Annotated in this window: 52 protein-coding genes, 1 tRNA gene and 1 pseudogene (2 of these 54 running past the window's edge); 20 read left to right on the top strand and 34 right to left on the bottom strand. The window is 71.1% G+C overall.

The genetic code is table 11. The annotated features are described in order from the left end of the window. The 3 genes from FJ658_RS14270 to FJ658_RS14260 form a co-directional block, all read left to right on the top strand. Positions 1 to 482, top strand: partial view of a DeoR/GlpR family DNA-binding transcription regulator gene (locus FJ658_RS14270; protein ID WP_141146056.1) — the 3' portion only. 265 nt of this gene lie to the left of the window's left edge; the window shows 482 of its 747 coding nt (coding positions 266-747); its start codon lies beyond the left edge, outside the window; the stop codon is at positions 480 to 482. Positions 483 to 682: 200 nt separating this feature from the next. Further along, positions 683 to 1,375 carry an endonuclease/exonuclease/phosphatase family protein gene (locus tag FJ658_RS14265; RefSeq protein WP_141146055.1) on the top strand — a complete coding sequence of 231 codons (693 nt, stop codon included), beginning with the start codon at positions 683 to 685 and terminating at the stop codon, positions 1,373 to 1,375. Positions 1,376 to 1,429: 54 nt separating this feature from the next. Then, positions 1,430 to 1,897 carry an NUDIX domain-containing protein gene (locus FJ658_RS14260; RefSeq protein WP_141146188.1) on the top strand — a complete coding sequence of 156 codons (468 nt, stop codon included), beginning with the start codon at positions 1,430 to 1,432 and terminating at the stop codon, positions 1,895 to 1,897. 23 nt (positions 1,898 to 1,920) lie between these two features. On the opposite strand, the gene FJ658_RS14255 is transcribed toward FJ658_RS14260, so the two are convergent. The 6 genes from FJ658_RS14255 to FJ658_RS14230 all read right to left on the bottom strand — a co-directional run bounded on the left by FJ658_RS14255 (position 1,921) and on the right by FJ658_RS14230 (position 7,723). After that, positions 1,921 to 2,271, bottom strand: a complete 351-nt coding sequence (locus tag FJ658_RS14255) for an iron chaperone (protein WP_141146054.1) — start codon at positions 2,269 to 2,271, stop codon at positions 1,921 to 1,923. Positions 2,272 to 2,303: 32 nt separating this feature from the next. Next, entirely contained in the window at positions 2,304 to 2,747 is a 444-nt protein-coding gene (locus FJ658_RS14250; protein WP_219995779.1) for a hypothetical protein, read from the bottom strand. Between the two features lie 80 nt (positions 2,748 to 2,827). After that, the gene (locus FJ658_RS14245) at positions 2,828 to 4,078 is read right to left on the bottom strand and encodes a glycoside hydrolase family 26 protein (protein WP_141146053.1); all 1,251 of its coding nucleotides are present in this window, start codon (positions 4,076 to 4,078) and stop codon (positions 2,828 to 2,830) included. Further along, the gene (locus FJ658_RS14240; RefSeq protein ID WP_181408463.1) at positions 4,056 to 4,403 is read right to left on the bottom strand and encodes an STAS domain-containing protein; all 348 of its coding nucleotides are present in this window, start codon (positions 4,401 to 4,403) and stop codon (positions 4,056 to 4,058) included. Before FJ658_RS14240 ends, FJ658_RS14245 begins: the two co-directional genes overlap by 23 nt. A gap of 141 nt (positions 4,404 to 4,544) precedes the next feature. After that, positions 4,545 to 6,488 (bottom strand): glycosyltransferase, encoded by a 1,944-nt coding sequence (locus tag FJ658_RS14235; RefSeq protein WP_141146051.1) that lies wholly within the window; start codon positions 6,486 to 6,488, stop codon positions 4,545 to 4,547. 368 nt (positions 6,489 to 6,856) lie between these two features. Further along, positions 6,857 to 7,723, bottom strand: a complete 867-nt coding sequence (locus FJ658_RS14230; protein ID WP_141146050.1) for a hypothetical protein — start codon at positions 7,721 to 7,723, stop codon at positions 6,857 to 6,859. Positions 7,724 to 7,870: 147 nt separating this feature from the next. Between FJ658_RS14230 and FJ658_RS16670 the strand changes: the two genes are divergently transcribed. Further along, on the top strand, positions 7,871 to 8,056 hold the full coding sequence (locus tag FJ658_RS16670) for a hypothetical protein (protein ID WP_141146049.1): 186 nt from the start codon (positions 7,871 to 7,873) through the stop codon (positions 8,054 to 8,056). A gap of 87 nt (positions 8,057 to 8,143) precedes the next feature. On the opposite strand, the gene FJ658_RS14220 is transcribed toward FJ658_RS16670, so the two are convergent. The 8 genes from FJ658_RS14220 to FJ658_RS14185 form a co-directional block, all read right to left on the bottom strand. Continuing rightward, a tRNA-Ala gene (locus tag FJ658_RS14220) sits at positions 8,144 to 8,216 on the bottom strand. 140 nt (positions 8,217 to 8,356) lie between these two features. After that, the gene (locus tag FJ658_RS14215) at positions 8,357 to 8,758 is read right to left on the bottom strand and encodes a zf-TFIIB domain-containing protein (protein WP_141146048.1); all 402 of its coding nucleotides are present in this window, start codon (positions 8,756 to 8,758) and stop codon (positions 8,357 to 8,359) included. A 76-nt stretch (positions 8,759 to 8,834) separates the two neighbouring features. After that, positions 8,835 to 9,215, bottom strand: coding sequence for a ribosome silencing factor (gene rsfS, locus FJ658_RS14210; protein WP_141146047.1), 381 nt, complete (start codon positions 9,213 to 9,215; stop codon positions 8,835 to 8,837). Between the two features lie 49 nt (positions 9,216 to 9,264). Next, complete coding sequence (locus FJ658_RS14205; protein ID WP_141146046.1) at positions 9,265 to 11,733, bottom strand: hypothetical protein; 2,469 nt, start codon at positions 11,731 to 11,733, stop codon at positions 9,265 to 9,267. Continuing rightward, entirely contained in the window at positions 11,730 to 12,332 is a 603-nt protein-coding gene (gene nadD / locus FJ658_RS14200; RefSeq protein WP_255447750.1) for a nicotinate-nucleotide adenylyltransferase, read from the bottom strand. Before nadD ends, FJ658_RS14205 begins: the two co-directional genes overlap by 4 nt. A gap of 26 nt (positions 12,333 to 12,358) precedes the next feature. After that, on the bottom strand, positions 12,359 to 12,598 hold the full coding sequence (locus tag FJ658_RS14195; RefSeq protein WP_141146045.1) for a hypothetical protein: 240 nt from the start codon (positions 12,596 to 12,598) through the stop codon (positions 12,359 to 12,361). Between the two features lie 37 nt (positions 12,599 to 12,635). Beyond that, the gene (locus tag FJ658_RS14190; RefSeq protein ID WP_141146044.1) at positions 12,636 to 13,922 is read right to left on the bottom strand and encodes a glutamate-5-semialdehyde dehydrogenase; all 1,287 of its coding nucleotides are present in this window, start codon (positions 13,920 to 13,922) and stop codon (positions 12,636 to 12,638) included. Positions 13,923 to 13,992: 70 nt separating this feature from the next. Then, on the bottom strand, positions 13,993 to 14,763 hold the full coding sequence (locus FJ658_RS14185; RefSeq protein ID WP_141146043.1) for a GntR family transcriptional regulator: 771 nt from the start codon (positions 14,761 to 14,763) through the stop codon (positions 13,993 to 13,995). Between the two features lie 51 nt (positions 14,764 to 14,814). On the opposite strand from FJ658_RS14185, the gene FJ658_RS14180 reads away from it, so the two are divergent. Next, complete coding sequence (locus FJ658_RS14180) at positions 14,815 to 16,038, top strand: MFS transporter (RefSeq protein WP_141146042.1); 1,224 nt, start codon at positions 14,815 to 14,817, stop codon at positions 16,036 to 16,038. Between the two features lie 72 nt (positions 16,039 to 16,110). On the opposite strand, the gene proB is transcribed toward FJ658_RS14180, so the two are convergent. The 5 genes from proB to FJ658_RS14155 all read right to left on the bottom strand — a co-directional run bounded on the left by proB (position 16,111) and on the right by FJ658_RS14155 (position 20,105). Next, complete coding sequence (gene proB, locus FJ658_RS14175; RefSeq protein WP_141146041.1) at positions 16,111 to 16,974, bottom strand: glutamate 5-kinase; 864 nt, start codon at positions 16,972 to 16,974, stop codon at positions 16,111 to 16,113. A gap of 35 nt (positions 16,975 to 17,009) precedes the next feature. After that, on the bottom strand, positions 17,010 to 18,647 hold the full coding sequence (obgE, locus tag FJ658_RS14170; RefSeq protein ID WP_141146040.1) for a GTPase ObgE: 1,638 nt from the start codon (positions 18,645 to 18,647) through the stop codon (positions 17,010 to 17,012). Positions 18,648 to 18,767: 120 nt separating this feature from the next. Further along, positions 18,768 to 19,022, bottom strand: coding sequence for a 50S ribosomal protein L27 (gene rpmA, locus FJ658_RS14165; RefSeq protein ID WP_141146039.1), 255 nt, complete (start codon positions 19,020 to 19,022; stop codon positions 18,768 to 18,770). Positions 19,023 to 19,033: 11 nt separating this feature from the next. After that, positions 19,034 to 19,339: a 50S ribosomal protein L21 gene (gene rplU / locus FJ658_RS14160; protein ID WP_141146038.1), complete on the bottom strand. Its 306-nt coding sequence runs from the start codon at positions 19,337 to 19,339 to the stop codon at positions 19,034 to 19,036. Positions 19,340 to 19,508: 169 nt separating this feature from the next. After that, positions 19,509 to 20,105, bottom strand: a complete 597-nt coding sequence (locus FJ658_RS14155; RefSeq protein WP_141146037.1) for a hypothetical protein — start codon at positions 20,103 to 20,105, stop codon at positions 19,509 to 19,511. A 67-nt stretch (positions 20,106 to 20,172) separates the two neighbouring features. On the opposite strand from FJ658_RS14155, the gene FJ658_RS14150 reads away from it, so the two are divergent. After that, positions 20,173 to 20,448 carry a DUF4031 domain-containing protein gene (locus FJ658_RS14150; protein WP_141146036.1) on the top strand — a complete coding sequence of 92 codons (276 nt, stop codon included), beginning with the start codon at positions 20,173 to 20,175 and terminating at the stop codon, positions 20,446 to 20,448. A 60-nt stretch (positions 20,449 to 20,508) separates the two neighbouring features. Here FJ658_RS14150 and FJ658_RS14145 read toward each other — a convergent pair whose 3' ends face one another. Then, complete coding sequence (locus tag FJ658_RS14145; RefSeq protein ID WP_141146035.1) at positions 20,509 to 23,217, bottom strand: Rne/Rng family ribonuclease; 2,709 nt, start codon at positions 23,215 to 23,217, stop codon at positions 20,509 to 20,511. A 419-nt stretch (positions 23,218 to 23,636) separates the two neighbouring features. On the opposite strand from FJ658_RS14145, the gene FJ658_RS14140 reads away from it, so the two are divergent. Together FJ658_RS14140 and FJ658_RS14135 are read left to right on the top strand one after the other, a co-directional pair. Then, a complete protein-coding gene (locus tag FJ658_RS14140) occupies positions 23,637 to 24,248 on the top strand; it encodes a vitamin K epoxide reductase family protein (protein ID WP_141146034.1) in 612 nt (203 codons plus the stop codon). A 113-nt stretch (positions 24,249 to 24,361) separates the two neighbouring features. Beyond that, positions 24,362 to 25,216 carry a thioredoxin domain-containing protein gene (locus FJ658_RS14135; RefSeq protein WP_141146033.1) on the top strand — a complete coding sequence of 285 codons (855 nt, stop codon included), beginning with the start codon at positions 24,362 to 24,364 and terminating at the stop codon, positions 25,214 to 25,216. Between the two features lie 636 nt (positions 25,217 to 25,852). On the opposite strand, the gene ndk is transcribed toward FJ658_RS14135, so the two are convergent. The 4 genes from ndk to ileS are packed head-to-tail and all read right to left on the bottom strand — an operon-like array spanning position 25,853 to position 31,378. Further along, positions 25,853 to 26,275: a nucleoside-diphosphate kinase gene (ndk, locus tag FJ658_RS14130; protein ID WP_141146032.1), complete on the bottom strand. Its 423-nt coding sequence runs from the start codon at positions 26,273 to 26,275 to the stop codon at positions 25,853 to 25,855. Beyond that, the gene (locus tag FJ658_RS14125) at positions 26,272 to 26,709 is read right to left on the bottom strand and encodes a DUF4233 domain-containing protein (protein ID WP_141146031.1); all 438 of its coding nucleotides are present in this window, start codon (positions 26,707 to 26,709) and stop codon (positions 26,272 to 26,274) included. Before FJ658_RS14125 ends, ndk begins: the two co-directional genes overlap by 4 nt. Further along, the gene (locus FJ658_RS14120) at positions 26,706 to 28,085 is read right to left on the bottom strand and encodes a folylpolyglutamate synthase/dihydrofolate synthase family protein (protein ID WP_141146185.1); all 1,380 of its coding nucleotides are present in this window, start codon (positions 28,083 to 28,085) and stop codon (positions 26,706 to 26,708) included. Before FJ658_RS14120 ends, FJ658_RS14125 begins: the two co-directional genes overlap by 4 nt. Before the next feature lie 8 nt (positions 28,086 to 28,093). After that, the gene (gene ileS, locus FJ658_RS14115; protein WP_141146030.1) at positions 28,094 to 31,378 is read right to left on the bottom strand and encodes an isoleucine--tRNA ligase; all 3,285 of its coding nucleotides are present in this window, start codon (positions 31,376 to 31,378) and stop codon (positions 28,094 to 28,096) included. 297 nt (positions 31,379 to 31,675) lie between these two features. On the opposite strand from ileS, the gene FJ658_RS14110 reads away from it, so the two are divergent. Further along, the gene (locus tag FJ658_RS14110; RefSeq protein WP_255447748.1) at positions 31,676 to 33,058 is read left to right on the top strand and encodes an MFS transporter; all 1,383 of its coding nucleotides are present in this window, start codon (positions 31,676 to 31,678) and stop codon (positions 33,056 to 33,058) included. 118 nt (positions 33,059 to 33,176) lie between these two features. After that, entirely contained in the window at positions 33,177 to 34,286 is a 1,110-nt protein-coding gene (locus tag FJ658_RS14100) for a hypothetical protein (RefSeq protein WP_181408462.1), read from the top strand. Positions 34,287 to 34,406: 120 nt separating this feature from the next. Here FJ658_RS14100 and FJ658_RS14095 read toward each other — a convergent pair whose 3' ends face one another. After that, positions 34,407 to 35,378 (bottom strand): serine protease, encoded by a 972-nt coding sequence (locus FJ658_RS14095; protein WP_141146027.1) that lies wholly within the window; start codon positions 35,376 to 35,378, stop codon positions 34,407 to 34,409. 334 nt (positions 35,379 to 35,712) lie between these two features. Here FJ658_RS14095 and valS point away from each other — a divergent pair, with 334 nt between their 5' ends. From valS to FJ658_RS14080, 3 genes are read left to right on the top strand one after another with little or no spacing between them, the layout of a single operon-like run. Further along, positions 35,713 to 38,322: a valine--tRNA ligase gene (gene valS / locus FJ658_RS14090; RefSeq protein WP_141146026.1), complete on the top strand. Its 2,610-nt coding sequence runs from the start codon at positions 35,713 to 35,715 to the stop codon at positions 38,320 to 38,322. Beyond that, positions 38,319 to 38,831 (top strand): GNAT family N-acetyltransferase, encoded by a 513-nt coding sequence (locus FJ658_RS14085; RefSeq protein ID WP_141146025.1) that lies wholly within the window; start codon positions 38,319 to 38,321, stop codon positions 38,829 to 38,831. Before valS ends, FJ658_RS14085 begins: the two co-directional genes overlap by 4 nt. Before the next feature lie 60 nt (positions 38,832 to 38,891). Continuing rightward, positions 38,892 to 39,140, top strand: a complete 249-nt coding sequence (locus tag FJ658_RS14080; RefSeq protein WP_141146024.1) for a hypothetical protein — start codon at positions 38,892 to 38,894, stop codon at positions 39,138 to 39,140. Between the two features lie 54 nt (positions 39,141 to 39,194). Here the strand turns inward: FJ658_RS14080 and FJ658_RS14075 are convergent, their stop codons facing one another. Both FJ658_RS14075 and FJ658_RS14070 read right to left on the bottom strand, forming a co-directional pair. Next, positions 39,195 to 39,428 carry a hypothetical protein gene (locus tag FJ658_RS14075; RefSeq protein WP_141146023.1) on the bottom strand — a complete coding sequence of 78 codons (234 nt, stop codon included), beginning with the start codon at positions 39,426 to 39,428 and terminating at the stop codon, positions 39,195 to 39,197. A 2-nt stretch (positions 39,429 to 39,430) separates the two neighbouring features. Further along, entirely contained in the window at positions 39,431 to 40,132 is a 702-nt protein-coding gene (locus FJ658_RS14070; RefSeq protein ID WP_141146022.1) for a transcriptional regulator, read from the bottom strand. A 93-nt stretch (positions 40,133 to 40,225) separates the two neighbouring features. On the opposite strand from FJ658_RS14070, the gene FJ658_RS14065 reads away from it, so the two are divergent. Continuing rightward, the gene (locus FJ658_RS14065) at positions 40,226 to 42,256 is read left to right on the top strand and encodes a M3 family metallopeptidase (RefSeq protein WP_141146021.1); all 2,031 of its coding nucleotides are present in this window, start codon (positions 40,226 to 40,228) and stop codon (positions 42,254 to 42,256) included. Positions 42,257 to 42,532: 276 nt separating this feature from the next. Here FJ658_RS14065 and FJ658_RS14060 read toward each other — a convergent pair whose 3' ends face one another. The 3 genes from FJ658_RS14060 to clpX all read right to left on the bottom strand — a co-directional run bounded on the left by FJ658_RS14060 (position 42,533) and on the right by clpX (position 46,123). Beyond that, positions 42,533 to 43,552 (bottom strand): LLM class flavin-dependent oxidoreductase, encoded by a 1,020-nt coding sequence (locus FJ658_RS14060; RefSeq protein ID WP_141146020.1) that lies wholly within the window; start codon positions 43,550 to 43,552, stop codon positions 42,533 to 42,535. A gap of 83 nt (positions 43,553 to 43,635) precedes the next feature. Continuing rightward, on the bottom strand, positions 43,636 to 44,787 hold the full coding sequence (locus FJ658_RS14055; RefSeq protein ID WP_141146019.1) for a benzoate/H(+) symporter BenE family transporter: 1,152 nt from the start codon (positions 44,785 to 44,787) through the stop codon (positions 43,636 to 43,638). A 58-nt stretch (positions 44,788 to 44,845) separates the two neighbouring features. Then, entirely contained in the window at positions 44,846 to 46,123 is a 1,278-nt protein-coding gene (gene clpX, locus FJ658_RS14050; protein WP_141146018.1) for an ATP-dependent Clp protease ATP-binding subunit ClpX, read from the bottom strand. Positions 46,124 to 46,291: 168 nt separating this feature from the next. Between clpX and FJ658_RS14045 the strand changes: the two genes are divergently transcribed. The 3 genes from FJ658_RS14045 (at position 46,292) to FJ658_RS14035 (ending at position 48,844) form a co-directional block, all read left to right on the top strand. After that, on the top strand, positions 46,292 to 46,996 hold the full coding sequence (locus FJ658_RS14045) for a hypothetical protein (RefSeq protein WP_141146017.1): 705 nt from the start codon (positions 46,292 to 46,294) through the stop codon (positions 46,994 to 46,996). Between the two features lie 103 nt (positions 46,997 to 47,099). After that, on the top strand, positions 47,100 to 47,906 hold the full coding sequence (locus tag FJ658_RS14040; RefSeq protein ID WP_141146016.1) for a YcnI family protein: 807 nt from the start codon (positions 47,100 to 47,102) through the stop codon (positions 47,904 to 47,906). Then, complete coding sequence (locus tag FJ658_RS14035) at positions 47,903 to 48,844, top strand: copper resistance CopC family protein (protein WP_181408461.1); 942 nt, start codon at positions 47,903 to 47,905, stop codon at positions 48,842 to 48,844. The genes FJ658_RS14040 and FJ658_RS14035 overlap by 4 nt, the downstream gene beginning before the upstream one ends. A 42-nt stretch (positions 48,845 to 48,886) precedes the next feature. Here FJ658_RS14035 and FJ658_RS16885 read toward each other — a convergent pair. The 4 genes and pseudogenes from FJ658_RS16885 to FJ658_RS14015 all read right to left on the bottom strand — a co-directional run bounded on the left by FJ658_RS16885 (position 48,887) and on the right by FJ658_RS14015 (position 54,152). Beyond that, positions 48,887 to 49,191: pseudogene (locus tag FJ658_RS16885) on the bottom strand (nitroreductase/quinone reductase family protein). 287 nt (positions 49,192 to 49,478) lie between these two features. Beyond that, entirely contained in the window at positions 49,479 to 50,153 is a 675-nt protein-coding gene (locus tag FJ658_RS14025; protein WP_141146014.1) for an ATP-dependent Clp protease proteolytic subunit, read from the bottom strand. A 33-nt stretch (positions 50,154 to 50,186) separates the two neighbouring features. Then, on the bottom strand, positions 50,187 to 50,777 hold the full coding sequence (locus FJ658_RS14020) for an ATP-dependent Clp protease proteolytic subunit (protein WP_141146013.1): 591 nt from the start codon (positions 50,775 to 50,777) through the stop codon (positions 50,187 to 50,189). Positions 50,778 to 50,876: 99 nt separating this feature from the next. Then, positions 50,877 to 54,152, bottom strand: a complete 3,276-nt coding sequence (locus FJ658_RS14015) for an N-6 DNA methylase (RefSeq protein WP_255447758.1) — start codon at positions 54,150 to 54,152, stop codon at positions 50,877 to 50,879. 285 nt (positions 54,153 to 54,437) lie between these two features. Here FJ658_RS14015 and FJ658_RS14010 point away from each other — a divergent pair, with 285 nt between their 5' ends. The 3 genes from FJ658_RS14010 to FJ658_RS14000 form a co-directional block, all read left to right on the top strand. After that, complete coding sequence (locus FJ658_RS14010; RefSeq protein ID WP_141146011.1) at positions 54,438 to 54,983, top strand: hypothetical protein; 546 nt, start codon at positions 54,438 to 54,440, stop codon at positions 54,981 to 54,983. Then, the gene (locus FJ658_RS14005; protein ID WP_255447747.1) at positions 54,980 to 55,513 is read left to right on the top strand and encodes a tetratricopeptide repeat protein; all 534 of its coding nucleotides are present in this window, start codon (positions 54,980 to 54,982) and stop codon (positions 55,511 to 55,513) included. The genes FJ658_RS14010 and FJ658_RS14005 overlap by 4 nt, the downstream gene beginning before the upstream one ends. A 106-nt stretch (positions 55,514 to 55,619) precedes the next feature. Then, positions 55,620 to 56,262 carry the start of an acyltransferase family protein gene (locus FJ658_RS14000; RefSeq protein ID WP_141146009.1) on the top strand. Its footprint extends 1,598 nt past the window's final position, so only the first 643 of its 2,241 coding nucleotides appear in the window; its start codon is at positions 55,620 to 55,622; its stop codon lies off the right edge, out of view.

Below are 56,262 nucleotides of genomic sequence, written 5' to 3'. Positions count from 1 at the left end.
ACCCCGGATCCACGATCATTCTCGACGGCGGCACGACCACGCTCGCGATGGTCGAAGCGCTGCCACGAGACTTCCCGTGCGCCATCATCACGCACAGCCCCACCATCGCCGGCGCGCTCCTCGATCACGACGCCGACGTGTTCCTGATCGGCGGTCAGCTGTTGAAGCACTCCGCCGTCGCCTGCGGCGCCACAGCTGTGGAGGCGGCTAGCCGCATCGGCGCGGACATCTTCTTCCTGGGCGTCACGGGGGTGCACCCCTCCGCCGGACTGACGACCGGCGATCCGGAAGAAGCCGCGATGAAGCGCGCTCTCGCGTCCCGCGCTGCCGACACCTACGTGCTCGGCAGCCAGGAGAAGCTCGGAGTCGCGTCCCGCCACACAGTGCTGCCATTCGACGCGATCACCGCGGTCATCAGCGACCTGCCCGCCGACGAGCAGCTGTCGAGGGATCTCGCGTCTGCGGGAGCTCTGCTGATCTAGGGGAGATGCCCGAACGGCGTCGAACGTGGCGTGCACGCTGATGAGCCTCCTGGGTGCCCGGTGAGACTCCCCCTCGGTCGCGGGTGCGCGGTCTAGCGTCGAAACACGACAGAATGAACCGAGCCTCCGGCGCCGGCGCTCCGAATGCCCGGCGGGAGCTCCCTCGACTCCCGTGACCTCCCCACGACGAAAGCAGATCCGTGCCGTCTGAACTCCGCATCGGCAGCTATAACCTCTGGAAGAACGCCGCCGCCCACGAGCTCGAGCAGCTCGCGCTCGAGCACGAGCTCGACGTGCTGTGCCTGCAGGAGTGCGACAGCAGCAAGCTGCCCGCCACGATCGGCCCCCTGCACCGCGCGGCGTCGACCGAGCGCAACCGTCTGGGCCTGGCGATCTACCACCGCGAAGACGCCTTCTCGGCGCTCGAGACCGCCGTCTTCACGCTGCCCAAGTCGTTCCACGACTACCTCATGTCGCCCGGCGAGGAGCGCCTGCTGGCGATCAAGCTCGTCGACCGCGCCACCGACGAGGAGGTCGTGGTCGCGTCGTTCCACGCCGCGCCGCTGACCACGATGAACTCGGCCCGCCGCCGCCAGATCAAGCTGTCGCACCAGCTGCTCGCCGAGTGGGCGCCCGAGGTGCCGATGCTCATGGTCGGCGACTACAACTACCCTCTGTTCCACGGCGGCCTGCAGAAGCAGATGGACCGCTCGGGCCACGCGCTCACCTTCAGCGACTCGCACACCTACAAGCGCTACCGCTACATCCGCGGGCACTTCGACTTCGTCACCTCGCTCAAGATGCACATCGGCAGCGTCGCGTCGCTGCCGAAGGGCGCGAGCGACCACATGCCGATCCTGGTCAAGGCGACGGCGGTGACCGCTGCCGTCTGAGCGGCGGTCGGCGGCGGTCTCGGATTCGGCGGCGGAGCAGACGGCGGAACCGTGATGCGCAGCGCCGGCCTTCTGCTCCACCGCGGGAGCCCTGACGCGCTCGAGGTCTTCATCGCGCACATGGGCGGGCCGTTCTGGGCGCGCAAGCAGGAGCACGCCTGGTCGATCCCGAAGGGCGAGTTCGACGACGACGAGGCTCCGCTGGAGGCGGCGCTACGCGAGTTCACCGAGGAGATCGGCGCGCCCGCGCCCGTCGCGGCCGACGACTGCGTGCCGCTCGGCGAGTTCCGCCAGCGCTCGGGCAAGGTCGTGACGGTGTTCACCGCCCGCGCGCCGGGGTTCGAGGTGGATGCGGTGCGCAGCAACAGCTTCGAGACCGAGTGGCCGCCCCGCTCGGGTCGGATGCAGAGCTTCCCCGAGATCGACGACGCCCGCTGGGTCGCGCTCGACGACGCCCGCTCGCTGCTCGTGACCGGTCAGGTGCCGGCGCTCGACGCCCTGCGCGACCTGCTCTCTCGCTGACGGCCCCGTCCCGGATTGGTCAGTCAGGAGGCGCGGCGCGCGGCGATGTGCGCCGTGATGCGGTCGACGAGCTCCCGCGGCACCGGCTCCCGCAACGCGAACCGCACGGTGTCCTTCGCGTGCCGATAGGGCGCGACGGCCGTCTCGAAGTCGTCGTCGCCGCGCGGCACCGGGTAGACGCCGATGTGCTTCGCCCAGCCCGCGAAATACATGCGGTAGCCGTTCGGCATCTCGAAGGTCGGCATGCCGTACTTGATCATCTCGACCGCGTCGGGCCTGACGCTCAGGATGCGCTCCCGCATCTGCTGCAGCACGGCGCGCTTATCGTCGGGGAATCCCGCCAGGTACTCGTCGATCGTCGTCGGCGCCGCCATGCCCGCAGTGTAGGCGGGCGGCATCCCGCGGGCTACTCCCCCGGCGCGACGCCGGGCTCCCCCGGCGCGGCCTCGTCGAGCACCGCGGCGAACGACGCCGGCAGCGCCACGTTCGCCCCGGCGCCCGCGAACGCCGGCGCGACCTCCTCGGGCACGTACCCGGCGATGCCGCAGCCGACCTCGGTCACGAGGAAGGTCAGCTCGGGATGCGCGGCCGCGAAGGAGAGGAACGTCGCCGCCTCGGCGCGCAGCACCGGCAACCCGCTCATGGTGTCGATCGCGTAGCTGCGGCCGTGCATCCCATGCCCCTCGCCGACGACGGCGCCGAAGCGCTCGACGGCGAAGCGGGCGGCGCCGGCCGCGTGGTGCCCGGCCGGATTCGAGCCGAAGACGAACACCTCGCCGTCGGCGAGCACGTCGATCTGCGCCGCGCTGATCGCGCGCCCGCCGGCGCCGGTGGTCACGTTGTCGCTCATGGATCCTCCGCGCTCGACGTTACCCGCGCCGACCGCGTCACCGCCCGACCGCGTCACCGCCCGTCGCGGGACCCCGGCGCTCAGCAGGCCTTCACGTCGTCGGCGTAGTCGAGCCAGGAGGGCAGGGCCTTCGCGAACGCCGAGCGGGTGGCCTTGCTGCTCGCCGCCCGCCAGTCGACGGTGTCGTCGATCTCGACCTCGACCTTCTTCCACTCGAACCAGTTGATCATCTTGAGCTGCGGGAACTCGTTCGGGATGTCGTCGGAGAACACCTGGTCCCACCAGGCGCTCTTGACGGCGAGCTCGCTCGAGCTGCCCGGTTCGTCGCCGCGCGACGGCGTGTAGATCGCCGCCGTCTCGGGGATCGCGACCGGGTGATCGTGGTCGACGCCATAGACCTGGTAGAAGTCGGGGATCGCCGCGTCGTCACCCGCCGTGCCGTTGTAGGTGCCGGTCAGCATGTCGGCGAACTTGTCCGGCTCGGCGATGTCGTTGTCGCCCCACGGCCGCTGATTGCCCCAGTGGTAGAGCGAGATGCCCACCCAGTCGACCGCGTCATCCCCCGGGAAGTAGGGGGCGTAGCTGTCGTCCGACATCGTGAGCACGCCGTCGCCGTCGGTGTCGAGATCGGCGAAGTCGGCCGTGCCGGGCTGCGCCGCGAACTGACCGCCGGTGAACGGATAGCCGCCACCGTAGTTCGGCGCCCACATCATCGACGTCAGCGGCGCGCGCTCGTGCACGGCCTCGGCGACCCGGCGAAACGTCTCGACATAGAGCTCGGGCTGCTGCCCCCAGGCGTACCAGGAGCCGTTCATCTCGTGCGCGAACCGCACGATCACCGGAACGCCGTCGGCGTTGATGTCGCGCAGATCCTTCGCGAGCCGCTGGATGACGGTGTCGCTCATCGTGAGCAGCCCGCCGTGCGGCTCGAGCGTCAGCAGCAGGATGCCGCCGTTCGCCTTGACCTGCTCGACGGCGCCGAGCGTGTGCTGCCAGGTCGCCCGGTCATAGGGGATGTCGCTGAACTGCACGCTGACGGCGGCCTTGTGACCGATGTTCTCGGCGTGCTCGGCGAGCGTCTCGGTGTCCCAGTCGAGGTTGACGCCGAACAGCACGCCGGTCTCGGGCACGAGCGCGGCGCGATCGCCGGCGAGGCAGTCGCGCGTGCTCGCGACCGGGGAGATGGCCTGCGAGGCGAGCTGGTTCGAGCCGACCGCGATGCCGCCCGCCACGAGCGCCATGATGACCAGCGGCACGAGCAGGCTCGGCCGCCGGCGCTTCGTCGGCGGGTGGCCGACGAAGCCGGGCTCAGGCGATTCCGGCGAGGGCATGCGCGCGTCCGCGGTAGACGGCCACGACGGTGGTGAGCTGCAGCGCGGCGCGGGCCGTGGCGAGGCCGGCGGACTCGCCGACGACGCGCAGCTCTCCCCCGGCGGACCGGGCGATGCGCAGCAGCTCGAGCAGTCCGGCGATGCCGGACGCGGTGACGCGGTCGACGCCGGTGACGTCGACCAGCACGATGGCGGGTCCGTCGACCTGCGAGGCGACGACGTCGCGGCGCAGCCGCAGGACGGCGGCGGCGTCGAGGGCTCCGTCGACCTCGAGGTCGACGGCGAGCGGGGCGGTGCTCGTGACGGGAGCGGTGAGCAGCGACACGGGGATCTCCTGGGGGTTTCGGTGGTGCGGGGGCGAGAGGGGTGCTCGGGATGCGCGGGGACGCGGGTGGAGCGGTGGTGCGGGAGGTGCGTTTCGGAGGAGCCGGGTATTCGGGGAGGTCGGGGCCGGAGGGCGGTCCGGTCAGTCGGAGGCGGGCAGGGAGGCGGGCGAGTCCGGGCGGCGCGCCTCGGCGCGGGCGGCGGACTCCTTCGCCAGAAGGGCGAGCACACGGCGGTGCTCGTCGGTCGGCGGCAGCGGATCGACGACGTCGGACGAGGGGCCGCGGTAGCGGGCCGCGCGCACCATCGATCCGATGAGCACGAAATCGAGAGCGACCCACAGCAGGGTCAGCAGCGTCGCGATGAGAGGTGCATCCCCTGTCGCGGCGCGCACGATGCCGATGCCGGCGGCGACCGCCAGCAGGCCGATCGCGAGAAGCTGGGGCCAGATGGCGCGGTAGTCGGCACCGCCGTCGCCCTGCTTCGACTTGGCGGTGACCGAGAACGAGAGGTGCTTGCCGAGCAGGGATGCCGCGGCGCCCGAGAGCGTCGCCGAGATCCAGGTCGGGAACAGGGCGAACGACATCTGCTGACCGCGCCACAGTCCGCTCGACCCGCGCCCCGCCGCCTGGAACAGCAGCTGGCAGGTCAGGAACATCGGCACGAAGTAGAGCAGGAACACGCTCGCGTCGGCCGCGAGCGGGAAGATCCCGGTGGTGAGGAACACGATCGGCGCCGCGATGTAGACGAGGGCCGCGAAGCCGTTGAGGTAGCTCGTCATCGTGGCGAGGTACATGAAGCGCTGCGCGAGGCTGAGCCCCTTGAGGAACAGCGGGTTCTCGGCGAAGAAGACCTGCATCGAGCCGGATGCCCAGCGCTTGCGCTGGGTGAGCATCGTGCGCACGTCCTCGGGCGCGAGCCCGTGCACGAGCACCTCGTGGTGGTAGACGCTCGTCCAGCCCATCGCGTGCAGGTGCATCGCGGTCGCCATGTCCTCGGTGATGCTCGAGGTGTCGAGCGCGTGCACGGCGAGCGCCTGGTCGGTGCGCGCGACCTCGACCGACTCGACCGCCGCATCCAGCTCGCCGATCACGGCGGCCGAGGCCTCTTCGTCGCCGTCGATCACGGCCGAGCGGATGCCGCGCTGCAGCTCCCAGGAGATCTCGCTGAGCACCTCGCCGGTGCGGTGCTGTCGCTCGGCGATCGCGAGCGCGGCGAGCGCCCGGTCGAGGATCGGCAGCTGGGCCGGGTCGCGCAGGGCGAGCCGGCTCTGCAGGTCGGTGAGGCGCGAGCGGGCCTGGCGCAGGGCCTGGCGCATGCGGCCGCGGGCGCTGCGCGAGAAGCGGGTGAGGCCGAGCGCCATGATCGCCTCGCGGCGCAGCACGGCGTTGGAGCCGCAGAAGAACGCCGCACCCCAGCCGTCCTTGCCCTGCTGGATCGGGCCGTAGAACAGCTCGGCGCCGCTGCCGAGCGGGTCGGCGCGGTCGACGTTCCAGAACGACTGCGGCGTCTGCACGAAGGCGACGGCCTCGTCGTCGAAGTAGCCCAGCACCCGGTCGAGGAACCGGGTCTCGGGAACCTGGTCGGCATCCAGGATCGCGATGAACTCGCCGGCCGTGCTGTAGAGCGCGTTGTTGATGTTGCCGGCCTTGGCGAAGCGCTGGCGACCGTGCCACTCGGGGCCGCGGGTGATGTAGCCGACGCCGATCTCCTCGGCGGCGCGACGGAACTCGGGCCGGTCGCCGTCGTCGAGGATCCAGGTCTCGTGCGGGTAGGTCAGGTCGCGAGCGTGGATGGCCGTGTTGAGCACGAGCTCGAGCGGCTCGTTGTAGGTCGTGATGAAGACGTCGACCGTGCGGCCGGGCAGCGCGGCGGGAGCGCTGGGGCGGCGCTTCGCGTTCCACATCGTGAGCGCGTAGAGCACCGATTCGCCGAGGCTGTAGGTCTCGGCGATCACGAGGGGCACGCCGATCCACCAGGCCGACCACGGGATGGTCGAGCTCCAGCGCCAGCCGAGGTAGACGAGGCCGAAGGCGACCACGAACACGGCCAGCAGGCGCACGAGGGCGAGGTGGCGGGGGCTCATGAGGCGCCGCCCGGGGAGAGGGCAGCGCAGGGCAGAGCGGTCATGGGGGAGGTCCGCTTTTCGAGTCGGGGAACTCGGGATGCGCGTGGTACTTCGGGTGCGCGGGCACGACGTCAGCGGCGTGACGGCCCTGGGCTCGACCGTCGTGGGTAGCGTGGCGTCAGTGTAGGCAGACGCGAGCATCGTCCAGGTTTCGGTTGCGTTAAACGTCGGGGTGATTCGGGGCTGCCCCGGAGACCGGCTGGCGCAGGATCGTGCGGCGCCGATCGGCCGCCACGCGTCCACCCAACGCCGCTCGTTGGCGGTATCCAGACCCGAGAACGCGGGCATCGGTAGGCGCCCCGCTCATGAAGAAGATGCGCGGCGCCCTAGTGAACTGGCCGGGGCCCGTACGGGGACTCGAGTCGAATTCGTTCTGGAGCCGATCGCACGAAGAGCTGTGGCGCGGGACCTCGCTGTTGCTTCGTGGAAATGTAGATTCTTGCCGCGGCGAGAGCTACAAATGGCACCACACTTGCGGCGGCGCCCAGAGCGGAGAGCTTCGAACTCGCCGTGAGAGCGGTGACGCCCGCGCTCAGCGCACGCCCCACCTGCACTCCAAGTCCGGCCGACTCGGCAATCGCGTTAGCCACAACATCTTCTTGCTCGCCAGCGACCTCGGTCACCGGACCTACCCTTAAGAAGGCATCCGCGTTGTCGCGATGCAGCCACCGGTAGAAGTTGGCAGCGTCCTGAGGGCCGCCCCATAATCCGTCGAATGCAGAGCGCGCCTGGGAGGCAGTGAAGTACTTCGGCAGAAAGTCGCATAGCGCAGAGGTGGTCGCCAGCTGCTCGCGCCAGTGGTGCCGAACAAGCTCAATTTCCTTCGGTTCGTCGTCAACGCGGTCCGAATCAAGCACGCGCCAATGCGACGTAGAGGGATCCTGCACCAGAGCTCCGTCAGCATCAATGAGGCCAGCGGCAGGCGGTCCAACAGCCGTAAACACAAGCACCACACTTCCTGAGTCGTCGATGAAGAATGCGACCGGCTCAGTATCGACATGACCGCCGGTCTCGATCAACGGCGGCACCACTTGCCTTGCGAGCCGTCGCCCTGCTTCGAATGCGTTCACGTTGCCCTCTAGGTCGCACGCCGGAAGTCCTTGCGGCGGGCTGAAGTAGGTAAGCCCCGCCGGCACGAGGTCGCTACCGGGCCACCAAGAGACGCTGACCAGCCGAGCAACCACTTTCGTCATACCAAGATGTTACCCGAACCTTGTGATTCGCCGACGGATGCGCTCTAATTTGGTTTGAAAACAACGAAAGGGAAATCGATGAGCAACTTGGGTGACTACCAGGCAATTGTGGAGTCCGCGAAGGCAGTAGGAGGACCTGCGCAGCTCGTGGAGCTCGCCAAGCGAGCAGGCGCCGCTGAGGCAGCACCTGGCCTGGTGGCGATCGGTGTTATCGCAGGAGCCAGCGGAATGGCATTGGTGGTCGCGTCGTACCGAGCCGTCGCCGCGGAAATCGCGAAGCGGCAACGAGATGTCGACGAGGCCGCGGCGCAATCGTGCGGCGACAAAGAATAGCGTCGCCTGCCGCACGAGAGGACTGCGCCGGGAAAGCGAAAGCCCCGCACGATGCGGGGCTTCGGTGCTGCTCTCGCAGCGATTCGGTGGACCTGAGGGGATTCGAACCCCTGACCCCCTGCATGCCATGCAGGTGCGCTACCAACTGCGCCACAGGCCCGTGACCCCGTGCGGGGCAACCATCACAGCCTACAACAGATCTCGAGGCTCGATGACCACCCGGTGAACGGGACGCCGCGAGCGGAGCGAGGCGACGACCCCATCGTCGCCGCCCCGCCCACATCCCGGCGAAGGGACGGGTCAGTCGTCGAACAGCTCCGACAGCCAGTTCTTCTTCTTGCGGTGCGGCTGCTGTCCGCCGTAGCGGGGGTCGTATCCGCCGCGGTTGTCGTAGCGCCGGTCGTCGTAGCGGCGATCGTCATAGCGGCCACCGTCGTAGCGCGGGTCGTAGGCGGGCTGAGCCGGCGGCGGCGGCGCGGCCTGCTGCACCTGCACGGCGGGCTGGGCGACCGGCTGAACCGGGGCGACGGGCGCGGCCGGGGCGGCGGATGCGGCACCGGTGGCCGGCGCCGAGGCACGGTCGATGATCTTGTCGAGCTCGCCACGGTCGAGCCACACGCCGCGGCACTCCGGGCAGTAGTCGATCTCGATCCCGTTGCGCTCGCTCATCACGAGGGTGGCTTCGTCGTTCGGGCATCTCATGCCCGTCACCCTCGCAGGCGGCCTTGTGGATCAGCCCAGATCCTGCAGTCGATGCAGGTTGAGCGCGCGCGCCAGGTCAGGCGCGCTGCTCGTCGTGCGCCGGCAGGTCGAGCGCGATCGCCGGGCAGTCCTTCCAGAGGCGCTCGAGCGAGTAGTACGAGCGGTCCTCCTCGTGGAAGACGTGCACGACCAGGTCGCCGAAGTCGATCAGCACCCAGCGGCCCTCGGAGCGGCCCTCGCGACGCAGCGGCTTCGCGCCCGCCTCGATGAGCTTGTCCTCGATCTCCGAGGCGATCGCCACCACGTTGCGCTCGTTGCGGCCGGTCGCGAGCAGGAAGACGTCGGTCAGCGGAAGCGGACCGGTGACATCCAGTGCGACCAGGTCCTCGGCCTGCTTGTCGTCCGCGGCGAGGGCGGCGATGCGGAGAAGCTCGAGAGCACGGTCGGAAGCGGTCACAGGTTCCTCAGGATGGCGGGGCTGGTGGTGGGATGCGGCACGACGACGATCAGAACTGGTTCGTCACGATGCCGAAGATGAGAACGCCGACGACGAGCACGGCCAGGCCGCCGCTCGCGATGATCAGCACTGTCAGCGTGCGGTTGCCGCGCGGCTTCGGGTTCGACATCATGCCGCGCGTCGACGTGTGCGTGCTGACCGCGCGGATAGCGCGGACCGGCTGCGAATCGGTCGACGCGACCTGGTGGTCGCCCGGGTCGAGCTCGTGGTCGAGGGCCGACTCGTCGAGCTGGGTCGGGTGCGCACCGGTCGACGACAGGCTGCGGGGCAGATCGATCGAGCCGGTGATGATGATCTCGCCGGTCGTTGCGAGCGGGGTCCCGAACTCGGGCTGCGGGATCGACGGCAGCACGAGCGCGTTCGTCGTGACGACGCCGTGGCCGCCGATGACGTCGCGGCTGGCGACGAAGTCGCCGTGCTCGTCCTCGTGCTGGTTCGACCAGTGCAGGGCCGCGGGGTCCGCGGAGGTCGCCGGTGCGTCGGGGAGCGGCTCGGCCGGCAGCGGAGTGACGTCGACGACGACGGGATGCGCCTCGACCGGCTCGTCGGCCGGAGCCTCGTCGACGACGATCTCCTCGGCGTCGGCGTCGGCCAGCACCGGCTCGGCGTCGTGCTCGTCGGTTTCAGCCTCGGCCTCGGCGGCGGGAGCGTCCTGCTCGGGCGGCTCCGGCGCCCGCCACGACGGCGGCGCGGGCATGTCGACGCGGTCGGCGAGCGACGGCGCGGCGCCGAGGTAGGAGTTGGGGTTGCCGTTCGGCTCCGCCGGATCGGCGTTCGGCGGCGGCAGGTCACTGAGCGAGGGCAGCACCGGCTCCGCGGGGGCCGCGATGTCGGCCTCGTCAGCGACGGGCTCGTCAGCGACAGGCTCGTCAGCGACGGGCTCGGCGGCGGACTCGTCCGCGGGCTCGTCCGCGACGGGCTCAGCGGGCGCGACGGCATCTGCCTCGGCCCCGACCGGCTCGATCGCGGGGTCGGCGGCCGGCTCGGGCTCCGACTCGCTGACCGTCTCGGTCTCGGTCTCGACGGTCTCGGGCTCGGCATCCGCCTCGGCGACCTCGGTCGGCTCCGCGGCAGCTGCCGCGTCGTCGACCGGAGCCGAGGGCGCGTCGACGGAGTCGGTCGCCTCAGCGTCGGGCTGCTCGGCGGCGGGCTGCTCGGCCTCGCTCTCCCGAGCCGGGGGCGGCGTCGGCGCGCCGAACAGCAGCTCGTCGATGCTCGGGGCGGAGGTCGCATAGGGCGACTGCGGGGCGTCCTCTCCCCCGCCGGTGCTGAGCAGCTGGTCGAAGACCGAGGCGTCGTTGCTCTCGGGGCTCCAGCGCGCCGGCTCCGGCGGCTCGATCAGGTCGACGGGGCGCGGCGGCGCTGCGCTGAACGGCGACGCGGGCGCCGGCTCGGCGGCGGTCGGCTCGGCCGACTCCGGCTCGACCGGCTCGGCCTCCGCCTCGGGCTCGATGACGTCGGCGGGCTCGGCAGCGGCTTCGGGCTCGGCGGTCTCGGCCGTCTCGACCTCGGCGGGCTCGGCCGCCTCGGTCTCGGCAGCCGCATCCGGCTCGGCCTCGGCCGCGGTCTCGGCGGGCGCGGCAGCCTGGTCGGCCGCCGTCGTCTCGTCGGCGTCGCTCTCGACAGCCGCCTCGTCGACGACCGCGTCGGCGCCGCTCGGCGCGTCGGAGAAGACGGGCGCCCACTCGGGTCGCTCGGTGACCGGTCGATCGATCGGGGTCGCCTCGGCGACGTCGGCGGCGGACTCGGCGACGGTCTCCTCGGCCGGCGCGGCCTCGGCCGTCTCGATGTAGTCCGCCTCGTCGGCGGCGCCCGGGCGCTCCTGCGGAACCCCCGTTATCGAGGTGACGAAGATCTCGGGGGCGGGACGACCGGCGGCGGCGGCCTCGGCGGCCTTGGCCTCGCGCAAGGCACGCAGCTCGCGGCGCGTCATCGTGCGCTCGCCGTTGTAGATCGGGATCGACTCGGTGATCGGCGGCGGCTCGGAGCCCTCCGTCGACGCGGCCGGCGCGGGCACCTCGTCGCGGCGCGCGGTCTGGTAGTCGAGCTCGCCGTGCTCGTCGGCGTCGCCCTGGGCGGCCTGGTCGGCGGTCGACGCGAAGGGGTTGCGGGTCTGCGTGTAGGCCGGCGCCCACGACGGCACGCCGGCGCGGCCCTCGGGGCTGAAGTCGCGCACGCGGTAGGCCGGCGCATCCACCTGCTCGATCGCCTCGGCGGGAGGGAGCTGGTCGTCGTCGCGGCGCGGTCGGAACGCCCCGCCGGCGGCGCTGCCGCGCTCCTGCGTGATGTAGCTCAGCGGCTCGGCGGCTCCTCGCGGTGAGAGCGGGGTCGCGCGCGGCCCGTCGGTTTCGGCGTCGCTGTCGGTGCCGTCGGATGCGCTGTCGTTCTGCGCGGCGCGATCACTCGCCTCATCGCGGAGACGCCGACGCGACCACTGCTGGTCGTCGGGTTCGGTCATGTCTCACTCCGATAGAGATGGTGCTTGGAGATGTACTGGACGACCCCGTCGGGAACCAGATACCAGACGGGGTGTCCCCGTCCCACTCGTTCGCGGCAGTCCGTCGACGAGATGGCCAGTGCCGGTATTTCCAGAGAGCTTACGCCGTGGCTCGGTAATCCGCGAATGCTCAGCCGGTGTCCAGGACGGGACACGGCGACGAAGTGGGCGAGCTCCCAGAGCTCGTCGTGGTCCTTCCATTCGACGATCTGCGCGACCGCGTCGGCGCCCGTGATGAAGAACAGATCGGCATCCGGGTGCTCGTCGCGCACGTCGCGCAGCGTGTCGATCGTGTAGGTCGGGCCGTCGCGATCGATGTCGACGCGGCTGACCGTGAAGTCGGGGTTGGATGCGGTGGCCACGACCGTCATCAGGTAGCGGTCCTCGGCGCGCGAGACCTGCGACTTCATCCACGGCTGGCCGGTCGGCACGAAGACGACCTCGTCGAGGTCGAAGTGCTGCTTGACCTCGCTCGCGGCCACGAGGTGTCCGTGGTGGATGGGGTCGAAGGTGCCGCCCATCACGCCGAGCCGTCGGCGTCGCGGCTCCGGCGCCGTCACGCGCGCGGCCCTGTGCTCGACACGGCCTAGTGGGCGCCCTGTCCGTGCGAGTGGCCGGGCGCGCCCTCGTCCATGCCCGAGGTGTGCTCGTGCGCGCCCTCGGGGCCGACCTTGTCGCTGTGGCGGTTCGCGACGTCGCGGTAGCTCCACACGACGAAGGCGAGGATGAGGAAGCCGACGGCCGCGATGAGCGGGAAGACCCAGGTGGGCGCGAAGATCGGGTGGTGCTCTTCCGCTTCGGCGAGGACCAGGGCAAGCGTCGTCATAGCGGCGAGTCTACCTGTGCGCGCCCCGTGGATCCGTTCAGGCGCGCACCTGGCCGGCGCCGCGCACGAGCCACTTGGTGCTGGTGAGCTCGGGCAGGCCCATCGGGCCGCGGGCGTGCAGCTTCTGGGTCGAGATGCCGACCTCGGCGCCGAAGCCGAACTGCCCGCCGTCGGTGAAGCGCGTGGAGGCGTTGACCATGACCGCGGCCGAGTCGACCTCGGCCAGGAAGCGCTCGGCACGGGCGAGGTCGTTGGTCACGATCGTCTCGGTGTGGTGGGTCGAGTGGGCGCGGATGTGCGCGAGGGCGGCATCCAGGTCGTCGACGACCGCGACCGACAGGTCGAGGCTCATGTACTCGGTGTCCCAGTCGTCGTCGGTCGCCGGCTCGGCGTCGGCGACGATCGCGCGGGCGCGCTCATCGGCGTGCAGTGTGACGCCCTGCTCCCTCAGTGCGGCGGCGACCGGCGGCAGCAGACGCTCGGCGTCGGCCGCGTCGACGAGGAGGGTCTCGAGCGCGTTGCAGACGCTCGGGCGGTGCACCTTGGAGTTCACGACGATGTCGACGGCCATGTCGACGTCGGCGCCGCGGTCGAGGAAGGCGTGCACGACGCCCGCGCCGGTCTCGATCACCGGCACGGTCGACTCCTCGACGACCGTGCGGATGAGCCCGGCGCTGCCGCGCGGGATCAGCACGTCGATGCCGCCGCGGGCGCGCATGAGCGCGGTCGCGCCCTCGCGGCCGAAGTCGTCGACCGTCTGCACGGCGTCGGCCGGCAGGCCCGCCTCAGCGAGCGCATCCTGCAGCAGCGCGACGAGCACGCGGTTCGTGTTCTCGGCGGCCGAGCCGCCGCGCAGCACGACAGCATTGCCGCTCTTCAGCGCGAGGGCGGCGATGTCGACCGTGACGTTCGGGCGGGCCTCGTAGATCGCGCCGACGACGCCGAAGGGAACGCGCACCTGGCTGAGCTTGAGGCCGTTGGGCAGCGTCGATCCGCGCACGATCTCGCCGACCGGGTCGGTGAGCCCGATGATCTCGCGCACGGCGCCGCCGAGGGCGCGCAGGCGGGCGTCGTCGAGCTTCAGGCGATCCTGCAGCCCGGCCGACATGCCGTTCTCGCGGCCGTTGGCCAGGTCGAGGTCGTTGGCCGGGACGACCGCAGCGGCCGACTCCTCGACCGCGCGGGCGATGGCCTCGAGCGCGGCGTTCTTCTGCGCGGCCGTCGCGGTGGCGAGCTCGCGCGCGGCGGCGCGCGCGGCATCCAGGCGCTCGGCGATCGTGCGGGCGGAGGTGCGGCTCTCGGCGCCGGGGAGCGTGTCGGTCATGCCCGGAATTCTAGGGCGGGCGGTGGATGCGCGCTGTCGCGTCGATCGCTCCAGCCGCCTCGCGCGCCGCTCACGTGACGTGCAGTCCGCGCGTGCGATCGGGAGCGAGCGCCGCCGCCGTGCGCTCGCGGGCGGCGCGGGCGTGGGCGCGCACGAGGCGCTCGGCCTCGTCGGCCTCGCCCGCCTGCACGGCGGCGAGGATCGCGCGATGCTCGGCGGCGCTGCGCTCCCGCGACTCGGCCGTGCGCACCTCGAGCCAGCGCGCCCGCTCGAGCCGCGCGAGCGCCGCGGCCACGGCGTCGGCGAGGAAGCGGTTGCCGCCCGCCGCGGCGAGTCGGCTGTGGAACGAGCGGCTCGCGCCGAGCAGCTCATCGGGCTCCCCCGGCTCGCCGTCGACGAGCGCGTGCAGGGCGGCGAGCTCGTCGAGGTCGATCCGCCCGACGGCGAGCCGCACCGCGGCGCCCTCGACCGCCTCGCGGAACTCGGCCGCCTGGTCGAGCTCGTCGCGGTCGAGCGGCGCGACGATCCAGCCGCGCCCGTCGCGCCGCAGCAGTCCCTGGGCCTCGAGGCGCACCATCGCGGCGCGCACGGGCGTGCGGGATGCGCCGGCCAGCGCCTCGAGGCCGCGCTCGCTCACCCGGTCGCCGGGGCGCAGCTCGAGCCCGAGCACGGCGGAGCGCAGGCGCGCGTAGGCGAGGTCCGACTGGCCGGATGCCGCATCGGGCACGCCCGCGAGCGCGCCCGATGCGGCGCTCGAGCCCGCGGCGGTCGAGCGCACGGCACCCGAGCCCGCGTCGCCCGCCGCATCCCGTTCGCGGACCCCCCTGTCGACGCTCGTCATCGCGCACCCCCGAGTTGGTATACCACCACGGTATCCCATAGCCTCGCGGTCATGACCTTCGCCCCGCGCACGCGACGCCCGCTCCCCTGGCTCATGCTGGCGGTCGGCGTGCTCGCGCAGGCGGCCGGAACCGTCGTGGTCGCGACGCCCGCGTTCCTCATCCCTCTGCTGCACGTCGAGCGCGGCCTGCCGCTCGACCAGGCCGGCCTGCTCGCGACCGCGCCGAACCTCGGCCTCGTGCTCACGCTCATCGCCTGGGGCGGCGCCGCCGACCGCTGGGGCGAGCGCAACGTGCTCGCGCTCGGCCTCGCGATCGCCGCCCTCGCCACCCTCGGCGCCACGCTCGTCGACGGCCTCGTGCCGCTCGGGGCGATGCTCGTGCTCGCCGGCGCCGGCACCGCCTCGGTCAACGCCGCCAGCGGCCGCGTCGTCGTCGGCTGGTTCCCGCCCGAGCGACGCGGTCTCGCGATGGGCATCCGCCAGAGCTGCCAGCCGCTCGGTGTCGCCGCGGCCGCGATCGTGGTTCCCGCGCTCGTCGCCGGCGGCGACATCGCCCCGGCTCTCGTGTTCGGCGCGATCCTGGTCGGCGTCTCGGCGGTGCTGTGCCTGCTCGTGATCATCGATCCGCCGCGGCCCGCGCGCGCCGACGCGCCGGCCCACCACACGGCCAACCCGTACCGGCGCGACGGGCTGCTGTGGCGCATCCACGCCGTCTCGGTGCTGCTCGTCGTGCCGCAGTACGCGCTCTCGACCTTCGGGCTCGTCTGGCTGCAGGTCGATCAAGGATGGGACCCGCTGGCCGCCGGCATTCTCGTCGCTGTCGCGCAGTTCCTCGGCGCGCTCGGCCGCATCGGCGTCGGCTGGCTCAGCGACCGGGTCGGCAGCCGCCTGCGCCCGCTGCGCTGGGTCGCGCTGGCCGGCATCGCCGCGCTGCTGCTCACCGCCGCTGCGGGCGGCCTGCACCTGCCGATCGCGGTCGCCGTCACCTACGTGCTGGCGAGCTGCATCGCCGTCGCCGACAACGGGCTGGCGTTCACCTCGGTGGCCGAGATTGCCGGACCGTTCTGGTCGGGACGCGCGCTCGGGGCGCAGAACACCGGCCAGTTCCTCGGCGCGGCGCTCGTCGGGCCCGGGCTCGGCGCGCTCATCACGCTGGTCGGCTATCCGATCGCGTTCGCGCTCGTCGCACTCGCCCCGGCCGTCGCGACGCCGCTGATCCCGAAGGATGCGGCGGTCGCCCGGCTGCGCGACACCCGGGAGGCCTCGGCCCGCTGAGCGGGCAGCGCGCCGGAGTCGGCGTCGCGCGCGTCAGCCCGCGCAGGACGGGGCAGCCCGCGGTGCGGCGGGTCAGCCGGCGGTGCGGGTGCGGCGCGGACCGGCCTCGAACCACGTGCCGACGCTCTCGCCCGTGAGCGCACGGCCCACGTTGGCGGTCGAGGTCAGCACGACCGGCGTGCCCGACTTCGCGGCGAGCTTGGCCGCCTGGATCTTGGTGCCCGCGCCCCCGGTCCCGACACCGGCGGCACCGATGTCGCCGAGCTCGACCGAGCTCAGGTCGTCGGTCACCGGCACGACGTCGATGCGCTCGGCGCCCGGCTCCTGCGGGGGGCGCGTGTAGAGCGCATCCACATCGCTCAGCAGCACGAGCAGGTCGGCGTTCACCAGCTCGGCCACCAGCGCGGCCAGGCGGTCGTTGTCGCCGAAGCGGATCTCGTGGGTCGCGACCGTGTCGTTCTCGTTCACGATCGGCAGGATGCGCAGTCCCAGCAGGCGCTCCATGGCGCGCTGGGCGTTGCCGCGCGGCGTCGCGTTCTCGAGATCGCCCGCGGTCAGCAGCACCTGGCCGGCGAGGATGCGGTAGCGGTCGAGGCTGGTCTGGTAGCGCCACATGAGCACGTTCTGCCCGACGGCGGCGGCGGCCTGCTGCGTCGCGAGGTCGGTGGGTCGACCGTCGAGATCGAGGAACGGGATCGCGGTCGCGATCGCGCCCGACGACACCAGGATGACCTGCACGCCTCGGGCGTGGAGCGCCGACAGCGCGTCGACGAGCGGCTCGATCTGGCCCGAGTTCTCGCCGCTGACCGACGAGGAGCCGACCTTGACCACGACGCGCTTCGCCGCGAGCACCGGCTCGCGCAGACCGGATGCGGCGCCCTGCGGCGCCGCGGCGCGCTCGGCGGCGGCTGCGGTCTGCTCTGCGGTGTCGGTCATGGCGGCGCCGTTCCTCTCGGTTCTCGCGGGTCCGGTCAGCGGCGCCCGGCGGAGTCGGCGCCCGAACCGGTGGTCTGGTCGACATCGAAATCGACATCGACCTCGACGTCGACGTCGACGCCGTCGGCGAGGTCGTCGTCGAATCCGTCGATGCCGTCGTCGGCGTGGTCGGCCGCGTACTGCTCGGTCCAGATGCCGGCATCCCGCTCGCGGCGCATCTCGGCGCGGGCCTCGGCCTTCGCATCCATGCGCTCGAAGTAGGCCTCGCGACGCTCGCCGCGGGTGGCGCGGCGGTTCTCGTCGAGGCGTGCGTCGGTGCCGCGGGGGCTCGTGATGAGCTCGGCGGCCGAGGTGAGCGTGGGCTCCCAGTCGAAGATGCGGTCGTTGTCGGGGCCGATGACGACCGCGGAACCCGGCGTCGCGCCCTTCTTGAACAGCGCATCCTCGACGCCGAGCTTCGCCAGGCGATCGGCGAGGTAGCCGACGGCCTCGTCGTTGTTGAAGTCGGTCTGCTGGATCCAGCGCTCGGGCTTCGTGCCCCGCACCCGGTACAGCGGCTCGGTGCCGCCCTCGACCGTGATCTCGAACTCGGCCGCGTTGACCGCGCGCGGGCGCAGCACGATGCGCTGCGGCGCCGGGTCGGCGGCGCGCGTGGCACGGTCGGCCTCGACCAGCTCGGCCAGCGCGAAGCTCAGCTCGCGCAGCCCCGCCCGGCTCACCGCCGAGATCTCGAAGACGCGGTAGCCGCGCTCCTCGAGGTCGGCGCGCACGAAATCGGCGAGCTCCTGCGCATCCGGGATGTCGATCTTGTTGAGCGCGACCAGCTGCGGGCGCTCGAGCAGCGGAACCTGCCCCTCGGGCACCTCGTACTTGCCGAGCTCGCCCAGGATGACGTCGAGATCGCTCAGCGGGTCGCGGTTCGGCTCGAGGGTGCCGCAGTCGAGCACGTGCAGCAGCGCGCTGCAGCGCTCGACGTGACGCAGGAACTCGAGGCCAAGGCCCTTGCCCTCGCTCGCGCCCTCGATGAGGCCGGGCACGTCGGCGACCGTGAAGCGGGTCTGACCCGCCTCGACCACGCCGAGGTTCGGATGCAGCGTCGTGAAGGGGTAGTCGGCGATCTTCGGCTTCGCGGCGCTCAGCGCGGCGATCAGGCTCGACTTGCCGGCGCTCGGGTAGCCCACGAGCGCGACGTCGGCGACGGTCTTGAGCTCGAGGACGACATCGCCCTCCCAGCCCAGCGTGCCGAGCAGGGCGAAGCCGGGGGCTTTGCGCTTCGTGGTCGACAGCGCGGCGTTGCCGAGCCCGCCCTGTCCGCCCTCGGCCACGACGAAGCGCTGGCCGGGCTCGGTCATGTCGAGCAGCTGCTCGCCGTCGGCGCTGCGCACGACCGTGCCGAGCGGAACGGGCAGCTCGAGCGACTCGCCCGCGTAGCCGGCGCGGTGATCGCCCATGCCGGGGCCGCCGTTGCCGCCGTGACGGTGCGGGCCGCGGTGGTAGCCCAGCAGGGTGGTGGTCTGCGGGTCGGCGACCAGCGTGATGCTGCCGCCGTCACCGCCGTTGCCGCCGTCGGGGCCGGCGAGCGGCTTGAACTTCTCGCGGCGCACCGACACGCAGCCGTTGCCGCCGTGACCGGCGCGCAGGTGCAGCGTCACCTGGTCGACGAAGGTCGCCACGACGGGCCTCCCGGACGGTTGAGATGAGCGGATGCGCTGCGCGCGCATCCCGGGCAAAAGAAGAAGGGCGGGCCGAAGCCCGCCCTCCTGCTCGACGATCGAGCTCCGTGAGAAACGGGCTCAGACCGCCGGGACGATGTTGACGACCTTGCGGCCGCCCTTGGCGCCGAACTCGACCGAACCGGCCGAGAGGGCGAACAGCGTGTCGTCGCCGCCACGGCCGACGTTGACGCCGGGGTGGAAGTGCGTGCCGCGCTGGCGGACGATGATCTCGCCGGCCTTGACGACCTGACCGCCGAAGCGCTTCACGCCGAGGTACTGGGCGTTGGAGTCGCGACCGTTGCGGGTCGAGGACGCTCCCTTTTTGTGTGCCATGTCGTCAGCCCTTACTTGATGCCGGTGATCTTGACGCGGGTCAGGTCGGCGCGGAAACCCTGGCGCTTCTTGTACCCGGTCTTGTTCTTGAACTTCTGGATCACGATCTTGGGGCCGCGCTCGTTGCCGAGCACCTCCGCCGTGACGGTGACCTTCGCCAGCGCCTTCGCGTCGTGCGTGATCTTGTCACCGTCGACGAGCAGGACGGGGGCCAGTTCGATCTTGCCGTTCTCGGCCTGGACGCGATCGAGGACGACGATCGAGCCGACCTCGACCTTCTCCTGACGGCCGCCGGCGCGCACAATTGCGTAAACCACGGGATTCCTTCTTCTCGAAAACTTGCGTGCAAAGCCTGCTGGCTCTGCGAGCATCGGGGCCCCGGAGAACCGAGGCACGGTGCGCGGGCTCAGCCCAGCGAGCACCGAGGGTCAAGAGTACGCGAGAGATCGCGCGTCGGTCAAACCCGATCCGCCCGCGACACGCCGGTCAGACCTCGTCGAGCGCGCCGCGCACGTCGTGCTCGCGCGGGTGCCGCGGCAGCCAGCCCCAGAGCAGCACCGCGCCGAGCATCACGACCGCGAGCTGGTTGATCATGTTCTGCGCCGCGCCGAGCACTCCCCTGGCGGTGTTCTGGCCGAAGCGGTCGAACAGCCCCGTCAGGTCCTCGCGCCCGCCGAACAGATCCGGGATGCCCGCTACCGCGGCGACGAACGAGACGAGCACCACGACCACGATGACCGTGAGCGCGCCGACCAGGGTCGCGAGCGCCGCGCGGCTCAGCACGTGGCCGAGCCTCAGCTGCGCATCCACTGGGGCGATCTGCCAGAGGCTGAGGAACACGCCGATCGCGAAGGGCAGCGAGCCGGTGAGCGAGACGGCGAGCTGCGCCGACCAGGCGGAGTCGGCGTAGCGCGACCAGTCGCCGCCGAGCGTGCCGACCGTGTAGGCGCTCGCGATCACGCCGGTGAGGAAGCCCTGCACGAGCACGGCCCCGAAGATGGCCGCCGCGGTCACCAGGGCGGGGACGAACCCCCGCCGTCCGACGGTCGCCGCGACACGGGCCCGGGTGCTCTTGTCGGTCATCCGGATGGACCTCCTGATCGTGCTCACGCGGCCGGCATCCCTCGACCGGCATCTCTAGACTCGCCGCGTGACGGTGCTGATCGACGAGCCTATCTGGCCGGCCCACGGCACCCTCTGGGCGCACCTGGTGAGCGACAGCGACCTGGATGAGCTGCACGCCTTCGCCGCGGACGCGGGGGTGCCGCGGCGGGCCTTCGACAACGACCACTACGACGTGCCGCAGGAGCGCTGGCAGGAGTTCGTCGACCGCGGCGCCGAGGCCGTGACCGGGCGCGAGCTGCTGCGGCGCCTGCAGACCGCGGGGCTGCGCGTGCGCCAGCGCGACAAGGGCGCGCGAGGCTGAGCCCCGCGCGCCCTCGATCGGCGTGCTCCGCGCCCGCGCTGCGGGCGGCGGCTGCCGCGTCTACTCCGTCGGCGGCGTGACGACCGCGCCGGCCGAGCCCGCACGGCGCGAGCCGCGACCGCGGCCCTGACCGGGCTGCTTCGGCTCGGGCAGCGCATCGAGCACGGAGTCGAGGATGTCCTCGGCGTCCTTCGTGCTGATGCGGCGCGCGTTGCGCTTCGCCTTGACGACCGGCAGGTCGAGGATCTTCACGGCCGCCTCGGCCGCCGCACCGGCGGCCTGCTCGGCCAGCTCCGACTTCGGCTCGGCGACGGGAGCCGCGGTGGCCTCCGGCGCCGGGGTCGAGGTGGATGCGCCGCTCGCGGCGCCCGCGGCGCCCGCGCTCGCGGAGGTCGTCGCATCCGCCGGCTTCTCGCCCGCCTCGCCGCCCGCGTGGGCCGCCGCGCTGCTCTTGGCGATCAGACCCAGCGCGTTGCGCACGTCGTCGGTGATGGCGTGGGTTCCGCCGTTGGCCTTCGCGGCGCCGCCGTTCTGGCCGCCGTTGCCGCCGCCGTTCTGGCCGTTGCCGTTGCCGCCGCCGTTGCCGTTGCCGCCGTTCGAGCCGCCGCGGCCGCGGCGGCTGCGCGAGGAGCCCTCGCCGCCGTTCTGACCGCCGTTGCCGCCGTTCGAGCCGCCGCCGTTGCCGCGGTGCTTCGTGACCGGGTCGTGGTAGACGACGACGCCGCGGCCGGCGCAGTGCTCGCAGGGCTCGCTGAAGGTCTCGAGCAGACCGAGGCCCAGCTTCTTGCGGGTCATCTGCACGAGGCCGAGCGAGGTGACCTCGGCGACCTGGTGCTTCGTGCGGTCGCGCGAGAGGCACTCGACCAGGCGGCGCAGCACGAGGTCGCGGTTCGACTCGAGCACCATGTCGATGAAGTCGATCACGATGATGCCGCCGATGTCGCGCAGGCGCAGCTGGCGCACGACCTCCTCGGCCGCCTCGAGGTTGTTCTTGGTGACCGTCTCCTCGAGGTTGCCGCCCGAGCCGACGAACTTGCCGGTGTTGACATCCACGACCGTCATCGCCTCGGTGCGGTCGATGATGAGCGATCCACCCGAGGGCAGCCAGACCTTGCGGTCGAGGGCCTTCTCGATCTGCTCGCTGACGCGGAACTCGTCGAAGGCGTCGCGGTCGCCCTCGTAGCGCTCGACGCGGTCGACCAGGTCGGGCGCGACGGAGCCGAGGTACTTGTGGATGGCCGCCTGCGCGTCGTCGCCGGCGATGACCATGCGCTGGAAGTCCTCGTTGAAGACGTCGCGCACGATCTTGATCAGCAGGTCGGGCTCGCTGTGCAGCAGGGTCGGCGCCTGGCCGATCTCGACCGCGCGCTCGATCTCGGCCCACTGCTGGGTGAGTCGCTGCACGTCGAGGGTGAGCTGCTCCTCGGTGGCGCCCTCGGCGGCCGTGCGCACGATCACGCCGGCGTCGTCGGGCAGCACCTCCTTGAGGATCTTCTTCAGTCGCGCGCGCTCGGTGTCGGGCAGCTTGCGGCTGATGCCGTTCATCGAGCCGCCGGGCACGTAGACCAGGTAGCGGCCGGGCAGGCTGATCTGGCTGGTCAGGCGGGCGCCCTTGTGGCCGACCGGGTCCTTCGTGACCTGCACGAGCACGCGGTCGCCGGGCTTGAGCGCGAGCTCGATGCGGCGGGGCTGGTTCTTCATCTCGGGATCGGACTGCACCGCATCCCAGTCGACCTCGCCCGAGTACAGCACGGCGTTGCGACCGCGGCCGATGTCGACGAAGGCGGCCTCCATGCTGGGCAGCACGTTCTGCACGCGACCCAGGTAGACGTTGCCGATCAGGCCGGAGTCCTGCGCGCGGGCGACGTAGTGCTCGACGAGCACGCCGTCTTCGAGCACGGCGATCTGCGTGCGGTTGTTGGCCTCGCGCACGACCATCGCCCGGTCGACGCTCTCGCGGCGGGCGAGGAACTCGGCCTCGGTGATGACCGAGCGGCGGCGACCGGCGTCGCGGCCGTCGCGGCGGCGCTGCTTCTTGGCCTCGAGACGGGTCGAGCCCTTGATGCGCTGCGGCTCGGTGATGGGCGGGGGCGGCGCCTTCTGCTGACGCTGCTGCTGGCCGCGCTGCGGCTCGTCGCCGTCCCGCGCGTCCTCGCCGCCACGGCGACGGCTGCGGCGACGGCTCGTGCTCGAGCCCGTGCTCTGCTCCTGCTCGTCGGACGCGCCGGAGCCGGCGGGACCGTTCCCGCCGCCCGGCTGCTCGTCACGGGCGCCGCGCGTCGGCGGAACCCAGGTCGGCAGGTCGGGAGCGCGGAACAGCAGCGAGGTGCTCGTGACCGCGCCGTCGAAGAGCGACTGCGGGGTGGCCGGGGCCTCGGGCTCGGGCTCGGGCTCGGGCTTCGACTCGGCCGGCGCGGCGGGCTCGGGCTCGGCCGGGGCGGCGGGCGTCTCGACCGGCGCCGCGTCGGCGACCGGCTGCTCGAGCGGGATGTCGAGGGCGGGCTGCTCGCTCGGCGCCTCGGCAGCGGCCGGGTCGGCGGCAGGCGTCGGCTCCTCGACGGTGCGGATGCTGTCGAGCGCGTCGTCCAGCTCGGCCAGCGCGGCGGCGGGCGCCTCGGTCGGCTGCTCGGCGGCCGGCTGCTCCGTGCCGGTCTCGGCGGCCGGCGTGGTCTCGGCGCCGGTCTGCGGTGCTGCGGTCTCGGCGGTCACGCGACGCGATCGGCGCACGCCGAACAGTCCGCGCCCCTTGGGCTTCTCTTCATCCACCATCGCTGGTGTCTCCTCGTCGGAGGGGCGACCGCGCCACCCGTCCGGGTGCTCCTGTTCGGCGGGCCCTCGGGTCCGCCGGAATCCTTTGTCATGGTCTACGGCGACGTGGCGCGGGGCGCGGTCTCGCCGTCGGCGCGCTGTCACCACGCCTCGGAACTGGCATCCGACGCGGTGCGGTCATCGCACTCGCGGCCCGGTTCGGTTCGGCGCTGCGCTCGGGGGCGCGGCCCCGGGACCCTGCCCGGTAAGCATTCATCGTCGCCGAGCGCGGCTCAGCGACGTGTTCAGAGTAGCCCAGAACGCGCATCCGATCGGGCAGGGGCGCGCTCGCAGGCTCGGTGCTCGCCCGGAAAACGGGTGACCCGACCGGTTCGGCGACGCTCGGACGGCGCTCGGCGACCGCGTGCGAGGATGCGAGGGTGACCGACACCGTCGCCGAGGCCTCGACCTCGCGCCGCCCCTGGATCCTCGCCGTCTTCCTGATCGTCGCCGGCGCACTGGGGTGGTGGGCCGCGTTCAGCCTGACCATCGACAAGTTCCTGCTGCTCGAGAACCCGGATGCGGCGCTCTCGTGCAACGTCAGCGCCTTCGTGCAGTGCGGCAAGAACCTGGACTCGTGGCAGGGGTCGGTGTTCGGGTTCCCGAACCCGCTGATCGGGCTAGGCGGATTCGCCGCGCCGATCGCCGTCGGCGTCGCCCTGCTGGCCGGCGCGCGATTCGCCCGCTGGTTCTGGGTGCTGTTCAACATCGGCATCGTCGGCGCCCTGGCGTTCGTGATCTGGCTGATCTCGCAGAGCTTCTTCGTGCTCGGCACGCTCTGCCCCTGGTGCGCCCTTGTCTGGAGCGTCACGATCCCGCTGTTCTGGGCGACGACAGTGCGCAACGCCCGCGAGGGCGTCTTCGGCGACGGGCTGCGACGCGTCGGACGCGCTCTCACGCCGTGGCTCGTGCCGATCACCGTCGCCTGCTACCTGATCGTCATCGTGATCGGTCAGACGCGGATCCCGATCGTGCAGTCGCTGTTCCTCTGACTCGGGATCCCTCTCGCTCGGGATCCCTCTCCCTCGGGATTCCTGCGGCTCGGGATGACGCGGTGTCGGCGCGTTCCCAGCAAGCCGACACCGCCCTCCCCTAGGTTGACGGCGTGCCGGAACGTCAGACCAAGAAGCAGCGCATCGAGGAAGCCCGCGAGGCCGCGCGTCTCGCCCGCGAGAAGCGCGAGAAGCGGCAGAAGCTCCTGAAGGTGCTCGTGCCGAGCATCGCGACGCTCGTCGTGCTCGGCATCGCCGCCCTGATCGTCGTCGTCGTGATCGCGACGATGCCGAAGCCCGCCTTCCCCGGCGGCCCCAAGAACATGGCGAGCGACGGCATCCTGTTCCAGGGCGACGGCACCAGCTCTGAGGTCGTCAACACGGCCGCCCTGAAGAAGGGCGACAAGCCGAAGGCGACCGAGTTCCCGGCAAACGACGGGCTCGCGCACATCGTCACCTACGTCGACTGGTCATGCCCCGCCTGCAAGTCCTTCGAATCGGCGTACTCCGAGCAGATCGACCAGATCGTCGCCGCCGGTCAGGCCACCCTCGAGGTGCACCCGATCGCGATCCTCGACCACCTTTATTCCGGTTCGCGCTACTCCAGCAGGTCGGCGAACGCGGCTGCGTGCATCGCGAACTTCGCGCCCGAGAAATTCGCCGCAGCACAGACGGCGATGTTCGACGCGCAGCCCGAGAGCGAGACCGGACCCGGTCTCAGCAACGCCGAGATCAAGAAGATCGTGAACAACGCCGGTGCCGACAGCGATGCGATCAATACGTGCATCGACAGCGAGCAGTTCAAGAAGTGGGTCACAGCCGCGACCCAGCGCGCCACGAGCGACGCCGATCTCCAGGGGTCGAACGGATTCTCGACGCCTACGGTGGTCGTGAATGGACAGCGGTGGGACCCGCAGAAGCAGAGCGACTTCGGCCAGTTCCTGGTCAGCGCCGTCTCGGGCGGATGACTTCCGAGAGGTCGGTCATCAGCATCGACCTGCTCGAGATCAACGACAAAAATCTGGCTAGCCCGGATGGTCGGCTCCCACATGAGGGGTAGACAGGTCGTGGCCCGTTAGGGCTTCCACCTGAACCATCAGAGGAGTTTTCTCTTGTCAGTTCTCTTTCGTGTAGTCGGCGCGACCTCCATCGCAGTCGCGAGTCTTCTGGCCGCCCCCGCGGTCGCCACGGCGGCACCGGCGTCGCCAGCGGCGGTCGGATGTGGGTCTTTGCATTACAACCAGCAGAGCGGAGGGGCCACGCTCACCTGCGCTGGGGGCAGCTACCAGTTCCGTGCTGTCGTCAAGTGCAATGCAGTATTCCCCTATACAGGATGGACGAAGTACAGCGCCTGGGACAGCGCCGGCCCGCTCGGCAAGAGCGTGGTCTTCTCAAGTTCGGTGTTCCCGTCGTGCCCCGTTCCGGCGACCTATCAGGCGTACACGCAAACTGTGTAGTCGATCACCGGGGCGGGAGACCTGCCACGTTGCGGCGGCAACCGCACGGTCGTGACCGAGCGCAGCCCTTCGCCCATCAGAACCACAACCGGAAGGGCCCCGCCGCGTGATCGCGGCGGGGCCCTTCTCGTGTCGTCGGCTCGGGGCTCAGCCGAACCAGAGACCGAGCTCGCGCTGCGCCGACTCGGGCGAGTCGCTGCCGTGCACCAGGTTCTGCTGCACCTTGAGGCCCCAGTCGCGGCCCAGGTCGCCGCGGATCGTGCCGGGGGCGGCGCCGGTCGGGTCGGTCGTGCCGGCCAGCGAGCGGAAGCCCTCGATCACGCGGTTGCCGGCGATGCGGATCGCGACGACCGGCCCCGACTGCATGAACTCGACGAGCGGCTCGTAGAAGGGCTTGCCCTGGTGCTCCTCGTAGTGGGCGGCGAGCAGGTCGAGGCTCGGCTCGACCAGCTTGATGTCGACCAGCTGGTAGCCCTTCGCCTCGATGCGGCTGAGGATCTCGCCGGTCAGGTTGCGGGCGACGCCGTCGGGCTTGATCAGCACGAGGGTCTCTTCGACGGGGGTGGTCATGCGGTCGTGTCCTTCCGAGAGGGGTGGATGGAGTTGTGCTGCGCCTGCGCGCGCTCGATGCGCCGCGCCTTGACGAAGCACCAGATCCAGATGCCGACGAAGATCGCGCCGACGATGAACATCGACGGGTCGAGGAAGCCGCAGGCGAGCAGAGCCACCTGCAGTGCCCAGCCCAGGTACTCCGCCCACTTGTGGCGGGTCTGGCTGGCGACGATCAGCAGCACGACGATGAACGCCGCTCCCCCGCCGAGCGCGACGCCGGCGGGCAGCGAGCGCAGGCCGAACAGGGCGAGCGTGGCGAAGATCAGCATGACGGCCTCGAGCACGAGGGCGACGGCGAACAGCGACTCGCGCACGCCGCGCTCGCGACGCGGGCGACGGCCCGGTGCGACGGCGCCGGCTCCCCCGGCGGCCCCGGCTCCGCCGCGGCTCACGGCTTCCACTCCTCGGCCTCGGCGAGCGCGATGACGTCGCCGACGAGCGTGATCGAGCCCGCCACGACGACCGCGCGGCGCGGCGACTCAGCGGCCCAGCCGCGCGCCTCGCGCAGCGCCGCCTCCACGTCGTCGACGACCTCGCGCGGCACGCCGGTCTCGGCGACCAGGGCATCCAGCTCGTCGGCCGCGATCGCGCGCTCGGAGCTCGAGCGGGTCACGACGAAGCGGGTGGCGACGGGCGCGAGCTCGGCGAGGATGCCGTGGGCGTCCTTGTCGGCGAGGATGCCGACCACGATCGCCAGCTCGTCGAAGTCGAAGTACTCCTGCAGCGCCGCGGCGAGCGCGCGGGCGCCGTGCGGGTTGTGGGCGGCGTCGACGAGCACGGTCGGCTCGATGCCGACCAGCTGCAGGCGGCCGGGCGAGGTGGCCTCGCCGAGGCCCTGCGCCAGCACGTCGGCGTCGAGCGCCCGGCTGGCGCCGCCGAGGAAGGTCTCGACCGCGGCGACCGCGACGGTCGCGTTCTGCGCCTGGTGGTCGCCGTAGAGCGGCAGGAAGACGCCCTCGTAGCGCCCGGCCCGCCCGCGGATGTCGAGCAGCTGCCCGCCGACCGCGACGGTCGTGGCCTCCAGAGCGAAGTCCTGCATCTCGATCGTGACCGGCGCCTCGAACTGGGCCGCGCGGGCGCGGATCTCGTCGAGCGCCTCGATGCGCTGCATCGCGGTCACGACCTCGGCGCCGGGCTTGATGATGCCCGACTTGGTGCGCGCGATCTCCTCGATCGTGTCGCCGAGGCGCGCCTGGTGGTCGAGGGCGATCGGTCCGAACACGGCGACCTGCGCATCCGCCACGTTCGTCGAGTCCCACTCGCCGCCCATGCCGACCTCGAGCACGATCACGTCGACGGGGGCGTCGGCGAAGCAGGCGAAGGCCAGCACGGTCAGGGCCTCGAAGAAGGTCAGCGGGGGCTCGCCGTTCGCCGTGAGCTCCGCATCCACCATCAGCAGGTAGGGGCGGATGTCGTCGCCGCCGGCCGCGAGGGCCGCGTCGCCGATCGGCTCGCCGTCGATCATGATGCGCTCGTTGACGCGCACGAGGTGCGGGCTGGTCAAGAGGCCCGGCTTGAGTCCGCTCGCGCGCAGCAGCGACTCGATCATGCGGCTCGTCGACGTCTTGCCGTTGGTGCCGGCGATCGTGATGACGGGCGCGGAGTTCTGCGGGTCGCCGAGCAGCTCGAGGGCACGACGGGTCGGCTCGAGCCGCGGCTGCGGGTTCGCCTCGCCGATGCGGTCGAGCAGCTCTTGGTAGAGGGCGTCGGCCGCGGCGCGGTCCTCGGGGCTGCCGCCCGAGGCTCCGCCCGCTCCGCCGCCGGTCACGTCGTCGCTCACGCGCGGGCCACCTGGATGCTCACAGTCCGATTGTCGCCCACCTTGGCCTCCGAGACCGCCGCATCCTCGGCCACGGCCGCCGTCTCGGGCAGCGCGGTGAGGTCGAGCGCGAGCGTCTCGCCGCGGATCAGGTCGGCGTGCGCGAGCACGGCGCGGGCCGCGTCGGCGTCGCCGGAGACGACCAGGCGGATGCGGTCGCTCACCTCGAAACCGGCGTCCTTGCGGGCCTGCTGCACCGCGCGCACGACGTCGCGGGCGGTGCCCTCGGCCTCGAGCTCGGGCGTCAGCGCGGTGTCGAGCACGAGGAAGGCGTCGCCCTCGAGTGCCGCGTAGGCGCGGTCGTCGCCGCCCTCGGGCAGCTCGAGCACGAGCTCGTACTCGCCCGCCTCGAGCGGGGTGCCGTCGACGACCACCGTGCCGTCGGCCTCGCTCCAGTCGCCGGCCTTGGCGGCCTTGATGATGCGCTGCACCTCCTTGCCGAGGCGCGGGCCCAGAGCGCGGGCGTTCACGGTGAGGCGACGGGCGACGCTCGCGCCGGCGAGCTCGTCGACGAAGGTCACGCTCTTGACGTTGAGCTCATCGCGCAGCACGTCGGCGAAGGCCTCGAGCCCCGCCCCCGCGCCGACGACCGTCAGCCCGGCGAGCGGCAGGCGCACGCGCAGCCCGCTCGCCTTGCGCAGCGCCAGACCCGACGAGGCGATCGCACGGATGCGGTCCATCGCGCTCACGAGCTCGGCGTCGGCCGGGAAGGCGGCCGCGTCGGGCCAGTCCTCGAGGTGCACGCTGCGCCCGCCGGTGAGGCCCTTCCAGATCTCCTCGGTCACGAGCGGCAGCAGCGGGGCGGCCACGCGGGTGACCGTCTCGAGCACCGTGAAGAGCGTGTCGAAGGCGTCGTGGTCGTCGCCCGACCAGAAGCGGTCGCGGCTGCGGCGCACGTACCAGTTCGTCAGCACGTCGCCGAAGTCGCGCAGCGCCTGCGCGGCGAGCGGGCTGTCGAGCGCATCCAGGTGCGCCGTCACCTGCTCGACCAGGTCGCGGGTCTTCGCCAGCAGGTAGCGGTCGAGCTCGTTGGGCGAGTCGGTGCGCCAGCGGGCCTCGTTGCCCGAGCCGGCGGCACCCGCATCCGCCCCCGCGCTGTTCGCGTAGAGGGTGAAGAAGTAGTAGGTGCTCCACAGCGGCAGCAGGAACTCGCGCACGCCCTGGCGGATGCCCTCCTCGGTGACGACGAGGTTGCCGCCGCGGATGACGCTCGACGCCATCAGGAACCAGCGCATCGCATCCGCGCCGTCGCGGTCGAAGACCTCGCTGACGTCGGGGTAGTTGCGCAGGCTCTTCGACATCTTCTGCCCGTCGCTGCCGAGCACGATGCCGTGGCTGATCACGTTCGAGAACGCCGGACGGTCGAACAGCGCCGTGGCGAGCACGTGCATGACGTAGAACCAGCCGCGGGTCTGGCCGATGTACTCCACGATGAAGTCGGCCGGATTGTGCGACTCGAAGAACTCCTGGTTCTCGAACGGGTAGTGCACCTGCGCATAGGGCATCGATCCCGAGTCGAACCACACGTCGAAGACGTCGCTGATGCGGCGCATGGTCGACTGCCCCGTCGGGTCGTCGGGGTTCGGCCGGGTGAGGTCGTCGATGAACGGCCGGTGCAGGTCGACCTCGCCGGCGTCGTTCGTCGGCAGGCGGCCGAAGTCGCGCTCGATCTCGGCGAGCGAGCCGTAGACGTCGAGGCGCGGGTAGCGGCTGTCGTCGCTCTTCCACACCGGGATGGGCGAGCCCCAGAAGCGGTTGCGGCTCACCGACCAGTCGCGGGCGTTCGCGACCCACTTGCCGAACTGGCCGTCCTTGACGTTCTCGGGCACCCAGGTGATCTGCTGGTTCAGCTCGCCCATGCGGTCGCGGAACTCGGTCACGCGCACGAACCAGCTCGACACCGCGCGGTAGATGAGCGGCTTGCGGCAGCGCCAGCAGTGCGGGTAGCTGTGCTCGTAGCTGCGCTCCTGCAGCAGGCGCCCCTCGGCGCGCAGCAGGCGGATGAGCGGCGTGTTCGCGTCGCTCCACAGCTCGCCGGCGACCTCGGCGACGGCGGGCAGGAAGCGGCCCGCGTCATCCAGCGACAGGATGACCGGGATGCCGGCCTCGGCGCAGGTCACCTGGTCGTCTTCGCCGTAGGCGGGCGCCTGGTGCACGATGCCGGTGCCCTCGCCGGTGGCGACGTAGTCGGCGACGAGGATGCGCCAGGCGGCCTCCATGCCGGGGGCGTCGGCGTAGTGGTCCCAGAGGCGGTCGTAGTGCACGTCGCCCAGCTCGGCGCCGAGGATCGTGCGCTGCACGGCGGCCTGCGCGGCCGCGGCGTCGGCGTAGCCGAGCGGCTTGGCGTAGGCGGCGACCGTGTCGCCGGCGAGCAGGTACAGCGACTGGCCCTCCGCCGCGCCGTCCGCGGCGCCATCGGGGCCCGCGGGCACGACGACGTAGGAGATCTCGGGCCCCACGGCGAGCGCCGCGTTGGTCGGCAGCGTCCACGGCGTCGTCGTCCAGGCGACCGCCTTCACCGCGGTCAGGCCGAGCGCCTCGGCCTTCTCGCCGACGAGCGGGAAGGTCACCGTGACCGACGGGTCCTGGCGCATCTTGTAGACGTCATCGTCCATGCGCAGCTCGTGGTTCGACAGCGGCGTCTCGTCGTTCCAGCAGTAGGGCAGCACGCGGAAGCCCTCGTAGGCGAGGCCCTTGTCCCAGAGGCGCTTGAACGCCCAGAGCACGCTCTCCATGAACGTCACGTCGAGCGTCTTGTAGTCGTTCTCGAAGTCGACCCAGCGCGCCTGACGCGTGACGTAGTCCTGCCACTCCTGGGTGTAGCGCAGCACGCTCTCGCGCGCCTTCGCGTTGAACGCGCCGACGCCCATGGCCTCGATCTCGTCCTTGGTCGTGATGCCGAGCTGGCGCATCGCCTCGAGCTCGGCGGGCAGGCCGTGGGTGTCCCAGCCGAAGCGGCGGTGCACCTGCTTGCCGCGCATGGTCTGGTAGCGCGGGAAGAGATCTTTGGCGTAGCCGGTCAGCAGGTGCCCGTAGTGGGGCAGGCCGTTCGCGAAGGGCGGGCCGTCGTAGAAGACCCACTCCTCGCATCCCTCGCGCTGCTCGACGGAGGCGCGGAAGGTGTCGTCACCCTTCCAGAAGGCCAGGATGCCCGACTCGATCTCGGGGAAGCGCGGGCTGGCGGGAACGCCGGCGGGCGTCGAGTCGACGGAGCCATCGTCCGAGGAGGTGCGGGGGTACATGCGCGGTCCTTCATGCTGCTGATTCGGCTCGGCCTCGTGGGCCGATCTGTCTCGCACGAGGACGACTTGCGCCGCGGTACCACCTCGCTTGCCGCATCCCTGCGACCGCTCGTCTCGGCTGTGACGGGCCACCCGCTCGGGTCTAGTGGATGCGCGCCCGCCGACTCGCGCCGGATGCCGTGCACCGTTCTTCCGAGGGCTCCCCGGTGATAGCCGGATCGACGCCTGTTCCGCGATTCTACGCGCAGTCGTCACACACGCGGGAATGCGCGGGGCCGCCAGTAGGCTCCACTTCCTGTGACCGATATCCACGGCGGCAAAGTGCCCACCGCCGACCTCGACCAGAACCCGCTCGGATCCCCGGATTCCTCCGCCCCGCAGGGAGTCTCCGGCTCCCCCGACCGCCGCCCCGCGCGGCGGGCAGTGTGGGCGGCCTTCCTCGGCAGCTCGCTCGAGAGCTTCGACTTCTATCTCTTCGCCTACTTCAGCGCCTTCTTCGCGGCGAGCGTGTTCTTCCCCGAGGAGGACCCCTTCGTCGGGCGGCTGCAGGCCTTCGCCCTGTTCGCGCTGAGCTATGTGGTGCGTCCGCTCGGCGCGATCCTGTTCGGCTGGGTCGGCGACCGCCTCGGCCGCCGGCAGACGCTGCTCATCACGATCACCCTGATGGGCGTCGCGACCGGCGCGATCGGCCTGCTGCCCGGCTACGACTCGATCGGGGTCTGGGCGCCGCTGCTGCTCGTCGTGATCCGCCTGCTGCAGGGGCTGTCGCTCGGCGGCGAGTGGGGCGGCGGCATCCTCGTCGCCGTCGAGCACGCCGAGCCGAAGCGCCGCGGGCTCTACGCCGCGCTGCCGCAGCTCGGCTCGCCCGTCGGCACCGGCCTCGTCGCGACTCTCGTGATCGTGCTCTCGGCCGTCATGCCCGCCGAGGATCTGGCGGCGTGGGGCTGGCGCATCCCGTTCCTGCTCGCCTTCCCGCTGCTGCTCGTGTCGCTCTGGCTGCGCCTGCGCATCGACGAGACGCCGCTGTTCAAGGCCCTCGTGGCCGAGGACCGGCTCGAGCGCGTGCCCGTGCTGTCGGCCTTCGCGAAGCACCCGCTCGCGATGATCGTGGCGATCGGCGCCGCGCTGCTCGGCATCGGCTCGTACTCGCTCATGAACACCTACACGCTGAGCTACGGCGTGACGGTGCTCGGCTTCGACTACAGCCAGCTGTCGCTCGCCACGCTGATCGGCAGCGCGCTGCAGCTGATCACGATCCCGCTGTTCGGCGCCTGGGCGAACCGCATCGGCTCGGCCCGCGTCGTGCTGATCGGCGCGATCGGCACGCTCGTGATCGCGTTCCCGCTCTACTGGACGCTGCAGTTCGCGACCTTCCCGATCCTGGTCGGCACGATGATCGTCGGCGGCATCCTGCCGACGCTCGCCTGGGCCGGTCTCGGCGGGCTCATGGCCGACATCTTCGGCGGGCCGATCCGCTACAGCGCGCTCTCGATCGCCTACGCGATCGCGGCGACCGTGTCGGGCTTCATCCCGCTCATCACGACGGCGATCGGCCAGGCCAGCGACAACGCCTGGTGGCATCCGGGCATCGTGCTCGCCGTGCTCTCGGCGCTCACGCTCGTGTCGGCGGTCTTCGCCGCCCGCTGGCGTCGCCCCGTCGACAGCCTGCTCGAGGCGTAGCCGCGAGGTCATCCGCCCGGATGACGCTCCCGTCCGCGCCGCGTGCCGATTCCGGTGCGCGGCGCGGACGCTCATAGGCTGTCGGCGACCTGCCGCGGGGCGGGAGCACGGAGACACCATGAGCGACGGACGCACGCCGCACGACGACGATCCGCTGGGCCTCGGCTTCGGCCAGGATGCCGACAGCGGCGCCGACACCGGTGCCGACGGCGCCGCCGCCGCACCGCGCGGCGAGGAGCCGCCGCCCACCGAGCCGCTCGCCGCCGGCGACCGCCCGTGGACCCCGGCTGCCGGCACCGCGGCGCAGCCCGGCGCGGGTGACGACCCCTTCCCGTGGCTCAGCGATGCCGCGGGCGCCGGGGCGGGCGCGCACGACCCGCTCTCCGCTCCCCCGCCCGCCGCTCCGGAGGCTCCGCCCGCCGGCTCCGACGACGTCACGCAGGTCTTCGGCGCCGTGCCGCCGGCCGCCCCGCCGCCCGCGCCGCCGACGCAGGGAGCCACCACGGTCTACCCGACCGGCTACGAGCCGGCCGGCGCCGCCGCGCCCGCCACGACGCGGTTCGACCCGAACCTGTTCACCCCGCTCGCCAGCACCGGCGGCGACGATGACGGCGGAGACGACGACAGCGGACCCTCGAAGAAACCCCTGCTGATCCTCGGCATCGTCGGCGGCGTGCTCGTGCTCGCGATCGTCGGCCTGCTGCTCGTGCTGTTCACGAGCGGCGGCGGCGACAAGGGCAAGGATGAGGCGGGCGAGGTCTCGTCGAAGCCGTCGACCTCGCGCTCGGCCTCGACCAGCGCCTCGCCGTCGAAGAGCGCCTCGGCCTCACCCAGCGCGACCCCGAGCGAAGCGCCGTCGAGCGCGCCGCCCACGACCGCGCCGCCGACGCAGGCGCCGGCCGCGCCCGTCATCACCTCGTTCACCGCGAACCCGACTCAGGTCGTCTGCGCCGCCGCGTCCGGCACCACCGACGTGCAGCTCAGCTGGGGCGTGCGCAACTCGGAGTACGTCTCGATCGACGGCGCCGAGCCCCGCCCGGCGTCGGAAGGCGGCCGTCAGGTCGGCTTCGACTGCTCCAAGCCCAGCCAGACCTACACGCTCACCGCCTATGCGATCGGCGGCTCCGCCACCGTGCAGAAGACCGTCACCGTGACGGGGACGGTCAGCGCTCCCCCGAGCGACCCGGCCGACCCGGGCGCGGGCACCGGCGGCACGACCACCGGCTGAGTCGCGCATCCACTGATCGGCGGCGCGAGCCGCACGCACATAGCAGGGCGCCCCGGATGTGATCACCCGGGGCGCCCTCTCTCATCCCCCGATCAGAGGGTCACGGCCGAGACGCCGTGGTCAGGCGTTCGAGGCCGCCTCGTACGCGCCCTGGATGACCGAGCCCCAGTACGGCCCGAACATCGTGTCGGCGACGTTGTCGTAGCCGAAGCTGTTGACCGAGTTCTGCGTTCCGCCCGAGCCGGTGCCGAGGAACCAGGGTCCGCCCGACGAGCCGCCCGTCATGTCGCAGTCGATGCCCTGCGAGTCCGACTGGCCGTAGGGGTCGTCGACCGACGAGGAGTCGGTGCACGACTTCAGCGTCTCGCCATTGAACGGCGACGCAGCCGGGTAGCCGTAGGCGCTGTAGCCCTCACCGCGGGCCTGGTTGAAGGCGACGCTCGACGAGCCGACCTCATCGGCCAGCGTGCCCGAGCCCGACACGACCGCGAAGCCGGTGTCGTAGGTGATGTCGCCGCCGCTCGTCCACTGCGTCGGCGCGTAGAGGTCGGTGGCGGTCCACTGGCCGTAAGGCGCCGAGCCGTTCTCGTAGGCGGGCACGAACGTCCAGTTGGTGGCGAAGGATCCGGGGCCCTCGTTCACGCAGTGGCCGGCCGTCGCCACGACGCTGCCGTTGCTCGAGCTGATCGAGTTGCCCGAGCAGACGTAGTCGCTGCCGCCGAGGGTGAAGAACACCTTGCCGATGTGCGACACCGGCGACTCGGAGGCGGCCATCGGCACGACCGCCGCCTGGCCGGCGTAGGTCGTCGCGGTCCCCTTGGCCGGGGCCGCGGTCGAGGCGGTGCGGCCGCTGGAGCTCAGGGTCTCCTCGATGGGCGTCGCGGAGAGCATCCGGTCGGCCGTCCAGTAGGCGGCGGTCGAGGCCGCCTTGGTGCTCGGCACCGCGTAGTGCGCGACCTGCGCGCTCACGTCGGTGGCCTTCGGTCCGGCCGGCGCGGCCTGCGCGCTCGCCGCTCCCATGGCCGCGATGGCGGCGCCGCCCAGCAGCAGCGCCGCCGTGCTCGCCCCGATACGGAACTTCGTCGTCGTCATGTCTCCCCAATCTCGGACAACGGTCCTGTCGAACCCCCGGGGATGACGTGCCCGCCTGGTCAGAGCGGCCGCGCTTCCCGAGGCCACCTCGCTATGAGGTTCCTCAGAGCCTGGCGGCGGTGAGGGGATTCCCAGACGCTTCCTCGGACTCCGAAGGGACTCTTGTGAAGATCGAGAAACGTGGCCCCCGAATGGGTGACACGCGATAAGATTTCGCCGCTCGACGCCGAGCCGATCTCGACTCCGCCGCGCGAGTAGACTCCTCGGGACCTCACACTCAGGCACCTCACCACGCGACTCGGTGCCGCACATATCGATCCGAATCGGAGCCCTCATGTCCGACGCGCACGGCATCCCCGCGACCGGCGACAGCCGCATCCCCGACCGTCCCGCCCTCGAGGGCCTCGAGCCGAAGTGGGACGCCGCCTGGGCCGAGAACGGCACCTACGCCTTCGACCGCGCCGCCGCTCTGGCCGCCGGCACGGAGAGCGTCTTCGCGATCGACACCCCGCCGCCGACCGCCTCGGGCAGCCTGCACATCGGGCACGTCTTCAGCTACACGCACATGGACCTGGCGGCCCGCTTCAACCGCATGCGCGGCAAGCACCTCTTCTACCCGATGGGCTGGGACGACAACGGCCTGCCCACCGAGCGCCGCGTGCAGAACTACTACGGCGTGCGCTGCGACCCGACGCTGCCCTACGACGCCGCCTTCACGCCCCCGCAGGAAGGCGGCGACGGCAAGAGCAGCAAGGCCGCCGACCAGCAGCCGATCTCGCGCCGCAACTTCATCGAGCTGTGCGAGCGCCTCACCGCCGAGGACGAGAAGCAGTTCGAAGACCTCTGGCGCAAGCTCGGCCTCAGCGTCGACTGGGACCTCACCTACCGCACGATCGGCGACGAAGCCCAGCGGGCCGCGCAGCGCGCCTTCCTGCGCAACCTCGCCCGCGGCGAGGCGTACCAGGCGGATGCGCCCACCCTGTGGGACGTGACCTTCCGCACCGCGGTCGCCCAGGCCGAGCTCGAGGAGCGCGACCAGCCCAGCGCCTACCACGGGCTCGCCTTCCACCGCCCCGACGGCGGCACGATCGAGATCCAGACCACCCGCCCCGAGCTGCTGCCCGCCTGCGTGGCGCTGGTCGCGCATCCCGACGACGAGCGCTACCAGCACCTGTTCGGCACCACCGTCACGACGCCGCTGTTCGGCGTCGAGGTGCCCGTGCTCGCGCACCACCTGGCGCAGAAGGACAAGGGATCGGGCATCGCCATGATCTGCACCTTCGGCGACACGACCGACGTCACCTGGTGGCGCGAGCTCGACCTGCCCAACCGCACCGTGATCGGCTTCGACGGCCGCCTCGTGTCGGAGGCCCCCGCCGCCGACCTGTTCACCGACGCCGGTCGCGCCGCCTACGCCGAGCTGGCCGGCAAGACCGTGTTCAGCGCCAAGGCGCGCATCGTCGAGCTGCTGCAGGAGTCGGGCGAGCTCGTGGGCGAGATCAAGAAGATCCAGCACCCGGTCAAGTTCTTCGAGAAGGGCGACCGTCCGCTCGAGATCGTGTCGACGCGCCAGTGGTACATCGTGAACGGCGCCCGCGACGAGGCGCTCAAGCAGCGCCTGCTGGATGCCGGCAAGCAGATCTCCTTCCACCCCGACTTCATGCGCGTGCGCTACGAGAACTGGGTCAACGGCCTCTCGGGCGACTGGCTCATCTCGCGCCAGCGCTTCTTCGGCGTGCCGATCCCGGTCTGGTACCCGCTCGACGCCGACGGCAACCCCGTGCAGGGCTCGCCGATCGTGCCGAGCGAGGACGCGCTTCCGGTCGACCCCTCGAGCGACACCGCCCCCGGCTACGACGAGTCGCAGCGCGGCGTGCCCGGCGGCTTCGCCGGCGAGCTCGACATCATGGACACCTGGGCGACCTCGTCGCTGACCCCGCAGATCGCCGCCGGCTGGGGCACCGACCCCGAGCTGTTCGGCCTCGTGTTCCCCTACTCGCTGCGCTCGCAGGGGCAGGACATCATCCGCACCTGGCTGTTCTCGACCGTGCTGCGCGCGCAGCTCGAAGAGGGACAGATCCCGTGGACGAACGCGGGCATCTCGGGCTTCATCGTCGACCCCGACCGCAAGAAGATGTCGAAGTCGAAGGGCAACGTCGTCACCCCGGCGGCCATGCTCGACGACCACGGCTCGGATGCGGTGCGCTACTGGGCCGCGTCGTCGCGCCTCGGCACGGATGCGGCCTTCGACCCGCAGAACCCGAAGCAGATGAAGATCGGCCGCCGCCTCGCGATCAAGGTGCTCAACGCCGCCAAGTTCGTCTACTCCTTCCCGTTCGACGAGGCCACGGCCGGCGTGAGCGAGCCGCTCGACCTCGACGTGCTGGCCGAGCTGGCGCGCGTGGTCGAGCTCTCGACCGCCGCCTACGAGCAGTTCGACCACGCCCGCGCGCTCGAGCTCAGCGAGCAGTTCTTCTGGACCTTCTGCGACGACTACCTCGAGCTCGTCAAGGAGCGCGCCTATACGGGCACCGGGGCCGCGCAGGCGAGCGCGGTGACCGCGCTGCGCGCCGCCGTCGACGTGCTGCTGCGCCTGCTCGCGCCGGTCATCCCCTTCGCGACCGAGGAGGTGTGGTCGTGGACGCACGAGGGCTCGATCCACACCGCCGCCTGGCCCGCCGCGGCGGAGCTGCGCGCGCTCGGTGCGACCGAGCCGAGCGGACTGCTGCCGGCCGTGAGCGCCGCGCTGATCGGCATCCGCCGAGCCAAGACGGATGCCAAGGCCTCGCAGAAGACGCCGGTCACCTCGGCGACGCTGGCTGGCCCGGCTCTGCTGGCCGGCGCGGCCGACGACCTGCGCGCGGTCGGACGCATCGCCGAGCTCGCGCTCGTCGAGGCCGACGAGGTGGCCGTGAGCGACATCGTGCTGGAGGAGCAGGCGTGAGCGCGTCCGGGCTGACGATCCGGCCGATCACACCCGACGACCTCGCCGCCTGGCGCGAGCTGTTCCGCGCGTACGGCGAGTTCTACGAGACCGCGTTCGACGACGCGCAGCTCGACCACGTGGGCGCGCTGCTCGTCGCCGAGGGGTCGGGGATCGACGCGCTCGTCGCGGTCGAGGGCTCGGGCGATGACTCGGCAGAGGTCTCGGCTGACGGCTCGGGCGAGGCGGATGCCGTGATCGGCTTCGCGCACTACCGCTCGTTCCCCGACACCTTCAGCACCCGCCGCGACTGGTTCCTCGACGACCTCTTCGTCGACCCCGCCGCCCGGGGCAACGGCGCGGCCACGGCGCTCATCGAGCGACTCGGCGAGCTGGCCCGCGACGGCGCCGAGCCCGGCCAGGGCGGCACGCTGCGCTGGATCACGGCCGCGTCGAACGAGCGCGCCCAGCGCGTCTACGACCGGATCGCCCAGCGCACGACCTGGGTCACCTACGAGGTGCGGCTCTAGCCGGCACCGCGACGGCGGCGTGCGACGCAAGCCGTCCGCGTCACGAGGAGAGGAGCATCCATGCAGCTCGGAACCCGCTGGAGCGTGGGCGGCGACGTGCCGCCGCGCCTGCCCGAGGCGGTCGTCGCCGCCGTGCGCTCGGTCGAGGCCGAGCGCACGGAGCAGGGCGTCGACACCGCCGTGTGGCGCTGGACACTGACCTGGCTCGAGGGCCGACCCGTCGTCGAGCTCGACGACGGCACGACCATCCGCTACTCCCCCGCCGCCGACGCGGCGACGATCGAGGAGCCGCAGCCCGAGGACGGCTGACGCCGGCTCGGCAGACAGAGACGTTCGGCCGTTCGGCCGCTCGCCGGCTCGGCGTCAGCGGCGCAGGAACGCCCGCTGCAGCTCGGCGCGGCGCTCGCGCTCGACGCGGGCCAGCGCGTTCCCGCGCAGCAGCGCGGCGTCGGCGATCGTGCGGGCGGCTCGCTGCTCGTGCTCGGCGGCGCGGTGACGCGCCCAGGCGGTCAGCGCGACGCCGAGGCGGTACACCGCCAGGGTCGCTCCGCCGCGCGGACGCACGCCGTAGGCGGTGGTGTGGATCGCGGCGCTCATCGTCATCCCTCCTCTCCGGAGTCGTCGGTCGTTGTCGTGTCGTCGGTCGCGCCCGAGTCGTCGGGCAGCACGTCGCCGCCCATGATCGGGAACACGTTCAGCTGCGCCTGCACCGGGCGCGAGCCCGGCTCGGTGCTGTCGCGGTAGGTCACGACGAACTCGTCGACGACCTCCATGAGCCGCTTGCTCAGCTGCGCCAGCTGCGGGCCGGTGAGCCGCAGGTTCGCGGTCGAGATCGTGGCGCGGTCGATCCACTTCTCGCCCAGCTCGTCGCCGTGAGTCAGGAAGTCGTCGAGCAGGCGACGCCGGCTGCGCTCCCACTCGGCCTGGATGAGCTCGCTCGCGGCGCGCATCCCGCCCCCGGCCCGGAAGGCGTCGGGGTCGAGCGAGATGCCGCCGGGAACCCGCTGCCACCAGCGCTCGCGGCCGGTCCCCCGACCCTCGACCTCGCGCACGAAGCCGTGCTTCTCGAGCTGGCGCAGGTGGTAGCTGGTCGAGCCGCTCGACTCGCCGAGCCGCTCGCCCAGCCCGCTGGCCGTGGCCGGGCCGAAGGTCGAGAGCGCATCCACGATCGCGACCCGCAGCGGATGCGCGTAGGCCTTGAGAGCGGTCGAGTCGAGTGTGCGATCGCTCGGCCGGTCGGGCCCGGCGTTCGCGGCGTTCTCGACGGGCGCGCCGTCGGCCGGGGTCGTTGCTTCGGTCATGATCCAAAGATACCTCTGCAAAGTTTTCTTTGCAACATTTCATTTGCAACGGTTTCTTTGCACGCCGATCGGATGCGGTTCTAGGGTGGAGAGATGACCACCCCCTTCTCGCAGCCGAGCACCCTCCCCTACGGTCTCCCGCCGTTCGCCGACATCCGCGACGAGCACTTCGCCCCCGCCTTCGACGAGGGCATGGCCGAGCAGCGGGCAGAGGTGGTGAACATCACGCGCGTGCGGTCGATGCCGACCTTCGAGAACACGATGGAGCCGCTCGAGCGCTCGGGGCGCATCCTCGACCGGGCTCTGCACGTGTTCTTCAACAAGTCGTCCTCCGACTCGAACGACGCCACGAACGCGCTCGAAGAGGAGTACGCGCCGAGATTCGCCGCCCACCAGGACGCGATCAAGCTCGACGGCGAGCTCTACTGGCGCATCCGCACCCTCTGGGAGGGCCGCGACGGCGCGGACTGGACGCCCGAGCAGCGCTACCTCGTCGAGCGCTGGTACACCGAGATGACGCTCGCCGGCGCCGCTCTCGACGACGCCGCGAAGGCGAAGCTCGGCGAGCTCAACGCGCGTCTCTCGACGCTGACGACGAAGTTCGAGAAGAACCTGCTCGCTGACACCAACGAGCTGGCCGTCGTGATCCGCGACCGCGCCGAGCTCGCCGGCCTCGGCGAGGGCGAGATCGCCTCCGCCGCCGAAGCCGCCCGCGAACGCGGCATCGAGGATGCCTGGCTGGTCGCCCTGCCGCTCTTCACCGGTCACCCGTGGCTCGCCTCGCTGACCGAGCCGGAGGTGCGCGAGCGCATCATGACCGCGTCGCGGTCACGCGGCATCCACGGCGGCGAGCACGACAACCGCGAGGTGCTGCTCGAGATCGTGCGACTGCGCGCCGAGCGGGCCGAGCTGCTCGGCTTCGCCAGCCACGCCGCCGCCGTGACCGCCGACCAGACCGCGCGCACCCCCGAGGCGGTCGCTGACATGCTCGGCCGCCTCGCCCCCGCCGCCGCCCGCAACGCCCGCGCCGAGCAGCAGGCGCTCGAGCGCCTCGCCGGTCAGCCGATCGGGGCGCACGACTGGGCGCTGTTCACCGAGAAGGTGCGCGCCGCCGAGTACGACGTCGACACCGCGGCGCTGCGCCCGTGGTTCGAGGCCGAGCGGGTGCTGCGCGACGGCGTGTTCTTCGCCGCCGGCCAGGTCTACGGCCTCAGCTTCACCGAGCGCCCCGACCTGCAGGCGTACCACCCCGAGGCGCGCGTCTTCGAGGTGCTCCAGGAGGACGGCAGCGCCCTCGGCCTCTATGTGCTCGACCTCTACACCCGCGACTCGAAGCGCGGCGGCGCCTGGATGAACCCGCTGATCTCGCAGTCGGAGCTGCTCGGCATCCCGACCTCGATCGTGGTCAACAACCTCAACGTGCCCAAGCCGCCCGCCGGCTCGCCCACGCTGCTGACGCTCGACGAGGTCACCACGCTTTTCCACGAGTTCGGCCACGCTCTGCACGGACTGCTCGCGCACGTCGTCTACCCGCGCTTCTCAGGCACGAACGTCTATCGCGACTTCGTCGAGTTCCCGAGCCAGGTGAACGAGATGTGGATGCTGTGGCCCGAGGTGCTGGCCAACTACGCCAAGCACATCGAGACCGGCGAGCCGCTCGACCAGGGCATCGTCGACCGCCTGCACGCCTCCGAGCAGTTCAACGAGGGCTTCTCGACCAGCGAGTACCTCGCCGCGGCGCTGCTCGACCAGGCCTGGCACCGGCTCTCGGCCGCGGAGGCCGCATCCGTCACCGACGTCGCCGCCTTCGAGGCCGCCGCGCTGGCCGAGGTCGGGCTCGACAACCCGGCCGTGCCCACTCGCTATGCGTCGACCTACTTCGCGCACACCTTCTCGGGTGGCTACGACGCCGGCTACTACTCCTACATCTGGAGCGAGGTGCTCGACGCGGATGCGGTGGAGTGGTTCCGCGCGAACGGCGGCATGACCCGCGCGAACGGCGACCGCTTCCGCGAGTTCGTGCTCGGCGTCGGGGGCTCGCGCGACCCGCTCGAGGCCTACCGCGAGTTCCGCGGCCGCGACGCCGAGCTCGCGCCGCTGCTGAAGCGCCGCGGGCTCGAGTAGGCCCGGGCCCGCGCCGGGCCGCCCGCACCGGGCCGCTCGCACCGGGCCGCTCGCACCGGGCCGCCCGCGCCGGGCCGCCCGCCGACCGCTCGCGTCTTCCGCGGCCGTGACGCAATTCAGCACGGATTCGGCCGTGGGGCCCGCACGGGGCGCCACAGCGAATCCGTGCTGAATTGCGTCACCCACCACCCCACAGTGCCGACGCAACTCAGCACGAATCGACCGCGACGCCCCGCGCGGGGCGCCAGCGCGCATCCGTGCTGAATTGCGTGAGGGTCAGGCGGACGTGACCGGCTGCGGGGCGAGCGCCTGCACCGTGTCGAGGCGATCGCTCAGGCGCGAGCCGTGCACGGCGAGCACGAGCTCGTCCGCGCCCGTGCGCTCGACCAGCGCGTCGAGGGCGGCCCGCACGGTCGATGCGGAGCCGACGGCCTGCTGGGCGAGCCGCGCATCCACCCACGCGGTCTCCGCGTCGGTCCACGGGTGCTGCTCGGCCTCCTCGATGGTCGGGATGCGCGCCGGCAGCCGACCGGAGCGCATCCGCAGCTGCACCAGAGCCTGGGGCAGCGCACGGCGGCGCGCCTCGGCGTCGTCGGGGCCGACGGTCGTCGCGACCGCGAGCATCGACCGCGGCTCGCGCAGCACGACCGACGGCGTGAAGGCGCGCCGGTAGAGCTCGAACACGACGTCGGTCATCTCGCCGCCCGCGAAGTGGTGGGCGAACGCGAACGGCAGCCCCATCGCCCCGGCGAGGCGGGCGCTGAAGTCGCTCGAGCCGAGCAGCCAGAGCTCCGGCGCATCCCCCATGCCCGGGATCGCGACGATGCGACCGCCCTGCCCGCTCTCGAGCGGCGGGATCGTGCCGAAGTAGGCGAGCAGCTCGATCACCTGATTCGGGAAGTCGTCGACCGTCTCGGCGCCGACGTTGCGGCGGATCGCCGCCGAGACGGTCGGGTCGGTGCCCGCCGCGCGGCCGAGCCCGAGGTCGATGCGGTCGCCGTGCAGCGCGACGAGGGTTCCGAACTGCTCGGCGATCACGAGCGAGGAGTGGTTCGGCAGCATGACCCCGCCCGAGCCGACCCGGATGCGCTCGGTCGCCGCGGCGACGGCGCCGATCAGCACGGCGGGCGCCGAGCTCGCGATCGAGGGCATGCCGTGGTGCTCGGCGACCCAGAACCGCTCGTAGCCGGCGGCATCGGCGGCCTTCGCGACCGTGATCGTGTCGGCGAGGGCGGAGGCGTGGTCTCCGCCGCTGACGATGGGGGCGAGATCGAGGATCGAGAGGGGAACGCTCACCCGGTCTGCAACGCCCGGGGCCCGCTCACGATTCCGTGCGGGGTCCCCCTGCCGTGCCGGCCGCGACGGCGTCGCACCGTGGCTCAGCGCTCCGCGCGGCGTCGCCCCAGATTCAGCACGAGCATCATGACGCCGCCGACCACCAGCCCCAACACGGCCGAGCCGATGCCGCCGACCGCCACGCCCGACGCCACCACGAGGAACGTCGCGATCGCGACGACACGGTGCCGCGCATCCTCGAGCGCCCCGACGACGGCCGTGATGAGGGCTCCGAGCAGCGCGAGGCCTGCGGCCGACTCGATCAGCACCGGCGGGCTGGCCTGCACGAGCGCCGCGGCCACGCCCGCCCCGAACCCGATGGCGAGGTACAGGATGCCGCCGGTCAGCGACGCGATCCAGCGCCGGTCGCGGTCGGGATGCGAGTCGGGCCCCGCCATGATCGCCGCCGTGAGCGCCGACAGGTTCACCTGGAAGCCGCCGAGCGTCGCGCCCGCGGCCGACACGATGCCGGTCGACGCGAGGATCGTGCGGGTCGGCGCCTGCGGGTAGCCGAAGGTCGAGAGCACCGTGAATCCGGGAATCTGCTGGCCCGCCATCGTGACGAGGTAGAGGGGCACGCCGATGCCCACGATCACGGCCGGATCGAAGGTCGGGGCCGTGAACGTCAGCACCGGGGCGAGGTGCGCGCCGTCGGTCCATGACGGCCCGGCGGCGACGAGCACGGCGACCGCCGTCGCCGCGACGGCGCCGGGCACGGCCCAGCGCGGCGCGAGGCGACTGAGCAGCAGCCAGATCACGATCGGCGGCAGCGCCAGCAGCGGATGCTCGACCGTCGCCTGCACGGGCGAGATGCAGATCGGGAACAGGATGCCCGCGAGCATCGCGCTCGCGATCGGCTTCGGGATGCTCGTCGCCATGCGCGCGAGCCACGGCCAGAAGCCGGTGATCACCATGAGCGCCGACGCGACGAGGAAGGCTCCGACCGCGGCGGAGTAGTCGCCCGTCGTGGCTCCGGCCGCGACGAGCACGGCCGCGCCGGGCGTCGACCAGGCGAAGGAGAGCGGGAGACGGAACCGCAGGCTCAGCACGATCGCCAGCAGCGCCTGCCCGAGGCACAGCACGAGCAGCCCCGACGAGGCCTCTTCCGGCGTCGCGCCGACCGCGGTCAGCCCCGCGATGACGAGCGCGAACGACGACGCGAAGCCCGTGACAGCGCCGACCGTGCCCGCCGAGATCGGCTGCAGCAGTCCGGCGCCCGCCGGGCGGCGGGCGGAGTGCTCGCTCAGCCGAGCCTCAGGCGGACTTCTCGGCGCGACGCGGCTGACGCGGCACGATCGTCGGCGCCGCGTTGCTGCTCACCACATCCCGGGTGATGACCACGCGGGCCACGTCGTCGTCGCTGGGCACATCGAACATGATCGGCCCGAGCACCTCTTCGAGGATCGCGCGCAGACCACGTGCGCCGGTCTGCCGCAGCACGGCCAGGTCGGCGATCGCCTCGAGCGCGTCGTGCTCGAACTCGAGCTCGACGCCGTCGAGCTCGAACATGCGCTGGTACTGCTTCACGAGCGCGTTCTTCGGCTCGGTCAGGATCTGCATGAGCGCGTGCTGGTCGAGCGGCGATACCGTCGTGACGACGGGCAGACGGCCGATGAACTCGGGGATGAGGCCGAACTTGTGCAGATCCTCGGGCAGAACCGAGCTGAACAGGGTCGCCTCGTCGCGCTTCGAGTGCAGCGGGGCGCCGAAGCCGATGCCGCGCTTGCCCACGCGACCCGAGATGATGTCCTCCAGCCCGGCGAAGGCGCCGGCCACGATGAACAGCACGTTCGTCGTGTCGATCTGGATGAACTCCTGGTGCGGGTGCTTGCGGCCGCCCTGCGGCGGAACCGAGGCGACCGTGCCCTCGAGGATCTTCAGCAGCGCCTGCTGCACGCCCTCGCCCGACACGTCGCGGGTGATCGACGGGTTCTCGGCCTTGCGGGCGATCTTGTCGACCTCGTCGATGTAGATGATGCCGGTCTCGGCGCGCTTGACGTCGTAGTCGGCGGCCTGGATGAGCTTCAGCAGGATGTTCTCGACGTCTTCGCCGACGTAGCCCGCCTCGGTCAGGGCCGTCGCATCCGCCACCGCGAAGGGCACGTTGAGGCGCTTCGCCAGCGTCTGGGCCAGATAGGTCTTGCCGCAGCCGGTCGGGCCGATGAGCAGGATGTTGCTCTTGGCGATCTCGATGTCGTCGAGCACCGCGTCGGCGCTGACCAGCTGGCCGCGCGCGCGGATGCGCTTGTAGTGGTTGTAGACCGCCACCGACAGCGCCCGCTTGGCGGGAGCCTGACCGATCACGTACTCCTCGAGGAAGTCGAAGATCTCGCGCGGCTTGGGCAGGTCGAACTCGCTCGAGGCCTCCTCGCCGGCTTCGGCCAGGCGCTCCTCGATGATCTCGTTGCACAGTTCGACGCACTCATCGCAGATGTAGACGCCGGGACCGGCGATCAGCTGCTGCACCTGCTTCTGCGACTTGCCGCAGAAGGAGCACTTGAGCAGGTCGGCACTCTCACCGATGCGTGCCATCCAGGTCTCCCTCCCCGAACTGTTCCCCGAAGCCTAGTCCGGAACGGCGATCGGGGCGTGCACCCCGTCCTGGTGGGGCGTCATGGGGTGTCGTCACACTCTTAGACTGGATGCGACGGCCGACATCCCGGTCGCGACACCCCGAACAGCGAGCCCGAGAGGCCCGACATGTCGACCGCCCTGCAGTCCCGTGCGGCGCGCACCGCGCGCGGCACGCTCGCGGGCACGACGGCGATGCTGATCGCGGCGGTGTCGCACGGCGCCGGCGGGGCCGACCTGCCCGGATGGCTCGCGATCGCGGTCGGGCTGGTGTTCGCGATCCTGCTCGGCACCCTGCTGACCGCCCGGCGCCCCTCGCTGCCGCGGCTGCTGGCGATCGTGCTGCCCAGTCAGGCGGCGTTCCACTACCTCTTCGTGCTGCTCGGCGGACCCGGGGTCGTCGCCGCGGCGCACGTGCACGGCGACGCGGCGACGCGCGAGGCCGTCGCGGGGCTGACGGGCGCGGCGGCCACCGGAGCTGCCGGCTCCGGCTCGGTCTCGCACCTCGTGCACCTCACCGAGCCGCGGATGCTGGCCGCCCACCTGGTGGCGGCGGTCGCCACCGTCGTGCTGCTGCGCTGGGTCGAGCAGGCGCTCTGGACGCTGCTCGTGCGCCGCGCATCCCTGCTCGCGCTGCCGGCGGCCCGCGTCCTCAGCGCGCTGCGGGCCATCGCCGCCCAGGCGGCCGACCTCGTCGCCGCCCGCGCGGCCGCGCTCGCCCGGGCCCGCGCCGCGCGCCTCGGCCACGACGCGGGCGTCGTGCAGCGGCTGCGCTCCGCCCTGCTCACCCGCACGACCCCGCTCCGCGGACCACCCGCTCTCCCGTTCGTATGACCCCGCCGCCGGCTCGACGCCGGACGGCTTCGCGTGCCGCCGATCCGTGCGGCCGCGCATCCCGCGAACGATCGCCGCTCACCGCGGCGACCTAGGAGACATCATGAACCGCGCTTCCGCGCACCCCGCCACCCCGTCCGCCTCGACCACGATCGGCGCTCCGCTCGCGAGCGCACGCCGTCGACGCCCGCTCGCCCTCGGCGCCGCGGCGCTCGGTGCCGGCGCCCTGCTCGCGCTCGCCGCCCCGCTCGCCGCGAGCGCGCACGTGACCGTCAACCCGAACTCCGCCGACGCCGGCGGCTACGCCACGGTCAACGTCAAGGTGCCGACCGAGTCGGACACCGCATCCACCACCAGGGTCGAGCTCGACCTGCCCACCGACACGCCCCTGTCGTACGTCGCCTACCAGCCGGTCGACGGATGGACGGCGCAGCTCGTGAAGGAGAAGCTGCCGAAGGAGGTGAAGGTCGGCGACAGCACCATCACCGAGGCCTACACCCACGTGATCTGGACCGCGACCGGAGCCGGACTCGCGCCCGGCGAGTTCACGCAGTTCCCCCTCACGATCGGTCCCGTGCCCGACGTCGACTCGCTGTCGCTGCCGGCGCACCAGACCTACAGCGACGGCAGCGTCGTCGACTGGGATGAGACCACGAGCGACGCCGAGAACCCGGCGCCGACGCTCTATGTCAACGAGGCGCCGCCGGCCGACGAGCACGGCGGTGCGCACGCGGATGCCGACACCCACTCCGACGCGGACGCCTCCGATGCGACCGCGGCGTCGTCGACGTCGCAGCCCGACGTGCTCGCGCGCGTGCTCGGCGTGGCCGGCCTCGTGGTCGGCGTGATCGGGCTCATCGTGGGCGCCCTCGGCATCAGCCGGGCGCGCCGCGGATCGGGAGCGGCGTGATCGGCGCGAGCCGCGCATCCCGCACCACCGGCCGGGCGGTCTCGCACCGCCCGGCCGGGCAGCGGCGGCTGACCGCCGTCGCCCTGCTGGCGCTGGGTGGGACCCTCGGCCTGGCCGGCGCGGTCGTCGGCGCGGCCTCCCCCGCGTCCGCGCACAATCGCGTCGTCGCGACGGTTCCGACCGCCGACTCGACGGTCACGGCCGTGCCCGAGAACTTCAGCATCACGACCGACCTGAACATGCTCGACCTGCAGGGCGGCGGACGCGGTTTCGCGATCGAGGTCGACGGCCCCGACGGCTGGAGCTACTGCCCCGCCGAACCCGAGATCGTCGACAACGTGATGACCGTGCCCGCCGTGCTCGGACCGGGCGGCGGCTACACCCTCACCTGGCAGCTCGTGTCGGCCGACGGCCACACGGTCAGCGGCGACTTCCCGTTCACCTGGCAGCCCCCCGCCGACTTCACGGCGCCGAAGCCGGGCGCCGACGGCAACCCGGCGTGCTCGGGCGGCGAGGCGACGGCCGCGCCGAGCTCGGCGGCGAGCGACGGCGCCGACGACACCGCGACGGGCTCCGACGAGTCCACCGTGCCCCTCGGCGATGTGCTGTGGATCGGCGGCGCGATCCTCGCGGTGCTGATCGCGGGCGGCGTGACGCTGCTCGTGCTCACGCGCAAGCCTCGGGATGCGCGGGGCGGCGGCCGCGGTCGCTCCGGTGACACGACGACGCCCGTGGATGCGGGCACCGGCGCGGCGGGAGGCGCGACGCTCGATCGCGACCCGGGCCGTGGCGACGACGGAGACGGACGCGGCAGCGACGCGCCCGGATCGGACCCGTCGCCGTCGGCCTCGCCGTCGGACAGCGGATCGAGCTCGGGGAGCGACTCCGGGGGCGGAGACTCCGGCGGCGGAGATTCCGGCGGAGGCGGCGGGGACTGACCCTCGTCACCCCGAGAGGCGTCACGCCCACACGGAGCTGCCCTAGCGGGTCGCGGGAACCAGTCGCACGACGGGGATCTCGCGGCCCGCTTTCGCTTCGTGCTCGGCGAAGAACGGGAAGCGCTCGAGCAGTGCGGCCCAGACCCGGGCCCGCTCGTCGCCGACGAGCGTCTCGGCGCGCGCATCCCACTCGTCGTCGGGCAGCTCGACATGCACCGCGGGGTCGGCGACGAGGTTGCCGTACCAGGCGGATCGCGCGGCGATCCGGCGCCCGACGCGATCACGAGCACGCCGTCGCCGGGCCCGAGGTCGTCGGCCCCGACGTCACCGGGCCGCACGAACATCATCGGCGAGGTGCGCGGCTCGCCCGTGCGGCGTCCGGTCGTGGTGAGCAGCACGAGCCGGTCGCGGTGCACGCCCGGTACGCCGAGATCCTCGCCCGCGCGATACGCCCGCACCACCTGCTCGTCGACCTCGTGCGCCGCCATGCCCGGCACCCTACGCCCGCGCCGCCGGCGCCGGCACCCCTGCAGACGGGGCCGTGGTCGGGCATCCGCCGAACCCGCCGACACGACGGAGGGCCGCCGGGTCTCCCCGACGGCCCTCCGTGATGCCGTGAACCGGCAGCGCGCGACTACTTCGCGGTCAGCTGCGCCGGCACGTTCTTGCGGCTCGTGAGCACCTGGTCGATCAGACCGTACTCGAGGGCCTCCGGCGCGGTGAGGATCGTGTCGCGCTCGATGGCGGCGTTGATCTCCTCCTGCGACTTCTTCGAGTGGTTCGCGAGGGTCTCCTCGAGCCAGGTGCGCAGGCGCAGGATCTCCTTGGCCTGGATCTCGATGTCCGACGCCTGGCCGCGACCGGCCTCGCCGACGGCGGGCTGGTGGATGAGCACGCGCGCGTTCGGCAGCGCGAGGCGCTTGCCGGGCTCGCCGGCCGCCGCGATCACGGCCGCGGCCGAGGCCGCCTGGCCGAGCACCACGGTCATGACCTGCGGGCGGATGTACTGCATCGTGTCGTAGATCGCCGTCATGGCCGTGAACGAGCCGCCGGGGCTGTTGATGTACATGACGATGTCGCGGTCGGGGTCCTGCGACTCGAGCACGAGCAGCTGGGCCATGATGTCGTCGGCCGAGGCGTCATCCACCTGTACGCCGAGGAAGATGATGCGGTCCTCGAACAGCTTCGCGTAGGGGTCCTGACGCTTGAAGCCGTAGGCGGTGCGCTCCTCGAAGCTGGGCAGGATGTAGCGCGACGAGGGCATGCGCGATGCGAGGTCTCCGCCCGCCAGGAAGTTGGGGGTCTCCATGATTCGTTCCGTCTCTCTCGTTCTTCGCGCTCGTTACTTGGACTCGTCGGTTCCGCCGCCGCCGACGACGTCGGCCGCCGACTCGCGGATGTGGTCGACGAAGCCGTACTCGAGGGCCTCCTCGGCGGTGAACCAGCGGTCGCGGTCGCCGTCGGCGTTGACCTGCTCGGCGGTCTTGCCGGTCTGGGCCGCGGTGATCTCGGCGAGGCGCTTCTTCATGTCGTTGATGAGCGCGGCCTGGGTCTGGATGTCGGAGGAGGTTCCGCCGAACCCGCCGTGGGGCTGGTGCAGCAGCACGCGCGCGTTGGGCGTGATGTAGCGCTTGCCCTTGGTGCCCGCGGTGAGCAGCAGCTGGCCCATCGACGCAGCCATGCCGATGCCGACGGTGACGATGTCGTTGGGCACGAACTGCATCGTGTCGTAGATCGCCATGCCGGCCGTGATCGAGCCGCCGGGCGAGTTGATGTAGAGGAAGATGTCCTTCTTCGGGTCTTCGGCGGCGAGAAGCAGCAGCTTCGCCGCGATCTCGTTCGCGTTGTCGTCGCGAACCTCAGAGCCCAGCCAGATGATGCGGTCCTTGAGAAGGCGGTCAAAAACGCTCGGCTGGAATGCCGTATCGGCCATCGGAGCAACTCCCGTTCTGTGGATTGCCTCGAATCTACCGGGGCGCCGGAAGCGGTCTGGGCGCTGTTCGCCGTGAGCAGATGCGGCCACGACGCTGGGCTAGAAGATCCGTGAAACCAGCTCATCCAGCTCGCTGTCGATCACCGACATCTCCGCAACGTCATCCCAGACAAGATGTGCGCTCCTCGACACCTCCGCGAGCCGCACGTGATCAGCGTCGGCGGCATCAAAGCCCGGAATTCGGACGCGTAGACGAACAGGGAACGTTCGATGGTCGCTCGACGCCAACATGAAGGATCTAACGATTGGCGAGTTCATCACCGCGCAAATGAAGTGAGCTTCGTCGCCTGTGATCGAGCCGTTGGGCCCCTCTGCGATTGACACAGCATGGTTCTGAGGGATCGGCATCGCGCGGCCACCCCATGGAAGGTCGACCGCCTCAACCACTACCGCCTGCCACGACGAGTTGTCGCGGAAGGCCACATATCTCTCAACGTGAGAATATTCACCAACGCGGGCAAGCGAATAAAACTCTGTATTATGAGCGCCCATGATCCGGGCGTTGTACTGAGTCTGAGATTCGAATACTTGCCGATTTTCTTGGAAATATTCCAGAAGAGCAGGCGATGAATCCCTGAGTGCCTTGATCGGCAAGGGAGAACGACCGGATGCATGCGTCGACGAATACGCGAACGGAACATAGTATGACGCTTTGCGCATGTGAAACCGCTCGATGTCGACGCCCTTGAGCAAAGGCCTCAGATGCGCAGTCTCCAAGACCCGTTCTTGCTGTGGAACGCGATGCTTGGATCGGGGACTGTTGTAATTTACAAACGTTTCAACCGCGCGCCCACGAACCTTGCGCCCGCGCCCCGGAATATGAGTCAACAGCATAAGCTCCTGAGGATAGAATTCGACCCCCTCGCGTCCGCGATAATTCGAGAATCCCGAAACCTTTCGCATCTTATTGACTTGTTCGAGGTTCTCGGCGACTGCGAAGAAATTGCGATCTGCGTCAGGAGTGAACGCGACATAACCCTCAAAGGAGAAACGATCCGCAACCTCCGCGAAGACCCTCCCCGAACGGATCGCCGCATGGACTCGCCGCGCGTTTCGGGGCTCGCGCAAAGTTGGCCGCACGATAGGAATGCCCTTCGCGTAATCAACCGGATTCGAGGAGATAACATAAGCGGCGAATCGTTGCGTCACAGGGTGGAAGGGATGGCCAGCACCGGACCAATCAATCAGCTCCTGCCAGAACAACTGGCGATCGCCGTGAACTATCTTTCGGAAGCCCTCATAACTGTGCTGGTACATTATCGGTTCGGGCATAAGAAAAGCGAGCGCCCCATCTGCCGCGAGCCAATGCCGAGCCGCGGCACTGGCAATCACCGCACAAACATTCAGCGAAATACCGCCGGTGACTACGTCGCCGGAAAATAGCTCCTTGCCGACCGTGCTCACAAGTTCAGCCCGGTATCCTTCCGGCAGCGTCTTCCAATCAATCCACGGCGGATTTCCAACTACAATGTCGAAACTGCCCAGTTCTGCAGTTGCAAAGAAGTTCGCCAGGATACGGGCCCAGACCCCGTCCCATTCGTGCCGCTGCAAATCAACAAGCATCCCAGCAAAATCGTCAAGATGCGACCGAACTTCCGGCGTGAGGTCATTGTGGTCGGCGATATCGGAGATGATCTTGACGATCTGCGCGGGGTCGAGATCGACCGTCGCAGCCTCCACGTGAAACATCGCAAGAGAGAAGTCTTGCTTGTTCGCAATTATCGAATGTGGCAGCACAACCTCGGTGGTGCCTCTTTCGGTGTTGAGCTGGTACCGCAAGCAACGCACAGATCCAACATCGACAGCGACCGGCAACTGCGTCGCGTCTCCCAGATAAACTGGAATCTCGACCTCATCGTCGTGCTCAAGGAATGGTGACACGTTGATGAAATAGTTGACTCTAGCCATGAGTACCGCCAGGGGATTGAGATCGACGCCCACGACTCGACGAAGCGCAGATCGACCATCCGCATCCTCACCCAGGACCCTCGCGAGCATCACCGTCAGAAAGGTGCCGCTACCGCAGCACGGATCAATCCCGCGCCAGTCGCGGGAATCAGAATCGATACCGGCCGCGGCGATAGCGCGCTCCACTGTGTGATCGGCCAACCAGGGCGGTGTGTAGAACTCGCCTAGACTCCTTCTGACCGCGCCAGGAACAACCGCTTCATACAAATCGCGAAATAGGTCGGAGACCGGCCTGCGACCCGACGCGGACAGCACAGAACCCTCGAAGTCGGATAGCGTCGCGATGAGCCGCCGTACGGCCGTGGCGACGTCGTCAGTCCACTGCGACTCGTGGGCATACCACGCAAAGAAGTCGCCTTCGAGAATGTTTGTGAATCCTTGTTCCCGAAATCCCGCGCCATTCTCGAGTCGACGCATTCGCAGGCCGAGCGCGAGATCATCGTCGTCAGCAATTCGTGCGAATTCCACCGGCAGTGCGCCCCCGCGCAAGTCGACGAGAACCTTGTGCGCGAGAAGCTTCACAGCAATCGCGATCGCCGTTTGCAACGCAAAAAGCGCCGAGTACTCAACTTCGCGATCACCCTTCGCGAACTTGGTTCCGATTATCGTCTCGAGCTCCGATCGACGCGCCTCAATGGTCGCCTGTTGGGACACGTCGTCGTGCGAGAGCTTGAAAAGCCTCTGCCACTCGAGAAATAGCATGTGAGCACGCTGGCTTCGTCGCTTATGAAGCTCATCGAAAAGGCGACACGCAACGAGGACAAGAGTGCCGTCGTCGCCGTGCAGCGCTCCGATCAAATTGCTAGCGGTGAGCGCGACTTGCTCGGATTTGACAAGCCAGCCGGCAAGATCTCGCAGACTCTTGCCAGTCAAAGGTGACGTCGCGCCTGCGGTAGTAATCCCGTTCTGGCGAACGACGACGACAGCTTCGACGCCGTCGGTCGCAAGTCCGACAATCTCGCCATCACCGCTCGACGGCAGCGATTCCATATAACCAATCAGCTGATCGACAGCGATCTTCTTCTGGCTCTCAGAGTTGAACGCGGCGACCTGTTTGAACTCGATTACGACCGACCCGACTCGACTGTCGATCCTGCCTGAGTGCTTTCGCCTCGTCGTTGCAGCTCGCTCTTCTTTGCTCGGTACATAGTCGAACTCGAGTTCGAGCATGAGCTCTTTCACGCGCGCATCAAACTCTTGGGAGATGGTGGCTTCGTTAGCTCCAGCCTCGGCAATTTTCCGGATCGCGGCTGCGCTCGCGCTCGCCATCGCCTCGAAACCAGGGGACGACATTGCGGCCGCCCGCCGAGCATCCCTCAGGGCTCGCTTCAATTGTTCGGTCACCATCACCCCATCTGTCTCGACCAGTCTAGATTCAGCCTGAGACACGCCTCCCCGCACATCCCAGCGCCCCGCCGATTCGGACCGTCGGCATGTGAGCTTGATCGGGGACGAAACGCCCGTCAGGGCAGGACCGCGGTTCGACGTGGTCGCTCGGGAGTCTCGCTTCAAGCGTGCGGGCCTGGCACTGCCGGTGAACGCGTTCGCTACGAATCGACGCGCGGATGCTTCCTCCTCGACGCATTCTCTGTGTGATGTCGTCGAGGGATCGCCGCGGCGTAGCCTGACCGCGTGAGCGACCGCGACGAGGGCGACGAGGTGGATGCGCGGGGCCTGCGCCTGCGCGGCTGGGCGACGCGTGCGCTGTGGCCGGTCGCGATCGGCGCGCCCGTGCTGCCGGTGCTGGTCGGCATCCCGGCGCGCATCGCGGTGCCCGCGCGCGACGGCGGGCCGACGGGCGACCTCGCCGAGGGCTGGGGTGACGGCGCCGCGTTCCTGACCCAGCTCGTCGTGATCGACGCCGTGCTGCTGCTCGGCTGCGTGATCGGCGCCCTGCTGGTGCGAGCGCGGCTCGCGCGCGACCCCGGCCCCGCCATCATCGGCGGCACCAGCTCTGCGCTCGTGACGCGGTACGAGTCGTGGGCGGTGCTCGCGCAGGCCGGCGGCGGCATCCTGTTCGCGCTCGGGATCGGCCTCGAGGAGCCGAACCCGGCGCTCGCCGCACGATGCCTGATCATGGGTCTGTGGGCGATCGTGGTCGGCACGGCCGCCCTCATCGTCCTCGCCGGGCGCGCGCTGCGCCCGCGCACGAGCCCTCCCGAGGAGAACCTGCCGTGAGCATCCCCGCGCCCGACCGCACGACCGACCCCGGCTATGCCGATTGGCGCGCGCGGGTGGATGCCGTGTGGGCCGACGACGCCCTCGACGAGCGCGAGGTCATGCGCCGCATCGACGCGCTCGCGGCGGAGCGCCCCGACGATCCCGAGGCGCTGGCCGAGGCCGGCGGCGCCCGCGACTCGGCCGGCCTCGAGTCGTGGGCCGAGCAGCTCTACGTGCGCGCGCTCGACGGGGGGCTCGGCGAGCCGTTCCGCTCGCAGGTCGTGATCCAGCTCGCGTCGACCGTGCGCAACCTCGGCCGACCCGAGGAGTCGATCGCGCTGATCGACGCGCACTACGGCGACCGGCCCGATCACGAGCTCGCGGCGGCGGCGAGCGCCTTCCGCGCTCTCGCGCTCACCTCGGCCGGACGCCAGGTCGAGGCGGTCGCCGACCTGCTGCTCGCGCTCGCTCCGACGCTGCCGCGCTACCAGCGCTCGGTGCGCGGGTACGCCCGCGAGCTGCTGGGCGACGAGGGCGAGGAAGGCTGAGCCGCCTCACTGCGGGGCTCGCGCGGCCCGCGAGACTCCTGTGAGCCGCCGCCGCATCCACCGCCTCGTCGCCGCCTGTTAACCCGCGGTCTTTACGGTCGGCGGCGTGGATGCCCGCCCCGACTCCCCCGCGCCGACCCGCGCCGCGCGGTCGGCGAGCGCGGGATCCGCCGCGTCGGCGACCGCGCGCGGCTCCGGCTTCCGCGCCGACGTGCACGGCATCCGCGCCCTCGCCGTGACGCTCGTCGTGATCTACCACCTGCATCTCGGCGTGCCGCAGGGCGGATTCGTCGGCGTCGACGCCTTCTTCGTCGTGTCGGGCTTCCTCATCACCGGGCATCTGGTGCGCGAGCTGCGTCGCGACGGACGCGTCGATCTGCCGGCGTTCTGGGCCCGCCGGGCGCGTCGCCTCATCCCCTCGGCGCTCGTGGTCATCGTCGTCGCGGGCGCCGTCGGCCTGGCGGTCACGCCGAAGGAGGACTGGCCGCGGCTCGGCAGCGAGCTGGCGGCGAGCGTGCTCTATGTCGAGAACTGGTTCCTGGCCTCGGCGAGCGTCGACTACCTCGCGGCCGGCGCCTCGGCGACGCCGTTCCAGCACTTCTGGTCGCTCGGCGTCGAGGAGCAGTTCTACCTGGTCTGGCCGCTGCTCCTGCTGCTGGCGTGGCGGGTGCTCGCTCGGCGGCGACGGGGAACGACGCGTGCGGCAGACCTGGACCCGACCGACTCCCGCGCCGTCGAGCGGGATGCGC

Origin of the sequence: Schumannella sp. 10F1B-5-1 (assembly GCF_006517535.1) — a bacterium.
Taxonomy (GTDB): domain Bacteria; phylum Actinomycetota; class Actinomycetes; order Actinomycetales; family Microbacteriaceae; genus Schumannella.
The sequence above is the reverse complement of the archived record's forward strand: the minus strand, read 5'-3'. Positions and strand labels throughout refer to the sequence as shown.

Bases quoted from the DNA above. Each gene is read 5' to 3' on its own strand.
- FJ658_RS14260 (WP_141146188.1), top strand. From the start codon at position 1,430: ATGCGCAGCGCCGGCCTTCTGCTCCACCGCGGGAGCCCTGACGCGCTC.
- FJ658_RS14255 (WP_141146054.1), bottom strand. From the start codon at position 2,271: ATGGCGGCGCCGACGACGATCGACGAGTACCTGGCGGGATTCCCCGAC.
- FJ658_RS14250 (WP_219995779.1), bottom strand. From the start codon at position 2,747: ATGAGCGACAACGTGACCACCGGCGCCGGCGGGCGCGCGATCAGCGCG.
- FJ658_RS14245 (WP_141146053.1), bottom strand. From the start codon at position 4,078: ATGCCCTCGCCGGAATCGCCTGAGCCCGGCTTCGTCGGCCACCCGCCG.
- FJ658_RS14235 (WP_141146051.1), bottom strand. From the start codon at position 6,488: ATGAGCCCCCGCCACCTCGCCCTCGTGCGCCTGCTGGCCGTGTTCGTG.
- FJ658_RS14230 (WP_141146050.1), bottom strand. From the start codon at position 7,723: ATGACGAAAGTGGTTGCTCGGCTGGTCAGCGTCTCTTGGTGGCCCGGT.
- FJ658_RS14215 (WP_141146048.1), bottom strand. From the start codon at position 8,758: ATGAGATGCCCGAACGACGAAGCCACCCTCGTGATGAGCGAGCGCAAC.
- FJ658_RS14205 (WP_141146046.1), bottom strand. From the start codon at position 11,733: ATGACCGAACCCGACGACCAGCAGTGGTCGCGTCGGCGTCTCCGCGAT.
- FJ658_RS14195 (WP_141146045.1), bottom strand. From the start codon at position 12,598: ATGACGACGCTTGCCCTGGTCCTCGCCGAAGCGGAAGAGCACCACCCG.
- FJ658_RS14190 (WP_141146044.1), bottom strand. From the start codon at position 13,922: ATGACCGACACGCTCCCCGGCGCCGAGAGCCGCACCTCCGCCCGCACG.
- FJ658_RS14185 (WP_141146043.1), bottom strand. From the start codon at position 14,763: ATGACGAGCGTCGACAGGGGGGTCCGCGAACGGGATGCGGCGGGCGAC.
- FJ658_RS14180 (WP_141146042.1), top strand. From the start codon at position 14,815: ATGACCTTCGCCCCGCGCACGCGACGCCCGCTCCCCTGGCTCATGCTG.
- proB (WP_141146041.1), bottom strand. From the start codon at position 16,974: ATGACCGACACCGCAGAGCAGACCGCAGCCGCCGCCGAGCGCGCCGCG.
- rpmA (WP_141146039.1), bottom strand. From the start codon at position 19,022: ATGGCACACAAAAAGGGAGCGTCCTCGACCCGCAACGGTCGCGACTCC.
- FJ658_RS14155 (WP_141146037.1), bottom strand. From the start codon at position 20,105: ATGACCGACAAGAGCACCCGGGCCCGTGTCGCGGCGACCGTCGGACGG.
- FJ658_RS14145 (WP_141146035.1), bottom strand. From the start codon at position 23,217: ATGGTGGATGAAGAGAAGCCCAAGGGGCGCGGACTGTTCGGCGTGCGC.
- ndk (WP_141146032.1), bottom strand. From the start codon at position 26,275: ATGACCACCCCCGTCGAAGAGACCCTCGTGCTGATCAAGCCCGACGGC.
- ileS (WP_141146030.1), bottom strand. From the start codon at position 31,378: ATGTACCCCCGCACCTCCTCGGACGATGGCTCCGTCGACTCGACGCCC.
- FJ658_RS14100 (WP_181408462.1), top strand. From the start codon at position 33,177: ATGAGCGACGGACGCACGCCGCACGACGACGATCCGCTGGGCCTCGGC.
- FJ658_RS14095 (WP_141146027.1), bottom strand. From the start codon at position 35,378: ATGACGACGACGAAGTTCCGTATCGGGGCGAGCACGGCGGCGCTGCTG.
- valS (WP_141146026.1), top strand. From the start codon at position 35,713: ATGTCCGACGCGCACGGCATCCCCGCGACCGGCGACAGCCGCATCCCC.
- FJ658_RS14080 (WP_141146024.1), top strand. From the start codon at position 38,892: ATGCAGCTCGGAACCCGCTGGAGCGTGGGCGGCGACGTGCCGCCGCGC.
- FJ658_RS14075 (WP_141146023.1), bottom strand. From the start codon at position 39,428: ATGAGCGCCGCGATCCACACCACCGCCTACGGCGTGCGTCCGCGCGGC.
- FJ658_RS14070 (WP_141146022.1), bottom strand. From the start codon at position 40,132: ATGACCGAAGCAACGACCCCGGCCGACGGCGCGCCCGTCGAGAACGCC.
- FJ658_RS14065 (WP_141146021.1), top strand. From the start codon at position 40,226: ATGACCACCCCCTTCTCGCAGCCGAGCACCCTCCCCTACGGTCTCCCG.
- clpX (WP_141146018.1), bottom strand. From the start codon at position 46,123: ATGGCACGCATCGGTGAGAGTGCCGACCTGCTCAAGTGCTCCTTCTGC.
- FJ658_RS14045 (WP_141146017.1), top strand. From the start codon at position 46,292: ATGTCGACCGCCCTGCAGTCCCGTGCGGCGCGCACCGCGCGCGGCACG.
- FJ658_RS14040 (WP_141146016.1), top strand. From the start codon at position 47,100: ATGAACCGCGCTTCCGCGCACCCCGCCACCCCGTCCGCCTCGACCACG.
- FJ658_RS14025 (WP_141146014.1), bottom strand. From the start codon at position 50,153: ATGGAGACCCCCAACTTCCTGGCGGGCGGAGACCTCGCATCGCGCATG.
- FJ658_RS14020 (WP_141146013.1), bottom strand. From the start codon at position 50,777: ATGGCCGATACGGCATTCCAGCCGAGCGTTTTTGACCGCCTTCTCAAG.
- FJ658_RS14015 (WP_255447758.1), bottom strand. From the start codon at position 54,152: ATGGTGACCGAACAATTGAAGCGAGCCCTGAGGGATGCTCGGCGGGCG.